The sequence below is a fragment of the Ectobacillus antri genome (assembly GCF_003852715.1).
Classification (GTDB): domain Bacteria; phylum Bacillota; class Bacilli; order Bacillales; family Bacillaceae_G; genus Ectobacillus; species Ectobacillus antri.
Window position 1 is genome coordinate 57,672 of sequence record NZ_RIAV01000005.1, and the last position, 57,671, is coordinate 115,342.

The 57,671-nt window shown below is 42.6% G+C and carries 58 protein-coding genes (2 of these 58 cut by a window edge); 14 read left to right on the plus strand and 44 right to left on the minus strand.

What is annotated here, in order from left to right; translation table 11 throughout:
• The 13 genes from atpB to EEJ45_RS07100 form a co-directional block, all read right to left on the minus strand.
• Positions 1 to 682, minus strand: partial view of a F0F1 ATP synthase subunit A gene (gene atpB / locus EEJ45_RS07045; RefSeq protein ID WP_124564100.1) — the 5' portion only. It extends 38 nt beyond the left edge of the window; only the first 682 of its 720 coding nucleotides appear in the window; it begins with the start codon at positions 680 to 682; its stop codon lies off the left edge, out of view.
• Positions 683 to 689: 7 nt separating this feature from the next.
• Complete coding sequence (locus EEJ45_RS07050; RefSeq protein ID WP_124564101.1) at positions 690 to 1,082, minus strand: ATP synthase subunit I; 393 nt, start codon at positions 1,080 to 1,082, stop codon at positions 690 to 692.
• Positions 1,079 to 1,306 (minus strand): AtpZ/AtpI family protein, encoded by a 228-nt coding sequence (locus EEJ45_RS07055; RefSeq protein WP_124564102.1) that lies wholly within the window; start codon positions 1,304 to 1,306, stop codon positions 1,079 to 1,081. Before EEJ45_RS07055 ends, EEJ45_RS07050 begins: the two co-directional genes overlap by 4 nt.
• Positions 1,307 to 1,571: 265 nt before the next feature.
• Complete coding sequence (locus tag EEJ45_RS07060) at positions 1,572 to 3,731, minus strand: S8 family serine peptidase (protein ID WP_164464219.1); 2,160 nt, start codon at positions 3,729 to 3,731, stop codon at positions 1,572 to 1,574.
• Positions 3,732 to 3,877: 146 nt separating this feature from the next.
• Positions 3,878 to 4,507 (minus strand): uracil phosphoribosyltransferase, encoded by a 630-nt coding sequence (gene upp, locus EEJ45_RS07065; RefSeq protein ID WP_124564103.1) that lies wholly within the window; start codon positions 4,505 to 4,507, stop codon positions 3,878 to 3,880.
• 108 nt (positions 4,508 to 4,615) lie between these two features.
• Positions 4,616 to 5,857, minus strand: coding sequence for a serine hydroxymethyltransferase (locus EEJ45_RS07070; protein WP_124564104.1), 1,242 nt, complete (start codon positions 5,855 to 5,857; stop codon positions 4,616 to 4,618).
• A gap of 422 nt (positions 5,858 to 6,279) precedes the next feature.
• Complete coding sequence (locus EEJ45_RS18365; protein WP_164464220.1) at positions 6,280 to 6,420, minus strand: hypothetical protein; 141 nt, start codon at positions 6,418 to 6,420, stop codon at positions 6,280 to 6,282.
• A gap of 105 nt (positions 6,421 to 6,525) precedes the next feature.
• Positions 6,526 to 7,098 carry a TIGR01440 family protein gene (locus tag EEJ45_RS07075; RefSeq protein ID WP_124564105.1) on the minus strand — a complete coding sequence of 191 codons (573 nt, stop codon included), beginning with the start codon at positions 7,096 to 7,098 and terminating at the stop codon, positions 6,526 to 6,528.
• A 146-nt stretch (positions 7,099 to 7,244) separates the two neighbouring features.
• Entirely contained in the window at positions 7,245 to 7,682 is a 438-nt protein-coding gene (gene rpiB, locus EEJ45_RS07080) for a ribose 5-phosphate isomerase B (RefSeq protein WP_124564106.1), read from the minus strand.
• Positions 7,683 to 7,728: 46 nt separating this feature from the next.
• Positions 7,729 to 8,166 (minus strand): low molecular weight protein arginine phosphatase, encoded by a 438-nt coding sequence (locus EEJ45_RS07085; protein ID WP_124564107.1) that lies wholly within the window; start codon positions 8,164 to 8,166, stop codon positions 7,729 to 7,731.
• Positions 8,167 to 8,282: 116 nt separating this feature from the next.
• The gene (locus EEJ45_RS07090; RefSeq protein WP_124564108.1) at positions 8,283 to 8,702 is read right to left on the minus strand and encodes an organic hydroperoxide resistance protein; all 420 of its coding nucleotides are present in this window, start codon (positions 8,700 to 8,702) and stop codon (positions 8,283 to 8,285) included.
• Between the two features lie 4 nt (positions 8,703 to 8,706).
• On the minus strand, positions 8,707 to 9,156 hold the full coding sequence (locus tag EEJ45_RS07095; RefSeq protein WP_124564109.1) for a MarR family winged helix-turn-helix transcriptional regulator: 450 nt from the start codon (positions 9,154 to 9,156) through the stop codon (positions 8,707 to 8,709).
• 172 nt (positions 9,157 to 9,328) lie between these two features.
• Positions 9,329 to 9,829, minus strand: coding sequence for a PTS sugar transporter subunit IIA (locus tag EEJ45_RS07100; protein ID WP_124564110.1), 501 nt, complete (start codon positions 9,827 to 9,829; stop codon positions 9,329 to 9,331).
• A 222-nt stretch (positions 9,830 to 10,051) separates the two neighbouring features.
• Between EEJ45_RS07100 and EEJ45_RS07105 the strand changes: the two genes are divergently transcribed.
• The 5 genes from EEJ45_RS07105 (at position 10,052) to EEJ45_RS07125 (ending at position 12,901) form a co-directional block, all read left to right on the plus strand.
• A complete protein-coding gene (locus EEJ45_RS07105) occupies positions 10,052 to 10,438 on the plus strand; it encodes a DoxX family protein (RefSeq protein WP_124564226.1) in 387 nt (128 codons plus the stop codon).
• A gap of 42 nt (positions 10,439 to 10,480) precedes the next feature.
• The gene (locus tag EEJ45_RS07110) at positions 10,481 to 11,425 is read left to right on the plus strand and encodes a ring-cleaving dioxygenase (protein ID WP_124564111.1); all 945 of its coding nucleotides are present in this window, start codon (positions 10,481 to 10,483) and stop codon (positions 11,423 to 11,425) included.
• Positions 11,422 to 12,030 carry an alpha/beta hydrolase gene (locus EEJ45_RS07115; RefSeq protein WP_187695348.1) on the plus strand — a complete coding sequence of 203 codons (609 nt, stop codon included), beginning with the start codon at positions 11,422 to 11,424 and terminating at the stop codon, positions 12,028 to 12,030. The genes EEJ45_RS07110 and EEJ45_RS07115 overlap by 4 nt, the downstream gene beginning before the upstream one ends.
• Positions 12,031 to 12,048: 18 nt before the next feature.
• A complete protein-coding gene (locus EEJ45_RS07120) occupies positions 12,049 to 12,648 on the plus strand; it encodes a flavin reductase family protein (RefSeq protein WP_124564112.1) in 600 nt (199 codons plus the stop codon).
• A gap of 73 nt (positions 12,649 to 12,721) precedes the next feature.
• Positions 12,722 to 12,901, plus strand: coding sequence for a hypothetical protein (locus tag EEJ45_RS07125; protein ID WP_124564113.1), 180 nt, complete (start codon positions 12,722 to 12,724; stop codon positions 12,899 to 12,901).
• 5 nt (positions 12,902 to 12,906) lie between these two features.
• Here EEJ45_RS07125 and EEJ45_RS07130 read toward each other — a convergent pair whose 3' ends face one another.
• The 15 genes from EEJ45_RS07130 to EEJ45_RS07200 form a co-directional block, all read right to left on the minus strand.
• Complete coding sequence (locus EEJ45_RS07130; protein WP_124564114.1) at positions 12,907 to 13,191, minus strand: ATP-binding cassette domain-containing protein; 285 nt, start codon at positions 13,189 to 13,191, stop codon at positions 12,907 to 12,909.
• Positions 13,192 to 13,621: 430 nt separating this feature from the next.
• Complete coding sequence (locus tag EEJ45_RS07135; protein ID WP_245999848.1) at positions 13,622 to 14,182, minus strand: manganese efflux pump MntP; 561 nt, start codon at positions 14,180 to 14,182, stop codon at positions 13,622 to 13,624.
• Positions 14,183 to 14,237: 55 nt separating this feature from the next.
• Positions 14,238 to 15,278 carry an L-threonylcarbamoyladenylate synthase gene (locus tag EEJ45_RS07140; RefSeq protein ID WP_124564115.1) on the minus strand — a complete coding sequence of 347 codons (1,041 nt, stop codon included), beginning with the start codon at positions 15,276 to 15,278 and terminating at the stop codon, positions 14,238 to 14,240.
• A 144-nt stretch (positions 15,279 to 15,422) separates the two neighbouring features.
• Complete coding sequence (locus tag EEJ45_RS07145; RefSeq protein WP_124564116.1) at positions 15,423 to 15,860, minus strand: mechanosensitive ion channel protein; 438 nt, start codon at positions 15,858 to 15,860, stop codon at positions 15,423 to 15,425.
• A gap of 51 nt (positions 15,861 to 15,911) precedes the next feature.
• The gene (spoIIR, locus tag EEJ45_RS07150; RefSeq protein ID WP_124564229.1) at positions 15,912 to 16,712 is read right to left on the minus strand and encodes a stage II sporulation protein R; all 801 of its coding nucleotides are present in this window, start codon (positions 16,710 to 16,712) and stop codon (positions 15,912 to 15,914) included.
• Between the two features lie 301 nt (positions 16,713 to 17,013).
• The gene (gene prmC / locus EEJ45_RS07155) at positions 17,014 to 17,865 is read right to left on the minus strand and encodes a peptide chain release factor N(5)-glutamine methyltransferase (RefSeq protein WP_124564117.1); all 852 of its coding nucleotides are present in this window, start codon (positions 17,863 to 17,865) and stop codon (positions 17,014 to 17,016) included.
• Complete coding sequence (gene prfA, locus EEJ45_RS07160) at positions 17,865 to 18,932, minus strand: peptide chain release factor 1 (protein WP_124564118.1); 1,068 nt, start codon at positions 18,930 to 18,932, stop codon at positions 17,865 to 17,867. Before prfA ends, prmC begins: the two co-directional genes overlap by 1 nt.
• Before the next feature lie 101 nt (positions 18,933 to 19,033).
• Positions 19,034 to 19,612, minus strand: coding sequence for a thymidine kinase (locus EEJ45_RS07165; protein ID WP_124564119.1), 579 nt, complete (start codon positions 19,610 to 19,612; stop codon positions 19,034 to 19,036).
• A 164-nt stretch (positions 19,613 to 19,776) separates the two neighbouring features.
• Complete coding sequence (locus EEJ45_RS07170; protein WP_124564120.1) at positions 19,777 to 20,022, minus strand: type B 50S ribosomal protein L31; 246 nt, start codon at positions 20,020 to 20,022, stop codon at positions 19,777 to 19,779.
• 180 nt (positions 20,023 to 20,202) lie between these two features.
• Positions 20,203 to 21,474, minus strand: coding sequence for a transcription termination factor Rho (gene rho, locus EEJ45_RS07175; protein ID WP_124564121.1), 1,272 nt, complete (start codon positions 21,472 to 21,474; stop codon positions 20,203 to 20,205).
• A 467-nt stretch (positions 21,475 to 21,941) separates the two neighbouring features.
• Positions 21,942 to 22,907, minus strand: coding sequence for a class II fructose-bisphosphatase (gene glpX / locus EEJ45_RS07180; protein WP_124564122.1), 966 nt, complete (start codon positions 22,905 to 22,907; stop codon positions 21,942 to 21,944).
• A gap of 26 nt (positions 22,908 to 22,933) precedes the next feature.
• Positions 22,934 to 24,220 (minus strand): UDP-N-acetylglucosamine 1-carboxyvinyltransferase, encoded by a 1,287-nt coding sequence (locus EEJ45_RS07185; protein ID WP_124564123.1) that lies wholly within the window; start codon positions 24,218 to 24,220, stop codon positions 22,934 to 22,936.
• 18 nt (positions 24,221 to 24,238) lie between these two features.
• The gene (gene fsa / locus EEJ45_RS07190) at positions 24,239 to 24,880 is read right to left on the minus strand and encodes a fructose-6-phosphate aldolase (protein ID WP_124564124.1); all 642 of its coding nucleotides are present in this window, start codon (positions 24,878 to 24,880) and stop codon (positions 24,239 to 24,241) included.
• 175 nt (positions 24,881 to 25,055) lie between these two features.
• Positions 25,056 to 25,913 carry a class II fructose-bisphosphate aldolase gene (locus tag EEJ45_RS07195; protein ID WP_124564125.1) on the minus strand — a complete coding sequence of 286 codons (858 nt, stop codon included), beginning with the start codon at positions 25,911 to 25,913 and terminating at the stop codon, positions 25,056 to 25,058.
• 208 nt (positions 25,914 to 26,121) lie between these two features.
• Positions 26,122 to 26,490: a response regulator gene (locus EEJ45_RS07200; RefSeq protein WP_124564126.1), complete on the minus strand. Its 369-nt coding sequence runs from the start codon at positions 26,488 to 26,490 to the stop codon at positions 26,122 to 26,124.
• A gap of 441 nt (positions 26,491 to 26,931) precedes the next feature.
• On the opposite strand from EEJ45_RS07200, the gene EEJ45_RS07205 reads away from it, so the two are divergent.
• Entirely contained in the window at positions 26,932 to 27,447 is a 516-nt protein-coding gene (locus EEJ45_RS07205) for a DUF2529 domain-containing protein (RefSeq protein ID WP_124564127.1), read from the plus strand.
• An 80-nt stretch (positions 27,448 to 27,527) separates the two neighbouring features.
• Here EEJ45_RS07205 and EEJ45_RS07210 read toward each other — a convergent pair whose 3' ends face one another.
• From EEJ45_RS07210 to EEJ45_RS07250, 9 genes are all read right to left on the minus strand, one after another.
• Positions 27,528 to 29,135, minus strand: a complete 1,608-nt coding sequence (locus EEJ45_RS07210) for a CTP synthase (RefSeq protein WP_124564128.1) — start codon at positions 29,133 to 29,135, stop codon at positions 27,528 to 27,530.
• A gap of 242 nt (positions 29,136 to 29,377) precedes the next feature.
• On the minus strand, positions 29,378 to 29,914 hold the full coding sequence (gene rpoE, locus EEJ45_RS07215; RefSeq protein ID WP_124564129.1) for a DNA-directed RNA polymerase subunit delta: 537 nt from the start codon (positions 29,912 to 29,914) through the stop codon (positions 29,378 to 29,380).
• Positions 29,915 to 30,088: 174 nt separating this feature from the next.
• A complete protein-coding gene (gene icmF / locus EEJ45_RS07220) occupies positions 30,089 to 33,328 on the minus strand; it encodes a fused isobutyryl-CoA mutase/GTPase IcmF (protein WP_124564230.1) in 3,240 nt (1,079 codons plus the stop codon).
• Between the two features lie 2 nt (positions 33,329 to 33,330).
• Positions 33,331 to 33,972 carry a TetR/AcrR family transcriptional regulator gene (locus tag EEJ45_RS07225; RefSeq protein WP_124564130.1) on the minus strand — a complete coding sequence of 214 codons (642 nt, stop codon included), beginning with the start codon at positions 33,970 to 33,972 and terminating at the stop codon, positions 33,331 to 33,333.
• Positions 33,973 to 34,230: 258 nt separating this feature from the next.
• Complete coding sequence (locus EEJ45_RS07230; protein WP_124564131.1) at positions 34,231 to 35,370, minus strand: acyl-CoA dehydrogenase; 1,140 nt, start codon at positions 35,368 to 35,370, stop codon at positions 34,231 to 34,233.
• Positions 35,371 to 35,468: 98 nt separating this feature from the next.
• On the minus strand, positions 35,469 to 36,599 hold the full coding sequence (locus EEJ45_RS07235; RefSeq protein ID WP_124564132.1) for an acyl-CoA dehydrogenase: 1,131 nt from the start codon (positions 36,597 to 36,599) through the stop codon (positions 35,469 to 35,471).
• Positions 36,600 to 36,610: 11 nt separating this feature from the next.
• Positions 36,611 to 37,462, minus strand: a complete 852-nt coding sequence (locus EEJ45_RS07240) for a 3-hydroxybutyryl-CoA dehydrogenase (protein WP_124564133.1) — start codon at positions 37,460 to 37,462, stop codon at positions 36,611 to 36,613.
• Between the two features lie 147 nt (positions 37,463 to 37,609).
• Positions 37,610 to 38,782 (minus strand): acetyl-CoA C-acetyltransferase, encoded by a 1,173-nt coding sequence (locus EEJ45_RS07245; RefSeq protein ID WP_124564134.1) that lies wholly within the window; start codon positions 38,780 to 38,782, stop codon positions 37,610 to 37,612.
• 150 nt (positions 38,783 to 38,932) lie between these two features.
• Entirely contained in the window at positions 38,933 to 41,014 is a 2,082-nt protein-coding gene (locus EEJ45_RS07250) for a (Fe-S)-binding protein (RefSeq protein ID WP_124564135.1), read from the minus strand.
• 322 nt (positions 41,015 to 41,336) lie between these two features.
• On the opposite strand from EEJ45_RS07250, the gene cls reads away from it, so the two are divergent.
• The 4 genes from cls (at position 41,337) to map (ending at position 46,379) form a co-directional block, all read left to right on the plus strand.
• Positions 41,337 to 42,530, plus strand: a complete 1,194-nt coding sequence (gene cls, locus EEJ45_RS07255) for a cardiolipin synthase (protein ID WP_124564136.1) — start codon at positions 41,337 to 41,339, stop codon at positions 42,528 to 42,530.
• An 11-nt stretch (positions 42,531 to 42,541) separates the two neighbouring features.
• Entirely contained in the window at positions 42,542 to 43,495 is a 954-nt protein-coding gene (gene uvsE, locus EEJ45_RS07260; protein ID WP_124564137.1) for a UV DNA damage repair endonuclease UvsE, read from the plus strand.
• 98 nt (positions 43,496 to 43,593) lie between these two features.
• Positions 43,594 to 45,543, plus strand: coding sequence for a sensor domain-containing protein (locus EEJ45_RS07265; protein ID WP_124564138.1), 1,950 nt, complete (start codon positions 43,594 to 43,596; stop codon positions 45,541 to 45,543).
• Between the two features lie 50 nt (positions 45,544 to 45,593).
• Positions 45,594 to 46,379, plus strand: coding sequence for a type I methionyl aminopeptidase (map, locus tag EEJ45_RS07270; RefSeq protein ID WP_380018334.1), 786 nt, complete (start codon positions 45,594 to 45,596; stop codon positions 46,377 to 46,379).
• A 409-nt stretch (positions 46,380 to 46,788) separates the two neighbouring features.
• On the opposite strand, the gene EEJ45_RS07275 is transcribed toward map, so the two are convergent.
• From EEJ45_RS07275 to speE, 5 genes are all read right to left on the minus strand, one after another.
• Positions 46,789 to 47,100, minus strand: a complete 312-nt coding sequence (locus EEJ45_RS07275; protein WP_124564140.1) for a hypothetical protein — start codon at positions 47,098 to 47,100, stop codon at positions 46,789 to 46,791.
• 65 nt (positions 47,101 to 47,165) lie between these two features.
• On the minus strand, positions 47,166 to 48,836 hold the full coding sequence (argS, locus tag EEJ45_RS07280; protein WP_124564141.1) for an arginine--tRNA ligase: 1,671 nt from the start codon (positions 48,834 to 48,836) through the stop codon (positions 47,166 to 47,168).
• Positions 48,833 to 49,273: a YwiB family protein gene (locus EEJ45_RS07285; RefSeq protein WP_124564142.1), complete on the minus strand. Its 441-nt coding sequence runs from the start codon at positions 49,271 to 49,273 to the stop codon at positions 48,833 to 48,835. The genes argS and EEJ45_RS07285 overlap by 4 nt, the downstream gene beginning before the upstream one ends.
• A 162-nt stretch (positions 49,274 to 49,435) precedes the next feature.
• A complete protein-coding gene (gene speB, locus EEJ45_RS07290; protein WP_124564143.1) occupies positions 49,436 to 50,317 on the minus strand; it encodes an agmatinase in 882 nt (293 codons plus the stop codon).
• A gap of 54 nt (positions 50,318 to 50,371) precedes the next feature.
• Positions 50,372 to 51,199 (minus strand): spermidine synthase, encoded by an 828-nt coding sequence (speE, locus tag EEJ45_RS07295; protein WP_124564231.1) that lies wholly within the window; start codon positions 51,197 to 51,199, stop codon positions 50,372 to 50,374.
• Between the two features lie 235 nt (positions 51,200 to 51,434).
• On the opposite strand from speE, the gene EEJ45_RS07300 reads away from it, so the two are divergent.
• The 3 genes from EEJ45_RS07300 (at position 51,435) to EEJ45_RS07310 (ending at position 55,532) form a co-directional block, all read left to right on the plus strand.
• Entirely contained in the window at positions 51,435 to 52,991 is a 1,557-nt protein-coding gene (locus tag EEJ45_RS07300) for a spore germination protein (protein WP_245999849.1), read from the plus strand.
• A 244-nt stretch (positions 52,992 to 53,235) separates the two neighbouring features.
• Positions 53,236 to 54,336: a GerAB/ArcD/ProY family transporter gene (locus tag EEJ45_RS07305; protein ID WP_124564144.1), complete on the plus strand. Its 1,101-nt coding sequence runs from the start codon at positions 53,236 to 53,238 to the stop codon at positions 54,334 to 54,336.
• Positions 54,333 to 55,532: a Ger(x)C family spore germination protein gene (locus EEJ45_RS07310; RefSeq protein WP_124564145.1), complete on the plus strand. Its 1,200-nt coding sequence runs from the start codon at positions 54,333 to 54,335 to the stop codon at positions 55,530 to 55,532. Before EEJ45_RS07305 ends, EEJ45_RS07310 begins: the two co-directional genes overlap by 4 nt.
• A gap of 194 nt (positions 55,533 to 55,726) precedes the next feature.
• On the opposite strand, the gene EEJ45_RS07315 is transcribed toward EEJ45_RS07310, so the two are convergent.
• Both EEJ45_RS07315 and EEJ45_RS07320 read right to left on the minus strand, forming a co-directional pair.
• Complete coding sequence (locus EEJ45_RS07315; RefSeq protein WP_124564146.1) at positions 55,727 to 56,638, minus strand: ABC transporter substrate-binding protein; 912 nt, start codon at positions 56,636 to 56,638, stop codon at positions 55,727 to 55,729.
• The gene (locus EEJ45_RS07320; RefSeq protein WP_124564147.1) at positions 56,611 to 57,129 is read right to left on the minus strand and encodes a carbohydrate ABC transporter permease; all 519 of its coding nucleotides are present in this window, start codon (positions 57,127 to 57,129) and stop codon (positions 56,611 to 56,613) included. Before EEJ45_RS07320 ends, EEJ45_RS07315 begins: the two co-directional genes overlap by 28 nt.
• A 408-nt stretch (positions 57,130 to 57,537) precedes the next feature.
• On the opposite strand from EEJ45_RS07320, the gene EEJ45_RS07325 reads away from it, so the two are divergent.
• Positions 57,538 to 57,671 carry the 5' portion of a glycerophosphodiester phosphodiesterase gene (locus EEJ45_RS07325; protein WP_124564148.1) on the plus strand. The gene runs 598 nt beyond the window's last position, so 134 of the gene's 732 nt are visible here — the first part of the coding sequence; it begins with the start codon at positions 57,538 to 57,540; its stop codon lies off the right edge, out of view.

Here is a 57,671-nt window from a genome sequence, read left to right on the forward strand (position 1 = left end):
TTGTTAACATAGTAAAGATAAATGCTTGAATTGCACCTACGAAAACGCTGAAGCCCATCCAAGCAACCATAGCAACACCGCCTGTGATTGCGCCGAGCGCGCTACTCGTTCCAAGACCTGCCAGCAATGCTAACAAAATCTCACCCGCATAAATGTTACCGAAAAGACGCAGACCCAATGTTAATGTATTCGCGAACTCCTCAATCACCTTTAACGGGAACAAGAAAGGCATCGGTTGGAAGTAACCCTTTACGTATTCGCCTGTACCCTTCATCTTAATGCCATAATAATGGGTGAGGGTAACTACCATCACGGCTAATGTTAATGTTACAGCCGGGTCCGATGTCGGAGATCTCCACCATGCAATATGTTCATTTCCTTCGTGAATGGAAAGCATAAACGGCAATCCAAGCATATTAGATACGAAAATATACATGATTAAAGTAACCCCAAGCGTCAAGAAGCGACCGCCTGTTTGCCAGTCCATTGTGCTGTTGATGATTCCCTTCACGAAATCCATAACCCATTCCATGAAATTTTGCATCCCTGTTGGGCGCAGTGCCAACGTACGCGTTGCCGCTACAGCTATTATAAATACGATTGCAGCTGCGATGGTCGTCATCATCACACTGGACACATCAAACGTTAAGCCTAAAAAATCAACTAACTTACCGTGTTCCACCAGTAATTCACCTCTCTTCCCTTCCATACTGTAAGTAAATAAAATCTATGATCATGACAAGATATACTGTCAACAATCCAAGTCCAAAGCTCCATGCTTCCATCATATGCTGATAGCGCACGGCGAAAATAATGCCAAGTCCAATAGCCGCCAAGCGCGGATATGTACTAACTGCATTTGCCTTAAAACGAACCTTTGCGTCCCCTCGCTCCACACGATCTAGCAGCTTGTCCGTTTTCCATGCGACAAGACGCAAACCCAATAAGCCTGCGGCTGTCCCGAATGCCATACCGAGAAACACCTTTTGATAAGGAGTAAAACCCCAGCCCAGTACAAAAAGTGCGATAAGGTATAGCGTATATTTCGTTTGTCTTCGGACAAGTTCATGCATTGTAATCATTGCTGGTCTCCTGAATTAAATTTTTGAATGAGCATGATCATTGCGTAAATGCCCGTCGCGAGACCAAGCAGCAAACCGATAATGAGAAATAGAGGAAACGTACCGACTTTTTCATCAATCCACTTTCCAAAAAAAATGCCGATAAGAATAGAACCTACCAACTGGGAAAGAATCCCTGTCATAAGAGCGTAGCCCTTCAGAGGATTGCGTCGATTTTGTTGCATACGTTAATCCCTCCAAAACAAGTGTGGGGAAGTCGTGCAGAAAGGTTGTGATGTGATAATAGTAACTCATTTTTAACAGTAACGTTTTAAAAAATGAAAACTGTCACTGTTTTGTCAAAAAATAGATGGAAACTTGTCACTGAAAGCCCTACCATCTATCGCCATTGTTAGCATACAATAGTGTGTTTAATAGTGTCAACGACAAATCGAAAAAAAGCGAAAAATTTCAGCTTAATTCCATTTTTCATAACTGCAAAATACCATTCTAAGAAAATGTTAGCAAAGTCTCAAATGTATCTTCCCTATTTCCCTTCTTCACAAAGATAAGCGCTTTATACGTGCCTTTCAAAAATTGTTTTTTCGATATAGTTTGTTCATACCTGCCGTTTGTCACATTTTGACGATAATCTAAAAAACCGACATATTGGAATGTCGCGGGATCGTAGAGAACAATACCGAGCTCATCCGCTCCTCCCGGTAAGTACATTTCATATTTATATATATCTGCTCCGTCTCCTTGCGCAAATTGAAAGCCCATAATACGCGGGTAGTTGGGCTCACCCGTAAAAAACAAGTACGGCAGCTGCACCATATCGCCATCCCCTACTACTGTAAGATATCCTTGATGTAAAGTATCACGCAAAAAAGCCGTGTTTACTTCCGCTTCTATAGGGACCGTACGTTTTCCACCCGCATCTACATATAATGTATGCGGTAAATGCCATTGTATACCCGTTACGGCGGGCGGGGTTTGGAATATATAGGTACGAGGCGCGTCTGTGCGATTTTCGACCGTGACATCAACCTTTACGCGCGCTTGCCCTGTTAATAATCCAAATGAGAGTGCCGCTGGATACAGCAGCGTCTTTGTACGTAACGCTTTCTCGATTTGTAGTCTCCCTGCTCCTTGTTCGTATACCGTATATGGTTTTCCATTTTGGTATAGTAGCTTGCACGTATTCATGAGCGCTGCCTTGATTTGCTCAGGATTCCATTCTGGATGCGCTTGCCGAAGCAGTGCTGCTGCACCGGCTACATGGGGCGCTGCCATACTTGTTCCCTGTAAAGCAAGGTAACCGCCGGGCACCGTACTATGAATGCTGACTCCGGGTGCAACAAGGTCGGGCTTAATCTCCCAGGTTTGCGTTACAGGGCCGCGCGAACTAAACGATGCCAACACATCCTGCTCTTCTCGAAAGACCGTCCCCATCAGCGTACCTTGCTGCGATAGTAGCCATTTTCCATCGCGACCTGACAAAACAGCGACTGGAATATTTACCCCTTCTACCGCCCCTTGGAAGGAGTCGCGCATATTATTGAAGATAATGACACCCTCAGCCCCCGCTTCTTGAGCGCGCTTTGCTTTTTCTGAAAAGGTAAGGGCGCCTCGCTCTAATACAACAATCTTTCCTGCCGCGTTTTTGATCTCTTTACCGAGACCGGCATGCATCCAAGGTAAAGAGCGAGAGATATTCCATTCCGGCGATCCCTCCATCACGTCTAACCGCAAACTTCGTCCCCCCACATCAATATAAGGAATACGAAGGCGGGGAGAAGAAGCGCCGACCGCAATGGCTTTAGAAGCGGTACCCGGAGACCCGACTGTCCAAATAGCAGGACCGGAATTACCTGAGGCGGTCACCGCCACAATCCCCTTTTCTACCGCTCGGTCCAAAGCGACGCTTGTCGGCCAATCTGGACCGTTCACCTCGTTGCCAAGCGATAAATTTAAAACATCTACTTTATCTTCAATAGCCTTTTCAATCGCAGCCAATACGGTTTCACTTGAGCCAGTTCCGCCCGGACCAAGGGCGCGATAGGCAATAATTGTCGCATCGGGTGCCACGCCGCGCAGTTTACCGTTCGCCGCAATAATGCCAGCTACATGGGAACCGTGCAGGGTGGGTCCCACTTTCTTAGATTCCATCGGGTCAGCGTCATCATCGAAGGTATCGTAACCACCTCGATAATTTCTTCTTAAATCGGGATGCTCGTAGTCGATTCCCGTATCAATTACACCAACGCGCACGCCTTTGCCGGTTAATCGGTTTCCCTTTTCATCATAGTAACCGTGCGCGGCCTGTCCTCCAATCAGTGTTACACTTTCATTAATATGGGCCTTGTAGGTTGTGACCGGTGTAACACGTTCCACGCCCGGTATTTGATATAGCTCCCGAAGTTCACGCCTGCTTCCCTTTACGCTTAACCCATGCAATGCGGTTTGATATACAGCACGCACTGTTATATTTGGATAACGATTATGTATATGCGCTTGTACGTCTCGTAAGCGATGTGGTGTTACTTCAATAATGACAACCTCTTGTTCATTCTCATATTGTACAGGTGCCTTCGGATGATCCGGGAACGTCATCGCATGGGCAGGTGATACGCATACACACAAGATAAGCAAAATAATTCGAATCATACTATAACCTCCTTTTGCTTAGCTTGTGCAATTATAAAAATTTACAAATAAAAAAATTCCGTGCTGACGATGTCTTCTCGGCACTAAGCACCTTCAGGAACTTCGATTAGATTGTGACCCATAAAAAAAGAAGGGGAATTCCCTTCTTATTTTGTGCCGAACAAGCGATCACCAGCATCGCCAAGACCAGGTACGATATAGCCGTGATCATTCAATTTTTCGTCAAGTGCCGCAAGATAGATATCTACATCTTCATGCGCTTTTTGGACCGTTTCTACGCCCTCAGGTGCCGCGCATAAGCACATAAGCTTAATGCTTTTTGCGCCGCGCTTTTTCAAGGAGTTGATTGCTTCTACCGCAGATCCGCCTGTCGCAAGCATCGGATCCACAACGATGAAATCACGCTCCTCCACATCAGTAGGAAGCTTTACATAATATTCAACCGGCTGCAATGTTTCTGGATCACGATATAAACCAACATGCCCAACCTTTGCAGCAGGGATCAGTTTTAAGATACCGTCTACCATTCCAAGACCCGCACGTAAAATGGGGATAATGCCAAGCTTTTTGCCCGCAATCACCTTTGTCTTTGCTGTGCTTACCGGTGTTTCAATTTCAATTTCCTCAAGAGGAAGATCTCGTGTAATTTCAAAAGCCATTAAGCTCGCCACTTCGTCTACAAGTTCACGAAATTCCTTTGTACCCGTATTTTTATCGCGGATATATGTGAGCTTATGCTGAATTAAAGGATGATCAAATACGTAAAGTTTTCCCATGTGATACTCTCTCCTTCGGACGTTTTTTTGCACTATGTACGATTGTATAGAAAACGCCATCAATATTCAAGGGCTGTGTTTGATAAACACAGCCCTTTGAAAAAATTCTTATAATTCAGGATACATTGGGAATTTCGCTGTTAACGCGTCTACACGTCGTTTCGCTTCTTCAAGCGCTTCTGGGTTGTCGTGGTTTTTCAGCGTAAATGCGATTAGAGATGCAATTTCATCCATTTCCTCTAGTCCAAAACCACGCGTTGTAACCGCTGCTGTACCGATACGGATACCGCTTGTTACAAACGGGCTTGCTGGGTCAAATGGAATGGTATTTTTATTTACTGTAACACCTACTTCATCCAATACATGCTCCGCTACTTTACCCGTTAGGTTCAGATTGCGAACATCAATTAAGATTAAGTGGTTGTCCGTGCCACCAGAAACAAGAGTCAATCCTTCTTTTTGCAAGCTTTCAGCCAAACGCTTTGCATTGTTTACAATGTTTTGTGCGTATGCTTTGAACTCATCTTGTAACGCTTCGCCAAATGCGACAGCTTTTGCAGCAATAACGTGCATAAGTGGGCCGCCCTGAATACCAGGGAAAATGGATTTATCGATTGCTTTGGCAAACTCTTCTTTACATAAAATCATACCGCCGCGAGGACCGCGCAATGTTTTATGTGTTGTTGTCGTTACAAAGTCTGCATAAGGAACTGGGTTCGGATGCAAACCTGCCGCTACAAGACCGGCAATGTGCGCCATATCAACCATTAGGTATGCGCCAACTTCATCAGCAATTTCACGGAATTTCTTAAAGTCAATTTCACGCGGATATGCACTTGCGCCGGCAACGATTAGCTTTGGTTTATGTTGCTTTGCTTTTTCTCTTACATCTTCATAGTTAATAACATGTGTTTCTGCGTCTACACCGTACTCTACGAAGTTATATTGCACACCACTAAAGTTAACTGGACTGCCGTGTGTTAAGTGACCACCATGGGATAAATTCATGCCAAGCACTGTGTCGCCTTGTTTCAAAATAGTAAAATAAACAGCCATGTTTGCTTGTGCACCGGAATGTGGTTGTACGTTCGCATGCTCGGCACCGAAGATCTCTTTTGCACGATCTCTTGCGATGTCTTCCGCTACGTCCACATACTCACAACCACCATAGTAACGCTTACCAGGATAACCCTCCGCATACTTGTTCGTTAAAATAGATCCTTGTGCTTCCATAACGGCTTCGCTAACAAAGTTCTCAGAAGCAATTAATTCAATTTTAGAACGCTGTCTTCCTAACTCGGCCATAATCGCTTGAAACACTTTTTCATCCTGCAACTTTAAATGCTTCATGAAAATCCCCCTTTTCGCTGAAAGAAACCAAGACTTTACGCATTTATATTCGTTGTAAATCTTAAAAACACGAATTATAAAGGCAAGATTCCTTTTAACATTCACATTTTTCAATTTTATTCTAACATGATTGTACTTAATAGTGAAAGAATAAATTCTACGAACAGAAAAGTCAAAAGTGAAGTTCATCGTTAAAAAGATTTCATCGCACCTCTATCGGCCAAATTTCCTCTTCTATCGGCCGAACTTACCTCTCTATCGGCCAAATTCACCTCTCTATCGGCCAAACTTGCCTCTCTATCGGCCGAACTTCCTCTTCTATCGGCCGATTTCCCTCTTCTATCGGCCAAATTTCCTCTTCTATCGGCCGATTTCTCCAAACACTACAATAAAAGCAGCCCGCGTTTGGGCTGCTTTGCTAGTTATTTATGTTTAGATTGCTTGATCAACTGGTCACGTTCTGCGTTTGCTTGCATTTCGCGTGCAAATTCTGCATCTGCCTTTTTTGCGCCCGCTTTCACATTGCCGCCAAAACGTTGTAGTGAACCTTTATTTTGATTCATGTTTTCACATCCTTTTTACAAGATGACTTAGTATGGGGCAAGAAGCGAAGTTTGCATGCTTAGCAATTTTCACCGCGCAAAAAAAGACTATCCGTATAGATAGCCTTATTGACACGTAAATGATTCTTGCTTGACTGCATATACGGCACGGGCGCCGCCGATTAACTTCGGACGCGTATTCGCCATTGTGACGTGCGCATGACCAATCTGTTTTACACTCGTGCGAATGGGCACAGCTACATGTTTTAAATGCATCCCAATAAACGTATCGCCGATATCCATACCAGCATCCGCTTTAATGAACTCCACAATCACAGGATCTTTGAGGTTATGATAGGCATACGTTGGGAGGGCACCGCCCGCTGAACGAACCGGCAACACTTCTACTTGCTCAAATCCGTGCTTGAGAGCCGTTTCTCTTTCTACAACTAAGGCGCGATTTAAATGCTCACAGCACTGAAATGCTAAAGCGATACCTGTACTGTTTTGAAATGAAAGAAGTTCCTTAAACACAATCTCCGCAACTTCCATCGTCCCGGATGTACCGATACGTGAGCCAATAATTTCACTTGTACTGCAGCCTACCACAAAAATACTTCCTTCTTTTAAAAAAGCCTGTTCCTGAAAATCCGAAAGCGCTGTTTGTAATTGTTCTTTTAAATGCGCTAACTCATTCATCGCCATTCTTCCTTTCACGGCATTTTGCAGAACCGACTGTTTGATAGGTTCGGCGTTACACTGCCGATTCTAGAATATTTCATCAAATTATATCACGCTTGTGAAATGTAAGGAACAACTATTCATGGTGTTTTTTCTACAATGCATCATGCTTCGTAATTTTTAATTTTACCAACTCGATGTTCATGACGTCCGCCTTCAAATTCAGTTGATAACCAAATGCGCGCAATATCAAGCGCCAAGCCAGGACCAATCACACGCTCACCCATCGCAAGCATGTTGCTGTCGTTATGTTGTCTTGTCGCTTTTGCACTAAATGTGTCATGAACAAGCGCACAACGAACACCCTTCACTTTGTTAGCCGCAATCGACATACCAATGCCTGTACCACAAATTAAAATACCTCTGTCCACTTCGCCTTTTGCAACCATCTCTGCTGCAGGAAATGCAAAATCAGGATAATCGACAGAGCCCTCACAGTTACAACCTAAATCTACATATTCAATGTTAAGCTCTTCCAATAATCTAATTATTTCTTTACGAATATTGATTCCCCCATGGTCTGACGCTATAACTACCTTCATCCTGACACCTCCACCATTTATACATAATGAAACATATCACTTCATACTAGCGATTACTATGCTTTTTAATAAAATTTAAAATTAAATTTTCAAGTTCATCTCTCGTTTGTTGATACGTACGTAAAGAGCCTCCGAACGGATCTGAAATATCACCTCTTGTACCAGAAGCCGCTTCAAATAGCGTACTAACTTTTTCTTTTATTTCAGGGAAATAGTGTAAAATTGTTTGCTTATGCCCCTCTGTCATGGTTAGCACAATATCAGCCCAAAGCAACTGTTCCTCTTGGAGCTGTGATGCCTGATGCTCGATTGAAATTCCCTTTTCACTAAGCGCTTCTTTTGCATGAGCGGAAGCATCGCTACCATGTGCAGCATATACGCCCGCCGACTTTACCTCAAACACATCTTGACCGTGGTGTCTAAGTAATGCTTCTGCCATTGGACTACGGCATGTGTTGCCCGTACAAACGAATAAGACACGCATGTATACTTCCTCCTTTAGGTTATACTGTTTCTTGTAATTCAAACTACATAAAGTTTTCCTCCCCTTAGTATAACGCATATAAGAAAAGCTGTCCGCATTAGCGGACAGCTCCTGTATTACTCGACTACTTTTAATTGTACATTCATATTGCCTCTTGTTGCTTTAGAGTAAGGGCAAACCTGATGTGCTGCCGCCACTAGCTGCTCTGCTTCTTCTCTAGATACACCCGGTACCTTTACTTCCAATACTGCCGCAAGTTCAAAGCCGCCATCTGTTCCTTTACCGATTGAAACATGAGCTGTTACCTCAGTGGTTCCAACACTTACACGCTTGGTACGAGCTACCAAGTTAAGCGCACTATCAAAGCAAGCTGCGTATCCTGCCGCAAATAATTGTTCCGGATTTGTCGCCTCTCCGCCAGGACCGCCAAGCGCTTTTGGCATTTTCACATCTAGGTTGATGACGTTATCTTCAGACACAACCTTGCCGTTTCTTCCACCTGTTGCTGTTACTTTTGCAGTGTATAAATGTTCCATATTGTTAGTCTCCTTTTTCATTGTATTGATGAATATTTTGTAAAAGCGAACGGCTTTGCTCCAATAACTTAGAAAAGTCAGCCGGAGAAACACCGCTTTGCTGCAGAAGAGATTCAGGAATACAATACGCTTTTTCCTTTAATGCCTCTCCTTTTTCTGTCAATGCAATAAATACCTTACGCTCATCTGCGGAGGAACGCTCTCTCGTTACCAGTCCGCTTGCCTCCATACGTTTTAGCATCGGTGTCAACGTACCAGAGTCTAAAAACAATTCATCTCCTAATTCCCTTACAAGAGAAGGTCCTTTATCCCATAACACAAGTAGCACTAAATATTGCGGATACGTAAGACCCAATTCTTCTAAGTAGGGACGATATAAGCGCGTAATTTCCCGGGAACACGCATAAATCGAAAAACAAAGTTGATTTTCAAGCTTTAATATTTCCTTATTCATTTGTAGAAACCTCTCATTTAGATTGTGCACAACTAAATTTGACACAATCATAACAAACCTAGTATGTATCGTCAACTATTATGCCCGCGCTTTTTATCTTAATTCACTATATGAAAAAACACGCGATTCTATATAGAACCGCGCATGTATCAAGCAACAATACGTATTATTTTTACTTCTCAAGCGCTATCTTCATCACTTGTGTTGTACCTTTTTCAGCACGAATATCAAGTGATTTATCAACTGCGCCAAATGCATCCCCATTTGTGATTACAATAGGTGTAATCGTACTTTTTGCTTTTTCAGAAATAAACGCCAGATCAAACGTAATCAATTTATCGCCTGCTTTTACTTGTTGACCTGTAGCGACATGCGCTTCAAAACCTTCACCATTTAAATTAACTGTTTCCAAGCCAACATGAATTAAAATTTCAAGTCCATTGCTTGATTTAATACCAATGGCATGTTTTGTATGAAATAGCTGAACAACCTCACCATCGACCGGAGATACAACCACCCCCTCCTCAGGAACAATTGCAATACCGTCACCCATCATACGTTGCGCGAACACTGGATCCGGCACTTCTTCAATATTTTTAACAGCACCTGTAAGCGGCGCTACAACCCATTCTTCTTTTTTTGTTTTTGATAAACCAAATAATTTTTTTAACATGTTACGTCCTCCTTTACACTTACTTTCATAAGTATAAAGTAATTTTGTTTCATTTTTCTACTTTGAGGATAATCGTCCAAAAATCTTAACAACTTTGTTCTATTTGTTTAAAATTTGCAATTTCAACAGATTTTAAAAATAGTTACTTGACAAAAGTAAGTAACAAAATTATTATTACTTACATAAAGTAAGTTAATTAACTTTTTGGAGGTTTTAAATATGTTGATGGATTTAGGGTTGTTGTTAATTCGTTTGTTTGTCGGAATTGTGTTTATGGGGCACGGTGCCCAAAAATTATTTGGCTGGTTTGGTGGCTATGGTCTAAAAGGAACAGGTGGCTGGATGGCATCAATTGGTTTAAAACCAGGCGTGTTTATGGCTTTTATGGCAGGTGCTACAGAGCTGCTAGGCGGATTTTTATTCGCAGCAGGAATTTTTACTTGGGCAGGTGCAATACTAATCGCAGGATCTATGCTAGTTGCTATTCTGACTGTACACGGTAAAAATGGATTTTGGATTACACAAAACGGATATGAGTACAATTTGATGCTAATTGTCGTCGTGATTGGGGTTGCCTTAATAGGACCAGGCGCTTACACTTTATTATAACAGATATCTCGAATTCAAGATTTTATAGAAGAGGTGAAGCATATGAAACACACAACAGGTATTCATCATGTAACAGCTATCGTTGGTAATCCCCAAGAAAACGTTGATTTTTACGCAGGCGTGTTAGGGCTTCGCCTCGTAAAGAAAACGGTGAACTTTGATGACCCTGGAACATATCATCTTTATTTTGGTAACGAGCAAGGAAGTCCTGGCACAATCATCACATTTTTCCCTTGGCCAAATGCCTACCAGGGTCGTATCGGTTCTGGGCAGGTTGGCGTTACCACATATATTGTTCCGAAGGGATCCCTCACGTTTTGGGAGGACCGCCTAAGCAAATTCGGGCTTGCAGTTACAAAATATGAACGCTTTGGGGAAACATATTTAGAGTTTGATGACCCACATGGCTTGCATTTGGAGATTACAGAACGCGAGGAAGGACCGAATAGTGCTTGGGCATTTGGAGGCGTCCCCGCCGCGCATGCAATTAAAGGGTTTGGCGGCGCTGTCCTATTAAGTGCCGATCCCCTTAGGACGATGCGCGTTCTGACAGAAGTGATGGGACTTACGCGAGTTGGTGAAGAAGGTGACTTCATTCGGTTCCGCGCATCGGGAGACCTTGGCAATATTATTGATGTCAAGCAAACCACAATGGCCCCAGGACGCATGGGCGTGGGCACAGTCCACCATATCGCTTGGCGCGCCGATGATTTTGCCGACCACGAGGCATGGCGTGAACATGTGAGTGCGCACGGTCATCAAGTCACACCGATTGTGGACCGTCAGTATTTTAATGCAATTTACTTCCGAGAGCCAGGCGCGATTTTATTTGAGATTGCGACAGATCCGCCAGGCTTCCTGCATAACGAACCGTTTGAACAGCTTGGCGAAACACTTCTGTTACCACCATGGCTTGAGCCAAAACGTGCTGAGCTAGAGCGCATCCTATTGCCAGCTGAGGTACGTGTACTGAAGGAGGACCTATGATGAAGCATATTTATAAACAAGGAGCGGATACCTCCGCTCCTACCCTGTTGTTGTTACACGGTACAGGCGGCACAGAGACAGATTTACTGCCTCTAGCCAATCTTATCGCGCCGTCTTATAGTATACTAAGTGTACGTGGGAATGTATTGGAAAACGGCATGCCACGCTTTTTTAGACGCTTAGCAGAAGGCGTATTTGACGAAGAAGATTTGGTGTTTCGCACAAAAGAGTTACATGACTTTTTAGAAGAGGCGGCACAGCGGTACGGCTTTAACAGAAACAATATGATTGCTGTCGGCTATTCCAACGGTGCTAACATTGCTGGAAGTCTGCTTTTTCATTATCAAAATGCCCTAAAAGGCGCAATCCTTCACCATCCGATGGTGCCGCGCCGCGGGATTCCTTTGCCAGACCTTGCGGGAACCCCTGTCTTCATCAGTGCTGGCACAAATGATCCAATCTGTCCGTCGCAGGAAACAACAGAATTAGAAGCCCTGCTGACAGATGCCGGCGCAAACGTACATGTACATTGGGAAAGCTTCGGGCACCAGCTGACACGAAGTGAAGTAGAAGCCGCCAAGACGTGGCTACAAAAAAACAAATAGTACAGAGGAGGAAGTGTTGTGCACAGTATTGATCCCCGCACGCAAAGTGAACGAGATAACTATAAGCTGCTGACAGGGAGTATCATCCCTCGTCCTGTAGCATTTGTAACCACACTCTCAAAAGATGGCGTCCATAACGGGGCTCCGTTCAGCTACTTTACTATCGTAACTGCGAATCCGCCCCTCATCTCCGTTTCTGTTCAGCGACAAAACGGGGTACAAAAGGACACTGCACGCAATGCGATAGAAACCGGCGCCTTCGTCGTTCATATTTCAGACGAAACATATGCGGAAGCAATTAATATGACAGCGGCGCAGCTTCCTCCTCATGAAAGTGAAATAGAGCTCGCTAAGCTGACACCAGTGCCAAGTGAGGTCATCGCCGTGCCGGGTGTAGAGGAAGCCAGCATCCGCATGGAATGCCTGCTCGAGCAAGCGATTCCCTTAGGAGACGGCCCGGCCTGTGATTTGCTAATTGGCAAGGTTGTCCGCTTCCACGTAGCAGAGCATCTCTACGAAAACGGACGAATCGATGCCACAGGGCTTCGCCCCATCAGCCGCCTCGCGGGGAACAGCTACGCGAAGCTTGGGGAGCTGTTTGAGATTGAGCGACCGTAACAATTCTCATATACACATAAAAAGGTCCTGTTGTTCTTTATGTTTATTGAATTTGCGCTAGGACATCCTGGTCTTGGCATTATTACTTGTGAACTACCCGCCACCTACGCTTCGCTTAGAGGTGGGGGCTTCTAAGTTAAAACCACCTGAGCTTAATGAAGAAACTGAATCGCTTACTAAAGCCTTTAATATCATCATCCCATCACCAAACGGTGGGATGATATTTATAATGTGGAAGAAATATATATCCTAGTAAAACTAAAAAATCTTGATTAACATACCGCCCTGTGTAAATAAGCAAAATACCTGTAAATATAAAAGTCTTTTTTTGGCAGCCAAGTCACGGCTATCCACACCGTTAATTGTAATGGAACCTTTTTGTTTTTCTAATAGATCACAAATTAATTTAATGAGCGTTGTTTTTCCACAGCCGTTTGGACCAATGAGAGCTAACATATCTCCCTTAGCTACTTCAAAGCTCACATGATCTAACACTGTAACTTTGTTGTCATAAGAAAAATGCAAATCTTGTACTTTTAACATCCATAACGTCCTTTCTACAGTACGTATACAAAAAAATATTCCTTTTTTAAGCGACTAAGGGCTTCACAAAATAATCTTCTCTAATCTCTATTTCTATAAAAACCTTCAAGGCTCAATAAGAAAATATTAACATATAAACAAATATGATATATTTTCCTAATTTATATTTAGTTTAAATATTCTGTAAATAAAAAGGACTACTTCATATAGAAGCAGCCCATCAATTAGGGTACCCTTCATCAGGGCGGAAAAGGAAAACAGGCGCTCTCATTCAGAGAGCAAAGAGAGGATTCCCTCTCTATATAACTAACGAAAGAAAATAACCCTTGGATCATTTTTATCATGTTAAAGATATTTTTTATCCAGCTACGCCACTCAGAGGATATTCCCATACATCAAAAAATCCACTCTAGTGTAAGTGGATTTTTCATTATATTGGAAATAGCAGTTTCAAACCAAATCCTATTAAAATACTACCTCCGAGTACTTCACCGTATGTGCCAAGTACTTTTTTGGCATGCCTCCCTAGCAGCAGGCCTGACCATGTTAGAAATGCGCTAACTAAGCCGAAAATGACAATGGTAGCCCATGTACGCGCTCCATAAATGCCAAGGCTTAAGCCAACCGAGAAGCTGTCCAAGCTGACGGAAAAAGCAAATAGATATAAGCCAAGACCGGATGGTGCGACTTTGCTTTCTTCCGAGCCAAATAAATTGGAATAAATAATATGAAAGCCCAGCCCGATTAACAGAATACCGCCGGCAATTGTCGCAAGTTCACCAAATCGTGCTGACAGTAGCCGCCCAATTAACATGCCAAGTAGTGGCATCACAACGTGAAATGCACCAATTGTCAGCCCTATGTAAAAGATTTGTTTCAGTCTAAGACGAACCATCCCCATGCCAAGACTGACAGAAAAGGCATCAAGCCCAAGGGCAAATGCCATGATTGTGAGAGTTAAAATCTCTCCAATAATATGTTGAATATCCATATCTTCCCTCCTTGGACTTGCTAATTAAAGATATGCACGTCCAAGGAGAGTTAGACTATTCTTTTATGACCTGGTGACCCGCGGCCTTAACAAGGCGATTCATCACCGCAATGCCAATGCCGATTTGCGGAAATGCTTCACTGTAAATTACATCTACATCTGTACTATCAAAGCTTCGAAGTGCTTCATACAAACCAGCGGCGACTGTGGATAAATCCTCACGCTTACCACATATGATGATTTGATCTGCTTTATAACTACCTTTTTGTTCCGCAGTTGTGAGAACACCGACTTTCAGGCCTTCCTGCCTCGCTTCGTCAATAAGGGCTTGCACAAATGACGTTGATCCATCGGCAATAACGAGCGGGGCTTTTGGCGCATAATGCGTATATTTCATACCCGGCGATTTTGGTTTTTCCACATGACTTTCAAGACCAGGGTCAACCAGCACAGGACCAATTACCTCTTCTAGCTGCTCTTTTGTAACACCGCCTGGTCGCAAGATAACCGGCACCGCTCCGGTACAATCAAGCACCGTTGATTCTACGCCAACTCCTGTTGCACCGCCATCTACAATACCGGCAATTTTACCTTCTAAATCCTCCTGCACGTGCGAAGCAAGCGTTGGACTCGGACGTCCGGAACGATTGGCACTAGGTGCTGCGACTGGTACATCGGCCGCTGCGATAAGAGCTAACGCAATGTCATGATCTGGCATGCGCACAGCCACAGTATCCAAACCTGCAGTTACCTTTGCGGAAACACCGTCCCGTTTTGGAAAAATTAATGTGAGTGGCCCCGGCCAAAAGTGCTCCATTAATATACGCGCAATGGGTGGAACATCCGAAACCAGCTTTTCTAGCTGCGACTGACTTGCAATGTGGACAATGAGTGGATTATCGCTCGGTCTACCCTTTGCTTCAAAAATTTTGGCAACTGCCGCATCACTTGTCGCGTCTGCACCAAGGCCATATACTGTCTCTGTTGGAAAAGCAATCGCTTCTCCGTCACGAAGCAACATCGCGGCTTCGTGTATTTGTGGATAATTTTTTTCGTTTTCAACATTTTTATCCACAGACCAATACTTCGTTTTCACCTTCATTCACACCCTTATTTCGTAAATTTCCTTTGTATTACACAGTTTACTATGAGCCGTATATAAAATACAAACAAGGTTTATCCACGGATTGTGGATAAACCTCTGGATTCAGTGGATAACTTTGTGAATAGCTGATAATTCTTACAATCTTGTTTTTCCACATAAAATAAAGGATCCGGGGCGTTCTATGCTCCTTTTAAAGTGCTGAAGTTCACTAACAGCATGTGGAACATCAGACTTTTCCACAGCTTCAAAACCAAATGCATGAAAAAGCGGTACAGATTGCTTTTTATCTGTGACTAAGTATAACTTTTCCACAGCTTGTTTTTCTAAATAGAAGAAAAAGCTCTGCATTAAATACAACAATTGCGCTTGATCAACCCCACTTTTTAAAACAAGTGAACGAAGCAAACCTAGATTTCCCGCCTTTTCATAACCAATTGTACCTGTGATTGTTCCGTTTTCATCCTCAACAACCATAAACTGCCCGTATATTTCACGTATACTTTTACCGTCAATATCAGCTTGTCCTAAAAATGCAATTAAGTTATCCACATCCCGCTCCGTTGCAAAACGCATCACGGACACCCCCTTTACTTTCACTATATGAAGGGAATGTCCGATTAGAACTTATTTAGAAAATAGAGATGTTACGACTTCTACGAAAAAGAACTTCACTTCAGGCTCTTCTTCTATCTCAACCTTATCTTCAGGCTCTTCGACTGATTCTGTTTCAACTGCGGCTACCACTTGCTCTATCAGCTTTTCTTCCTTTTCCAATCGCTGTGTATCCTTCTTTTTCGTTTGCACTTTCGCTACTGTCTTCTCATTCGTTTTTTGAACGACAGGCTTTTCCGTCTTAACTTCTTCTACTTCTTCTACTTCTTCTACAACTTTTTCTTCCTCTACAGGCTCTTCTTTTACTTGTTGTTTTTTAATAGCTGTACCGCTTGCAAAATCTAAGAAGCATAGGGGTGGAAAAAGTACGCACCACCAATTCGCACCTTCTCCAGCTCCTAACGTTACAAGTACCGCTTCATACTCACCAGCAGGATATAAAAAGTTGCCATATTGCTTTGTTGGAAATTTTACCTGCTTACCAAATTCAACTTTATAGCTTTGATTACTTTTTTCTTCTTTTAATACTTTCGCTACTGTCTTCTCAAGCTCTGGGATTCGGCTTTGAATGATAGTACGCGCATCTTCAATAGAAGTTAACTCAGCTACCCAACCGTCAATCTGCGCTTTTACTTCATCGCGCACTTTACGTTTTAATGCCTGATCTTTATTAGAATCACTATTAGCCAAAATTCGTAGGCGAATCGCCTCGTTTGGAATTACCTTGGCTTCTGCTTGCATATATCCAAAATGCGCCATGAACTGGGCACCGATCACCAATAAAATAAGAAATGCGATAACTTGTTTTTTCATCATCCACACCGTCCCTTCTACTAAGACAGTGTAGGCAGGTTTGGTTGTTTCTAAACTAGTAATCTAAAAAAAGATTTTTTTAGATGGGAGAGAGGAACGGGCTTTGAGTTGTTGCGGGTGAGGCCTTATGTGCGCCTCGTTACTGGTGAGACCATATTTGTTCTCTCTTTCTACTGTTTAGATGGATACCCTTGGGTTGTTGTAGGCAGGACTTATGTGCGCCTCTCTTGGTGAGATCATCATGTAGCGAGGTGGTCTTGTATAAGGACGAGATAAAGGCGACTTTTGGTGCAAGTCGCTTTTATCCTAGCTTTGCAAATATCATGCGGTCTTTGCCGTTGATATCATATACAATTTCTATGTGAGCCTCAGGGAAGGTGTCTTCAAGCATTTCCTTGATAGCTTTTCCTTGTCCTGCGCCGTATTCAAAGGCAACAAGTGCTTTTGGTTGCAGTACCTGCGGCAGTTCTATCATAAAGCGGCGATAAAAGTCGAGTCCATCTTCTCCGCCGACAAGCGCGCGCGCTGGTTCGTAATCTTTTACAACCGGGGAAAGTTCTTCCCATTCGTGCTGTGGTATGTAAGGTGGATTAGAAACTACCACATCAAGCTTTTGGGCGTTTTGAATGAAAGGCTGCAGTAAGTCGCCATGATAGAATGTCACTTCTGCCCCCAGCATTTCGGCATTCTTCTTTGCAACTTCAATGGAGGCTGCCGCAATATCAACAGTTGCAACTTGCAGGTTTCTGTTTTCAAGGGCTAATGTAATAGCAATTGCGCCGCTTCCTGTTCCAATATCTGCAACCGCCAAGCGTTCGTTTCCAAAGTGAGTTTTGATGCGCTGTAGCACACCCTCAATCAGCTCTTCTGTTTCCGGTCTTGGAATCAACACTTCCTCGTTAACTCGAAAGGGTCTGCCATAAAACATTTCATGTCCGATCATATATTGAACCGGAATGCCCTCGCCATGACGAATAACCATATCTTTAAAAGCATTCATTTGTGCATCGTCTATCGTATCGCGCATTTGCATCAATAGCTCTGTTCGATTTACCTCTAACACATGAAGTAAAAGTACTTCAGCAGCATGTTCTTCACGTTCTTTTTCCCGCAAAAAAGAAGAAGCCCATTTTAGGGCTTCGTACACGCGCATTATTCCGCTGCCTCCATGCGCTTCGCTTGATCGTCCATGATTAAAGCATTAATAAACTCATCAAGCTTACCTTGAAGAATTTGATCAAGCTTTTGGATTGTCAAACCGATGCGATGGTCAGTAACACGGTTTTGCGGGAAGTTGTAGGTACGGATACGTTCGGAACGGTCGCCCGTGCCCACCGCTTGTTTACGGTTTTGATCGTATTCCGCCTGCGCTTCCTGCTGAAACTTATCATACACGCGGGCACGCAATACCTTCATAGCTTTTTCCTTGTTTTTAATCTGAGACTTCTCATCCTGACACGATACAACAACGCCTGTCGGCAAGTGCGTTAAACGAACAGCTGACATTGTTGTATTAACGCTTTGTCCGCCCGGTCCGCTAGATGCGAATGTATCAACGCGAATATCTTTTTCATGGATTTCGACTTCTACTTCTTCCGCTTCCGGCAACACAGCCACAGTTGCGGTAGATGTATGAATACGGCCGCCTGATTCTGTTTCAGGTACACGCTGTACACGGTGTGCGCCGTTTTCAAACTTCATTTTAGAGTAAGCGCCGTTCCCATTAATCATAAAGATAATTTCTTTAAAGCCACCAAGTCCTGTTGGGCTCGCTTCAATGACTTCCGGTTTCCACCCCTGCATCTCTGCATAACGGCTGTACATACGGTACAGATCGCCCGCAAATAGAGCAGCTTCATCTCCACCTGCAGCGCCGCGAATCTCAATAATAACGTTTTTATCATCGTTTGGATCTTTCGGAATTAACAATACTTTCAGGCGATCAGAAAGCTCTCGTTCTTGTGTTTCGAGTTCTGATATTTCTTCTTTGACCATTTCACGCATATCCGCATCCAACTTGTCTTCAAGCATGGCTTTTGCGTCTTTCAATTGCTCACGAACACTTTTGTATTCGCGGTATACCGCTACGGTTTCTTGAATATCAGATTGCTCTTTCGAATATTCACGAAGCTTTTTTGGATCATTAACAACAGCTGGATCACTCAAAAGTTCGTTTAGCTTTTCGTAACGGTTTTCTACAGCTTGTAAACGATCTAACACGTCACTCACCTCAACATTTTCATTCTATAGTTAGTATATCTGTTTTTTCGTGGTTTTACAAAGTAGCATCCTTTGAAAAAAACCCGCTGATTAGCGAGTTTTTATTCTTCCGGTACCTCGTGGCAATGGCGGCAGCGCGGTTCGTAGGATTCTGATGCACCTACCAAGATCACAGGTTCATGAAAGCCTGCTGGTTTGCCATCAATTAAACGCTGCGTACGGCTTGCAGGTGCACCGCATGATGAGCATACAGCTTGTAGCTTGGTTACATGCTCTGCAATTGCCATAAGCGCCGGAACTTGCCCAAACGGAACACCGCGGAAGTCCTGATCAAGTCCTGCCACAATGACACGATAGCCGCGGTTTGCTAGTGTTTGAACAACTTCTACAATGTCATCATCAAAAAACTGTACTTCGTCAATTGCAATTACATCCATTTCCTCTGTTACATGATGCAAAATCTGCAGCGATGATGAAACAGGAGTTGCGGTTACCTTGGCGCCATTGTGCGAGACAACATCTTCTTCGCTATATCTTGTATCAATGCCGGGTTTGAACACAACTGCTGTTTGCTTTGCAAATTGCGTACGGCGCACACGGCGAATCAGCTCTTCTGATTTACCGGAAAACATGCTACCACAAATGACTTCAATCCAGCCGTTTCGATTCATTAAATACATAATAAGCCTCCTCGTTGCAAGAAGCGTAATCTCAAAAACGGAGCACGGGAATCCCCGTGCTTCCTTGGTAAGCAAAGCGCTTTCGCTCGCTTTTTATGACTAAAAAAAGCAGGCAAGCGGTGCTTGCCTGCTTTATTTCCATATCATTCGTAGGAACGCAGCTATTACTTAAGGCCGTATTTTTTGTTGAAGCGATCAACACGTCCGTCTGCAGTAGCGAATTTCTGACGTCCTGTGTAGAATGGGTGAGAGTCAGAACTGATCTCCACTTTAATTAGTGGGTAAGTGTTACCGTCTTCCCATTCGATTGTTTCAGCAGAATACTTTGTAGAGCCAGTTAAAAACTTGAATCCAGTGTTTGTATCCATGAAAACAACCTTCTTATAATCTGGATGAATTCCTTGTTTCATTCTTTTCATCTCCTTCCGCCCTGAATCATTTTAGAAACAGAGTTTTTCATCAAATGCTATAGCAGCATAGTCTATCGATGAAACACACATGATAAAATTATATCAAGGTAAAAATGATTTTGCAACTACCTGTTTTTAGTATTTTTATGAACCAAGCGCAGACACATTGTATGTTCTATGTTATTTCATTGTGACTGGGCTTTTTTGTTCTTTGGATACAATTTGGAAGAATTCTTCGTTTGATTTTGTTTTGCGCAATGTGCGTAATAGACGATCTGTAAAATCTGGTGCATCCGTCATTGCCTTGCGAATCGCCCATAACTTATCAAGATGCTCTTTTGGTATGAGTAAATCTTCTTTACGCGTACCGGATCTGCGAATATCGATTGCCGGGAAGATACGACGCTCTGCAAGTGCGCGATCTAAATGCAATTCCATATTACCCGTTCCTTTAAACTCCTCATAGATGACATCATCCATACGAGAGCCAGTATCGACAAGAGCCGTGGCAAGAATGGTTAAACTGCCACCTTCCTCAATATTACGCGCTGCACCAAAGAAGCGCTTCGGACGATGAAAGGCCGCAGGGTCAATACCGCCTGATAGTGTGCGCCCACTTGGCGGAATCACCAGGTTATATGCACGAGCTAAACGAGTAATACTATCCATTAAGATTACAACATCCTTTTTATGTTCAACAAGACGCATCGCACGCTCAAGCACAAGCTCAGCTACTTTAATATGGTTTTCTGGTACTTCATCAAATGTTGAGCTTACTACATCACCTGCTACAGAACGCTCAATATCTGTAACTTCTTCTGGACGCTCATCAATTAACAATACGATAAGTTCGGCTTCTGGATGGTTTGTTGTAATACTGTTCGCAATCTCCTTTAAAAGCATGGTTTTACCAGCTTTTGGGGGTGCTACAATCAAGCCGCGTTGACCAAATCCAACTGGTGCTACAAGATCCATAATACGCGTTGATAGCCCTTTGGCTTCTGTTTCTAGCTTCATCTGACGGTCTGGGTATAGCGGTGTAAGCGCTGGAAAATGAACGCGCTCCTTCGCTGATTCAGGATTATCACCATTTACTGCTTCTACCTGCAACAAACCAAAATAACGCTCATTTTCTTTTGGCGGACGAACCTTCCCTGATACTTTATCACCGTTACGTAAGTCGAATCTGCGGATTTGCGATGCGGAAATATAAATATCTTCAGAGCTTGGGGAGTAATTGATTGGACGCAAGAAGCCAAATCCCTCGGATTGAATAATTTCTAAAACGCCTTCCATAAAGAAAAAGCCTTCTTTTTCTGCTTGTGCTTTCAAAATAGCAAAAATTAACTCTTTTTTTGTTAGTTTACTGTAATAGGAAATTTTAAAACTCTTCGCATGTTCGTAAAGCTCTTTTAACTTCATACTTTCTAATGCTGAAATTGTTAAATTCATTGGGACACCACACTTTAATTTATTCTATTTATTTTCATAAATTCAACGGCATCGACCAGATACCTTTGGCTCATCAAATTTTAATTGTATATCGGCTATGGTAGTCTGTCAGAAGACAAATTGAACTTATCTAGAAAGGAAAAAACGGAAGGTATTATGAAAGATATAAATACATGCAGAGTAATATTTCCTATTGTAACCTCTTTTTCTAGGTTTAATCAATGCTTGTTTGAAAGATATACCGTAAGAATAGGAAAATCCTTTTCAGTATGGAAAGGGTGCCCCTTAGGACACCCTCCTTTTATTTAAGGCTGTTTTCGCAAACTTTGTTGCGATGCAATAAGTAGTGGGGCATGATTGATTTCCGCGGGGCGTGCGGTGCTCCCGCAGGAGTCTCGCACCTTCCGCTCCAACCAACCTGAAACAAAGAATCCTATCTAAAAACAACAATCTTTTAGAAAAGAGCCTTATTTAATTACCAGGTTTGGTTTTTTCTGCAGACTATGGCGTCCATCAATGAAGCGAACTGTCCCGGATTTTGCACGCATAACAACAGAGTGCGTTGTACCAACCGTTCCTTTAAATTGTACGCCACGAAGTAACTCCCCGTCCGTTACGCCTGTTGCTGCGAAGATTGCATCATCCCCTCGCACAAGATCTTCCATACGTAAGACCCGATTCACATCAGTGATGCCCATCTTTGTACAACGAATCAGTTCTTCTTCGCTTTGCGGAAGAAGCTTGCCTTGGAGCTCGCCTCCGAGGCACTTTAGCGCAACTGCCGCAAGGACACCCTCAGGAGCACCACCTGATCCGAATAAAATATCCACACCGGTATGATCAAAAGCTGTGTTAATGGCACCAGCTACGTCACCGTCATTAATTAGCTTAATGCGGGCACCAGCCCTTCTAATTTCTTCAATAATCTGTTCGTGCCGAGGACGATTTAAAATTGTCGCAACAACATCTTCAATATCTTTGCCCTTTGCCTTTGCAACTGCACGCAGATTATCAATAATCGGTGCATTGATATCAATAGCACCCACTGCTTCTGGTCCAACCGCAATCTTATCCATATACATATCCGGCGCATGAAGCAAATTACCGTGATCTGCAACTGCTAAAACAGCTAGTGCATTCCACCCGCCGGAGGATACAATATTCGTTCCTTCTAGCGGGTCAACTGCCACGTCTACACGTGGTCCGTAGCCTGTGCCGAGCTTTTCTCCAATATACAGCATCGGCGCTTCATCCATTTCGCCTTCGCCGATAACAACAGTCCCCTTCATTGGAATGGTATCAAACACATCGCGCATAGCGGATGTTGCTGCATCATCTGCCTCATCCTTCTTGCCGCGTCCCATCCATCGCGCTGCTGATAGTGCTGCCGCTTCTGTAACACGAACCAATTCCATTGATAAACTTCTTTCCATTTCTCCCCATCTCCCTTTTACGCCATTTACGAGTTTTGCACCTGCTCAATTTCTTGTTCTGTCAGTTTTTCTCGCCAAATACGCGCGCCGAGACCGCGCAATTTATTTTCTAAATCCTCATATCCTCGATCAATGTGCTCAAGCCCCGTTACTTCTGTTATACCATGTGCCATCAATCCAGCAATTACCAACGCTGCGCCGGCTCGCAAATCACTTGCCTTTACTTTGGCACCTTGTAAAGCAACAGGGCCATTTACGATGGCCGTTCGGCCTTCTACCTTAATATTGGCATTCATACGACGCAATTCATCAATATGCTTAAAACGCGCCCCGTAAATGGTATCAGTCACAACGCCTGTCCCGTTTGCCTTAGTCAGCAAAGATGTGAACGGTTGTTGAAGATCCGTTGCAAAGCCTGGATAAACAAGTGTTTTAATATCCACTGTCTTCAGGTCGTTGCCACCTGTCACAATCATTTGATCGTCAAGCGTCTCGATTTGTACGCCCATTTCCCGAAGCTTAGCCGTTACGGACTCAAGGTGTTGCGGGATAACATTATCAATTACAATTCGTTCACCGGCAGCTGCAGCTAAAATCATGAACGTCCCTGCTTCAATGCGGTCCGGGATAATAGAATGATAACAGCCTTTTAAAGAATCTACGCCATCGATGCGAATCACATCTGTACCGGCTCCTTTAATACGGGCGCCCATGCTTGTAAGTAAAGTTGCAACATCAATAATTTCCGGCTCTTTTGCTGCATTTTCGATAATGGTTCTGCCTTTGGCACGAACCGCCGCAAGCATGATGTTAATGGTTGCTCCTACGCTCACCACATCAAGATAAATACGCGCACCACGTAGCTCATCAGCGCGTAAATAAATAGCACCTTGCTCATTCGTCACTTGCGCTCCTAATGCTTCAAAGCCTTTAATATGCTGATCAATAGGACGTGGTCCAAGGTGACAACCGCCTGGCAAACCAATAACAGCCTTTTTGAAACGACCAAGCATAGCTCCCATTAAATAATAAGAAGCACGTAGTTTCTTCACCTTACCATTTGGAAGCGGCATATCAATCATCTTAGAAGGATCTACGGTCATATCTTGTCCATTAAACGTAACAACTCCGCCAATCTCTTCTAATAAATCTCCAAGTACACCTACATCGGAAATATTCGGAATGCCCCCAATGGTCACTGGTGTTTCCGCAAGAATCGTAGCCGGTATCAGTGCTACCGCACTGTTTTTTGCGCCGCTAATACGCACTGTCCCACGTAAGGGAATACCGCCTTCAATAAGTAATTTTTCCATCTTGCACCCCTTTTCAGCTTATCGGTTGTTCCAATCATTTAGAAATTGCTCAATCCCCTTATCCGTTAATGGATGTTTCATCAGTTGTCCAAACACTTTATAAGGGATGGTTGCAATATGTGCACCGCGCAGCGCAGCCTCTGTTACATGTACAGGATGACGCACGGATGCTGCAATAATTTCTGTTTTGATATTGTGCTGCAAGAAAATAGCTGAGATTGTGTCAATCAGCTCTAAACCATCTTGACCGATATCATCTAGTCGACCTAAGAAAGGAGATACATAGGTTGCGCCGGCACGAGCAGCTAGCAATGCCTGGTTTGCATTGAAAATGAGCGTAACATTTGTTTTAATTCCTAACTCACTGAACGCCTTTACCGCCTTTAAACCGTCGGCCGTCATTGGTACCTTTACCGTAATATTTGGCGCAATAGCAGCTAATTCTTTTCCCTCTTCAATCATTTCCTCTGCTGTTAGGGCAATTACCTCAGCGCTGACAGAGCCCTTTACTTCAGCAGTGATTTCACGCAAACGCTCGTGAAAGGATACCCCTTTTTCCTTCGCTACCAAACTTGGATTTGTCGTTACACCTGCTAAAATTCCCATACTGTTGATTTCTTTGATTTCTTCTAGATTCGCTGTATCAATAAAAAACTTCATATTGTGAATCCTCCTTATCCCCCATAATTTCCTATACTTCTACAGTATAGACAATTTTTTTGCGTTTTTTGTCTGTTCTTGTAAATTGTTGCCGCTTTCATTATACAACGAAAGGAAACCGCCTAAAAGACTAGACGGTTTCCAAGCTGTATAAAAATTTATGGAAAAGCAATACTTACGCTTTGCCGTTGGAGCCGAACTCACGGATTTTGCCTACAACTGTAGCCTTAATCGCTTCGCGGCCAGGAACGATGTATTTACGCGGATCGTAAACTTCACCGTCTGCTCCCAATACTTCGCGTACTGCTTTTGTAAATGCAATTTGGTTTTCTGTGTTTACGTTGATTTTAGATGTACCTAAAGAGATAGAACGGTCGATGTCGCTCTTTGGAATTCCAGTACCGCCGTGCAATACTAATGGTACGCCAGTCAAGTCGCGAACTTGTTCCATTTCTTTGAAGCCAAGGTTTGGCTCGCCTTTGTAAGGACCATGAACAGAACCTAATGCTGGAGCCAAGCAGTCAACGCCTGTACGTTTTACAAGCTCAGCGCACTCATTTGGATCTGCGTAAATTACGCCTTCAGCAACTACATCGTCTTCTTGACCGCCGACAGTACCTAGCTCAGCTTCTACAGATACGTTGCGCGCATGTGCGTATTCTACTACTTTCTTTGTAGTTTCTACGTTCTCATCGAATGGATGGTGAGAAGCATCAATCATAACAGATGTAAAACCTGCATCAATCGCTTCTTTACATTTATCAAAGCTAGAACCATGGTCCAAGTGAATTGCTACAGGAACCGTGATTTTCATATCTTCCATTAAACCTTTAACCATCATAACAGTTGTCTTGAAGCCACCCATGTGACGAGCTGCACCTTCAGACACACCAAGGATAACAGGAGATTGCTCTTGCTCAGCAGCAGCTAAGATCGCTTGCGTCCACTCCAAGTTGTTGATGTTGAATTGACCGACAGCGTACTTACCTTCCAATGCTTTATTAAGCATTTCTTTCATGGAAACTAAAGGCATGTTGAATCCTCCTAGAAAAACAAATTTTACATCCGATAAATTCCCGTATAGTTTTAGCAACGGCAAAAAAAATATGTATTGAATTATACCGGACTTTTTTCTACATTACATAGGATACCAACTTGCCCGAGAAAACTCAACTGAATTCACCCGGAAAGCCCGTTATGAAAGCGCTTTTTCGTAATTATTTTCTAAATCTGACACACCATTATGCATTTACAGTAAGTTCTTGTCTTACCGCAGCTCGCATCTCATCAATATCAAACGGTTTCGCAAAATGCATAATTGCACCGTGATCCTTTGCCTCTTGAATCATATCAAGTTCACCGTATGCTGTCATTAAGATCACTTTAATATCTTGATCGATTGCCTTTACTCGCTTTAAAATCTCAATTCCATCCATACCTGGAATTTTCATATCCAATATCACAAGGTCGGGCTTGTCCTTCATTACAATATCAATAGCCTGAAAACCATTGGCTGCCTGCGCAGTTTGGTAACCTTCTTTTTGAAACACTTCATTTAATAAAATACGAATACCGTATTGATCATCCACAATTAAAATTTTCCCTTTCATTTTCCCCACAGCCTTTCAGTTGATAAAATATAATGTGTCCTAATTCTTCAGTTTCAAACTATTTCTCTTTTTACATTGAATTTCCTTCTTAGTCTTAATTGTATACCTTATTATTTCAGATTTTAAGTTAAATTTCTTATAATAGATATACAAACGGAAAAATACATGTTTTTAGATAGGGAAGAAGAACAGACATTGTTTCGTTGCGTTCAGGGCTTATACCTCGCTCACGCTGAGGAAAACACTATGCATGTGATGAATTGTTGCACCTTTTTGTTTGGTTGTTTATCTAGGTGTTTACATCTGTTAGAAAAATGAGGGATGCAGCTTTGGTTAGTGCTTACGAGGTTTTAGAGCATATGCATATAATATGTATCACATACTTATGTAGTAAAATGAACAGCATGACCTCATAGATATTTGGTAAAAGGAGAAAGAAGGATGTTAAAGATATTTTCAACGCAAATTAGCGGCTATTTTAAGCGTATTGCGGAACAGGAAGAGATGAACATAGAGGATGGCGCTCGCATTTTAGCGCAGGCCTTAGTTGGGGACGGACGTATTCACATATACGGTTCACGCGAAATGCAAGCTGTGGTAGCGGAAGCTTTGTACGGTGCCGAACCACTGCAAGGTGCCCAAGAACTATGCATGGATGAAATAACGTATGCAGACCGTGTTATGATTGTAAGCCGCTTTTCTACAGACGAAGAGGCCATTTCTCTTGCCAAGCGATTACAAGAGGAGGGTCATGCGATTGTGGGCATTTCTGCCGTACAAGAAGGAACGGAGTCTCTTGAGCAATATGTGGATGCTCATATTGATACCAAGCTTTTGAAAGCGTTGATTCCCGACGATGAGGGTGTGCGTTATGGCTTTCCAAGTAGCATTATTGCTTTGTTTGCCTACTATGGTCTTGCGTTTACAGTAAAAGAAATTTTATCTGAGTATGAATAAAAGCATGGCGGCTGCCATGCTTTTATTGTGCTTGCATCTATTCTGCTAATGCACAACCAATTTGCTCAATGAGCCATTTTTTATTTACTTTCCTTATGGATAAGAGCAGCATGCACAAAGTCGCGGAACAATGGCTGCGGTCTTGTTGGACGGGATACGAATTCCGGATGGAACTGAGATGCCACAAACCAAGGATGGTCTTTTAGTTCGATAATTTCTACTAAGCGACCGTCAGGGCTTGTACCAGAGAATACGAAGCCTGCTTTTTCCATATCTTGACGGAATTGATTATTGAACTCATAACGGTGACGATGACGCTCGTATACAACTGGCTCACCGTATGCATTGAAAGCTTTTGTTTCTTCAGCCAGCTTACAAGGATATAAACCAAGACGAAGTGTACCGCCCAAGTCCTCTACATCCTTTTGTTCAGGAAGAAGGTCAATGATTGGGTACTTCGTATTTGGATTAATTTCAGAAGAGTTTGCACCTTCTAAACCAAGCACATTACGTGCAAACTCAATAGAAGCCAACTGCATACCTAAACAAATACCTAAGAATGGTACCTTGTTTTCACGCGCATATTGTGTTGCTGTAATTTTACCTTCCACGCCACGATCGCCAAAGCCACCAGGTACAAGAATACCATCTGCGTCGCCAACCAATTCTTTTACATTTTCTGCTGTTACATGCTCAGCGTTAATCCATTTGATTTCAATATCTGCATCAAATGTGTAACCTGCATGACGCAAAGCTTCTACCACAGAAATGTATGCATCTTGTAATTCCACATATTTTCCGACCAACGCAATCTTTGTTTTCTTAGACAGATTGCGAACCTTCTCAACAAGCGCCTGCCATTCTTGCATATCAGCAGGCTTATAATCCAATTTCAAATGATCGCAAACAATTTGATCCATATTTTGCTCTTGAAGTGCAAGCGGTACTGCATATAGTGTGTCTGCATCGCGCGCTTCAATTACTGCTTTTGGATCAATGTCACAGAACAGCGCAAGCTTGTCCTTCATATCTTGAGAAACTGGTTGCTCCGTACGCACTACGATGATGTTCGGCTGAATACCAAGGCTGCGTAATTCTTTTACACTGTGTTGCGTTGGCTTTGTTTTCATTTCACCAGCCGCTTTGATGTAAGGAATTAACGTACAGTGAATGTACATTACGTTATCACGGCCGATATCACTCTTAATTTGACGAATTGCTTCAAGGAAAGGAAGAGATTCGATATCTCCTACAGTTCCTCCAATCTCTGTGATAACAACATCCGCGTTTGTTTCACGACCTGCGCGGAATACGCGTTCTTTAATTTCATTTGTGATGTGCGGAATAACCTGCACAGTTCCCCCCAAGTAATCACCACGGCGCTCTTTTTGCAAAACAGAAGAATATACTTTACCTGTCGTTACGTTGCTGTAGCGATTCAGGTTGATATCAATGAAGCGCTCATAGTGACCAAGGTCTAAGTCAGTCTCTGCACCATCATCTGTTACGAACACTTCACCATGCTGATAGGGACTCATTGTTCCTGGGTCCACGTTAATATACGGGTCAAACTTTTGAATTGTCACGTTTAAACCACGATTTTTCAATAGTCTTCCTAAAGATGCAGCCGTAATCCCTTTACCTAGAGATGACACAACACCACCTGTTACAAAAATATACTTAGTCATTAGAAAATCTCCCTTCAGTCGTTTTGGTCCCGCTCATCATGAGCTTATATAAAACGTTGCAATTCGCAACGTATGTAAGGAGCATATGTTTTATTGTTAGATTTTTTTATGTTTCTAAACAAAAAAGAAAATAGCTCCCTATTTAATAGTAGGGAGCTATTTTCTTTTATATAAAACGCAGTTGTATCTATTTTAAAGAGCCCAAAAATGATTCTACATAGACTCTCCGGAAAAGTCAAGGATTATAGTTCGTCCTCTTCTTCCACTTCATCGTACTCTACTTCATCTACAAAATCTTCGTCTTCATCAAGATCTTCATCGATAAGTTCTTCTTCATCTATCTCTTCTAAGTCTTCATCTAAGTCCTCTAGGTCCTCATCCAACTCATCCAAGTCCTCTAAATCTTCTACTTCATCAAGATCTTCATAGTCTTCATCTTCCACAATGAAATCATCAAACTCATCTTCGTCGTACTTGCGTTTCTTCTTAGGCTTCGCTTGCGGCAAAATTTCTTCATCAATCTGCTCGTACGGATACCAGCTGCGCAACCCCCAACGGTTTTCTCCAATTGTAATGAAACGTCCATCGATATTTAAATCTGTATAAAATTGAGCAATTCTTGCCGCAACCTCTTCTTGGGATAAATTAAGCACGCTAGAGATTTCTTTCACAAGCTGTGAAAACTCAATCGCTTCTTTTCTACTTTCCATAATTGAATACGTTACTTCAATCATAGATAGTTCTTTTAACTCTTCTGGTGAATACTGTTGTAAATTCACGGTCGAGGCACTTCCTTTCTCTCAAAATAATGCATTAATAGGCCTGTACAAAAAAATACATACTATTCATTATAAACAATTCTATATGGATTATGCTATATATGGAACGTAAAAAAAGATGTTTTTTCATACCTGGTAGCATTTAAAAAAAGGGAAATCAAAGATGATTTCCCTCTACATGTTCCGGCGATACTGTCCTCCTACTTCATATAAAGCCTTTGTAATTTGTCCGAGACTAGCTACTTTTACAGTTTCCATCAATTCCGCAAAGATATTTCCACCGGCGATTGCTGTTTGCTGAAGGCGTGCTAGCGCTACCGCTGCTTGGTCCTTATGCGTTTCCTGGAATGCTTGTAGATTTACAATCTGCGTTTCTTTTTCTTGATACGAAGCACGGGCAATCTCCATATTGTTCATATCTTCTTCCACCGCAGCACTTGGATTCAAATATGTGTTTACACCAATAATCGGCAGTTCTCCTGTATGCTTTTGCATTTCGTAATGCATAGACTCATCTTGAATTTTACCGCGCTGATACTGCGTTTCCATCGCGCCAAGCACACCCCCGCGGTCATTGATGCGATCAAATTCCTGCAACACCATTTCTTCTACTAGGTCGGTTAACTCTTCAATAATAAACGAGCCCTGCAATGGATTTTCATTTTTTGTTAACCCATGCTCTTTTGTAATAATAAGCTGAATTGCCATCGCGCGGCGTACAGATTCTTCCGTTGGTGTCGTAATAGCTTCATCATATGCATTTGTATGAAGGGAATTACAGTTATCATGCAGCGCCATCAAAGCCTGCAATGTGGTACGAATATCATTGAATGCAATTTCCTGCGCATGAAGAGAGCGCCCCGATGTTTGTACATGGTACTTTAGCTTTTGACTACGCTCGTTGGCACCGTATTTTTCCTTCATTACAATCGACCAAATACGACGAGCAACACGACCAATAACAGAATACTCCGCATCCAGGCCATTGCTGAAGAAATATGATAGATTTGGTGCAAAATCATCAATTTTCATCCCGCGGCTTAAATAATACTCTACATACGTAAAGCCGTTCGCAAGAGTAAAGGCCAGCTGTGAAATTGGATTTGCCCCGGCTTCTGCGATATGGTAGCCAGAAATTGAAACAGAATAGTAGTTTCTCACTTGATTTTGAATGAAATACTCTTGAATATCTCCCATTAAGCGCAGCGCGAACTCAGTAGAGAAAATACACGTATTTTGTCCTTGGTCTTCCTTGAGAATATCCGCTTGTACGGTACCTCGCACTGTTTGTAAGGTTTTCGCTTTTACATGCAAGTACTCTTCTTCTGTCAAAGTACGTCCTAGCTCAGCTTCTTTTATTTCAACTTGTTGCGAGATTGCTGTATTCATGAACATTGCCAAAATGATTGGCGCAGGTCCGTTAATTGTCATTGAAACAGATGTAGAAGGTGCACATAAATCGAAGCCTTTATACAGCTTTTTCATATCATCAAGTGTGCACACATTCACACCGCTCTCACCGATTTTACCGAAAATGTCTGGGCGATAAGATGGATCTTCTCCGTACAATGTAACGGAATCAAATGCTGTACTTAAGCGCTTTGCGTTGTCGTCCTTACACAAATAGTGAAAACGGCGATTCGTACGCTCCGGCGTTCCTTCCCCAGCAAACTGCCGCTTCGGATCTTCATCGGCGCGCTTAAATGGAAATACACCTGCTGTATAAGGGAATTGTCCTGGTACATTTTCTTTGCGTACCCAACGTAGAATTTCGCCGTAGTTACTGTACTTCGGTAGTGTCACCTTTGGAATTTTAGTACCGGAAAGTGTGATTGTATGTAACTTTGTACGAATTTCTTTATCACGAATTTTTGTGACAAACTCATCACCGCTATATTTCTTTTTCACATCATCCCATGTATCTAAAATTAGTTTCGCTTGTGGAGAAAGCGCATTCTCATAACTGCGTTTCACCGCTTGCAACGTTTCGAGTGTCTGCTCATCCGTACTTTGCTCACGAATAGCTTCTAGTGCACCTTCTATTTGGAACAAGCGCTCAGCAACCTTCGCCTGTTGTTCGGTTTGCTTATGGTAACCGCGTACGGCATCAGAGATTTCACGTAAATAATAGCGGCGCTCGTTTGGAATAATAACATGTTGCTTTTCCACTTTTCCTGCTTGAATGGTTTGGGTTTCTAGATTGCGCTTTGTTTTCTCATTTATCAAATCTACCAGCTTTAAAAATACAGTATTTGTACCCGCATCATTGAATTGGCTGGCAATAGTACCATACACAGGCATCTCTTCAAGAGGTAATTCGAACAGCATGCGGCTGCGTTGATACTGCTTTTGTACTTGGCGCAAAGCATCCTCTGAGCCTTTGCGTTCGAATTTGTTGATGACGATCAGGTCTGCGTAATCAATCATATCAATTTTTTCAAGCTGCGTCGGCGCACCAAATTCACTGGTCATAACATACATACTAAGGTCACTGTACTCTGTAATGCCGGCATCTCCCTGGCCGATTCCGCTCGTTTCCACAATAATTAAATCAAAGCCTGCTGCTTTTACGACAGTAATTGCATCCTGAATTGCAAGCGATAGCTCCGAACGCGAATCACGCGTAGCCAGGCTTCTCATATATACGCGCGGTGAGTTAATCGCGTTCATACGAATGCGATCCCCAAGCAAAGCGCCACCCGTTTTTTGCTTGGTTGGATCAATAGAAATAACCGCGATTTTCATATCTTTAAATTCATGCAAAAAGCGGCGAATGAGTTCATCTGTTAATGAGCTTTTTCCGGCACCGCCCGTTCCGGTAATCCCAAGAACCGGTGCGGTATGTTGCACGCGTTCTGCCAATGTTCGAAATACATCACTACCAACTCCGACACTTTGCTCAGCTAGCGTGATCAGCTTCGCAATGCTACCTGCATCCAACTGTTCCGTCTGATCCAGTTCTTTCACCAGGTCGCCTACTGTCGGAAAATCACACTCCTTCAGCATTTCATTAATCATTCCCTGCAATCCTAGGCGACGCCCATCTTCCGGTGAAAAGATTTTCGCAATGCCGTACTCGTGCAATTCATCAATTTCCCGCGGAATGATTACACCGCCACCACCACCATAAATACGTATACTAGAAGCACCTTTTTCTTTTAAAAGATCGTACATGTATTTAAAGTATTCAACATGACCGCCTTGATAAGAAGAAATCGCAATTCCCTGTACATCCTCTTGAATAGCAGCATTTACAATTTCTTCTACAGAACGATTATGTCCAAGATGAATGACCTCTGCTCCGCTTGCCTGTAGGATACGTCTCATAATGTTAATAGAAGCATCATGACCATCAAATAAACTAGAAGCCGTAACAAATCGAACTTTATGCTTTGGACGATAGATCTCAACCACAGTCATTTCCCCATCTCCTCTTTTCTCATATACATGCCGTACAGTAAATAATTGCTTTGCAGTTCTGTATATTCTTCTAATGTATATAATTTCTGCATGACCCAACGACGAAAACCCCACATTTGCCCTTGGACAAAAATGTTATGAGCAATTGCGCCAATCTCCTTTTCTGTTAACGAAATTCCTTCATCTTCAGCGCATTGTCGCAATAAATCCTCAAACATCTGAACCATCTCAAGCTCTTTTTTCAACACATAAGGTATAGACTCCTTAGAAAGAGAACGCGCTTCCTGATACATAATGAGCACTTCCTCCTGCAGTTCGTCCATCACCTTAAAGTAGTTAGCGATTGCCTGCCGCAAGCTCAATACACTCACTTTATCCAGACTGAGCGCTTGCTCAAGGCGTTCCTTTACGTTGTCATAAATACTGTCACATACTAGGTACAGTACATCATCCTTTGTACGTATATATTCATAAAGCGTCCCGATACTAAAGCCTGCTGCTTTTGCAATTTCACGTGTTGTCGTACGATGAAAACCCTTCTGCTTAAATAACTGCACAGCACCCTTTACCATCTGCTCGCGTCGCTTCATCACCAGCTTTTCATCCTTTACCGAAGCATGCACATTATGTTTGGTCATTCCCTCACCTCGCTCTCTAATCCACCTCTCTACCTACAGCTATTCCTGCACATGAACTTTCTTCAATCCTAAACGCAACCTCGTATCTGATTCCTCTCTTTAATCTATGCGCTGTTCAAGTTCATTGTTGGTTTCTGTTGCAGGGGTTTACTTGCTGCGGGATCTCCCTTTGACTTGTTTTTCCCGCAGAAGTCTCACCCTTCAACAAATGCCAATTAGCAGCATTAGGCTTTACATTTTAAAAAGAGTTGCATGTTATTACCTCGTAATCATACGAGAAATTACTAACCTTTGAATCTCTTGTGTACCCTCATAAATTTGTGTGATTTTCGCATCGCGCATGAAACGTTCTACTGGGTAATCCTTTGTATAGCCATAACCGCCAAAGACTTGCACAGCTTCTGTTGTTACTTTCATCGCAGTATCGCCTGCAAATAGCTTGGACATCGCTGACTCTTTTCCGTACGGAAGACCTTCTGATTCAAGCCATGCCGCTTGATATGTTAATAAGCGAGCAGCCTCTATGCTCGTTGCCATATCCGCTAATTTAAAACCAATGCCTTGCTGTGCAGCGATTGGCTTACCGAATTGCTCGCGCTCTTTCGCGTATTCCACGGAAGCATCTAACGCTCCCTGCGCGATCCCCACTGCTTGCGCAGCGATGCCGTTGCGGCCTCCATCGAGTGTTTGCATTGCAATTTTAAAGCCCTGCCCTTCTTCACCAAGACGATTTTCAACCGGAATGCGGCATTCTTCAAACATGATTTCCGTTGTAGGTGAAGAACGAATGCCAAGCTTACTTTCCTTCTTACCCACAGAAAATCCTGGTGTATTGCTTTCCACAATAAAAGCAGTTGTGCCGCGCTGCTTAGAGGATGGATCTGTTAAAGCAAACACAACGTAAATATCAGCAATGCCACCGTTTGTGATGAAGATCTTTGAGCCATTCAATATATAATGATCACCATCACGCTTCGCTGTTGTTCTCATACCACCTGCATCCGAGCCTGAGCCGGGCTCCGTTAAGCCGTACGCGCCGATTTTTGTTCCTTCTGCCATCGGACGTAAGTATTTTTGCTTTTGTTCTTCTGAACCAAATTTATAAATAGGCCAGCCCGCAAGAGATGTGTGAGCGGATAGTGTAACACCCGTAGATGCGCATACGCGTGACAGCTCTTCTACCGCAATAACATACGCTAGGTAATCACTACCGATACCGCCATACTCTTCCGGCCAAGGAATTCCGGTTAAGCCAAGCTCAGCCATTTTATCGAAAATTTCTCTATCAAAGCGTTCTTCCTCATCACGTTCTGCTGCAGTTGGCGCCACTTCATTTCTAGCAAAATCTCGAACCATTTTCCGAATCATTTCATGTTCTTCTGTTAATTTGAATTGCATCGTAAAATCCCCCTTATATTGTTTTAATTTTTTCTACATATGAGTTTTGGGCTCCGCACTGCCCGCCGGTTCTTCTCTATTCCTAAAAGAGAGCTGTTTTACAAACTCTTGCTAATAACCATTCTTTGAATTTCGCTTGTGCCTTCATAGATTTCGCATACCTTTGCATCGCGGAAATAGCGCTCTACTGGATAATCTGTCGTGTAGCCGTAACCACCGTACACCTGCACCGCTTCAATCGCCACGTCAACTGCAGTTCGGGAAGCAAACAGTTTAGCCATAGATGCTTCTTTGCCACAGTTCATACCTTGTGCCTGCAGGGATGCTGCGCGGTATACAAGCAGTTTTGCCGCCTCGACACTCGTTGCCATATCAGCCAGCTTGAAACCAATACCTTGCTGGGTAGAAATAGGTTTACCGAACTGCTCCCTTTCCGTTGCATAGGCAGTTGCACACTGTAGCGCTGCCTCAGCGATTCCCAATGCCTGTGCTCCAATCCCAATACGGCCGACATCCAGGTTTGCCATCGCAACCTTAAAGCCATCTCCTTCTTTGCCAAGCAAATTTTCTACCGGGACTCTCATATCTTCAAACGTAAGCTGTACCGTGCGGGACCCGTGCAGACCCATTTTATGTTCATCTTTTCCTACCATAAGCCCTGGGGTTCCCTTCTCGACGATGAATGCTGAGATACCGCGCTTGCCAGCAGCCGGATTTGTAGACGCAAATACAATATATGTATCCGCTTCACCGCCGTTTGTAATGAATACTTTTGAGCCGTTCAAGCGGTATACATCGCCTGCCTTCACAGCTCTCGTTTTCAGACTGCCGGCATCTGAGCCAGCGCTCGGTTCCGTCAAAGCAAAGGCCCCCAAATACTCACCGCTAGCAAGTTTCGGTACATACTTGTTTTTCTGTTCCTCTGTACCGAAATACAAGATAGGATTCGTTCCTACAGAAGTGTGAACAGCTAAAATAACACCGATTGTAGCACTGACGCGTGACAGCTCGTTAATTGCTAAAATATAAGAAATAAAGTCCATGCCCGCGCCGCCGTACTTCTCAGGGATAGGGATTCCCATCAAACCGAGCTCTCCCATTTTACGAATAACCTCGCGCGGAAACTCGCCCTGCTCCATCATAGGAATAAACGGAACGATTTCCTTCTCCGCAAAATCTCTGACCATTTTCCTCATCATTTCTTGTTCTTCTGTAAATAGTAGCTTCATATAGTCACCGCCTATTCATAGATATAGAAGCCGCGTCCTGTTTTCTTACCAAGCCAGCCGGCGCTTACATATTTACGAAGCAACGGGCACGGACGGTATTTGCTGTCACCAAGCCCTTCGTGTAGGACTTCCATAATATAAAGACAAGTATCCAACCCGATAAAATCTGCAAGTGTAAGTGGCCCCATTGGATGGTTCATGCCTAGTTTCATCACATCATCAATTGCTTCCTTTGTCGCAACACCTTCATATAAGGCATAAATTGCTTCATTAATCATTGGCAATAAAATACGGTTGGAAACAAACCCTGGAAAATCATTTACTTCCACTGGTACTTTGCCAATTTGCTTTGTAATGCTCTCAATCGTTTCATAGACTGCATCTGTTGTTGCTAAGCCGCGAATGATTTCTACTAGCTTCATAACTGGTACCGGATTCATAAAATGCATACCTATGACTTGCTCTGGTCGTTTTGTTACCGCCGCAATCTCTGTAATCGGCAAGGAAGATGTATTCGTCGCCAAAATGGCATGCTGCGGTGCGATTTCATCCAGCTGCTTGAAAATTTGCTTCTTAATATCCATGCGCTCTACCGCTGCTTCAATGATTAAATCCGCTTCCTTTGCACAGGACACATCTACTGTTGGCGTAATGCGGCTTAAAGTCGCTTGTTTTTCTTCTTCCGTTAAACGCCCCTTCTCTACCTGGCGAGACAGATTTTTCGTAATGATTGCCATTCCTTTATCAAGCTGCTCCTGTTTTAGGTCCTGCATGTTTACCATATATCCAGCCGCGGCACAAACCTGTGCGATCCCCGATCCCATTTGACCTGCTCCTATGACGACAATTCGCCTTACGTTCATTGCTCCATCCCCTTTGTTTTTTATGTAAGCTTACTGAGGTACAGAAGGGAGATGTAGAATGCATCTCAGCCCCTGAATCCCTTAAGTTATCGGCCAATTTACAATTAACTCAAAAAATGCCCCAGGCATGCCCGGGGCACCCGTTTCTTAATGCACCTCAATCATAATGGCGTCGCCTTGACCGCCGCCGCTGCAGATTGCCGCAACACCGATACCACCGCCGCGGCGCTTTAGCTCATGAATCAAAGAAACAATAATGCGCGCACCACTTGCTCCGATTGGGTGACCTAGCGCTACTGCTCCTCCGTTTACGTTTACTTTATTCATATCAAGCCCTGCAATACGGCTACTTGCAATGGCTACAGCCGCAAACGCCTCATTAATTTCAAATAAATCTACATCCGCCGCTGTTTTGCCCGTCTTCTTTAACAGCGCATTGATGACGTAGCCCGGTGTGCGCGGGAAGTCCTTCGCTTCCACAGCAATCGCAGCCTGACCAATAATTGTCGCAATCGGGGTTTTTCCTTCCGCTTGAGCACGCTCCTCGCTCATCAGAACAAGTGCAGCTGCCCCGTCATTAAGTCCCGGCGCATTCCCTGCTGTAATCGTACCACCACCAAAAACAGGCTTTAACTTCGCCAACTTTTCCACTGTTGTATCCTCACGAGGGGCTTCGTCCTGCGCAACAATAATGGGTTCGCCTTTACGCTGTGGTATTGTAACCGGAACGATCTCTTCTGCAAATCGTGCGCGCGCCGCTACCGCTTTTTGATGACTTTCATACGCCCATTGATCCTGTTCTTCACGAGAGATTTCATCTTCTTCAGCCACTGCATTGCCGTACGTACCCATATGAACACCTGTAAAGGAACAAGATAAACCGTCAGAAATATTTAAATCCAGCAGCTCGCTGTGACCCATACGTGTACCCCAACGTGCACTTTTTAGAATGTATGGTGTATTGCTCATAGACTCCATGCCACCTGCGACAATTACAGATTGATCGCCAGCACGAATGATTTGATCCGCTAATGTAACCGCTCTCAATCCAGAGGCACAAACTTTGTTAATCGTCTCTGTTTGCGTCTCCCACGGGATACCCGCATGACGCGCTGCTTGACGAGATGGGATTTGACCTTGCCCGCCCTGTACAACCGTACCGAAAATAACTTCTTCCACCAGATCCGGTGTTACGTCTGCGCGCTCAAGTGCAGCCTGAATCGCAGCTCCCCCAAGCTCCGCAGCCTTCACGTCCTTGAGTGTGCCTCCAAATTTGCCAATTGGTGTTCTGGCAGCTCCTACAATGACTGTTTTTCCCATGAAAAAATCCCCCTTTTTTCATTTCTTCTTGCATTACCCCTAGAATAGACAATACACAAGGCTCATCATGAGATGAACGCTCGCTCAGCTTCGTTGCGACGAAAAAAGGTGCAGTCTGCACCTCTTTTCTTCTTAAGTTGTGTGAATTCTTTACCCAACTACTGATTTTTCCAGAATTTCTGTCACATCAAGCGTTTGAACGGATTCTTCCACTTCCTTCGCCTTTGTTCCGTCGCTAATCATGGTCAAACAGTATGGACATCCAGTACTAATAACAGATGGATTCACCGTTAAGGCTTGTTCAGTTCTCGCGACATTGATACGTGTACCTGAATGTTCTTCCATCCACATCAGACCACCGCCCGCTCCGCAACACATTCCTTTTTCACGATTGCGCTCCATCTCTACAATACGCACGCCCGGAATCGCTTTTAATACAGTACGAGGCGCTTCGTATACCTCGTTGTAGCGACCAAGGTAGCAAGAATCATGGTATGTGACCACTTCATTCACTTCATGTGTTGGCTTCAACTTTCCTTCTTGTACCCACTGTGCCAACAGTTCTGTATGATGATAAACTTCGGCTTGTAAACCAAAGTCTGGGTACTCATTTTTAAAGATGTTATAAGCATGCGGGTCGATTGTAACAATTTTTGTAACGCCCGCTTTTTCAAACTCTTCAATGTTTTTCACAGCGAGGTCCTGGAACAAAAATTCATTTCCAAGTCGACGCGGCGTATCACCGGAGTTCTTTTCCTTATTGCCGAGAATTGCAAACTTGATCCCCGCTTCATTCATCAGCTTCGCGAAAGAAAGCGCAATTTTTTGGCTTCGATTATCATAAGAACCCATAGAGCCAACCCAGAATAGATATTCAAATTCCTCACCTGCTTTGGACATTTCCTTCACCGTTGGAATATGAACGTCCTCACGCGCCTCGCGCCATGTTTCGCGTTGCTTTCTGTTTAGACCCCAAGGGTTGCCTTGACGCTCGATATTTGTCATCGCACGCTGTGCATCCGCATCCATCTTGCCTTCTGTTAGTACAAGATAACGGCGCAGGTCAATAATTTTGTCAACATGTTCGTTCATAACTGGACATTGATCTTCACAATTGCGGCACGTTGTACAAGCCCAGATTTCTTCTTCAGTGATAACCTCGCCAATCAAGCTTGGGCTGTACGCCAACGCAGCTGCTGATTCCTGCTGTCCCGCTGCCATCGCTAGCTGATTACCTTGTGTGCTGGCGAACGCAAACGCTGGTACCCACGGTGTACGTGATGTGACCGCGGCACCTGTGTCTGTCAAATGATCGCGTAGTTTTAAAATTAAATCCATTGGCGACAGCATTTTTCCTGTACCTGTTGCTGGACACATATTTGTACAACGACCGCACTCTACGCAAGCGTACAAATCAATGAGCTGATTTTGCTTAAAATCTTGAATTTTACCAACCCCGAAGGATTCTTGTGATTCATCTTCAAAATCGATTTTCTCAAGCTTGCCTGGATTGCTAAGGCGTCCAAAGAAAACGTTTACAGGACCAGCTATTAAATGAGCGTGCTTCGATTGAGGCACGTATACTAAAAACGTTAATAAAATAACAAGGTGAATCCACCAAGCAATGTAAAAAATCACAATAGCGCCCGTTTCACCAATGCCAGAAAGCAAGAACGCAATAGCGGATGCAATCGGCTCGCTCCAAGATAACTCATGTCCGTGCCAGATGATGCTTGCACCGTTTCCGATCAATACCGAAAGCATAAGACCACCGATGAAAATAAGAACAAGACCTGCTTTAAAATTGCGCTTTAAGCGCACCAATTTTTCAATATAACGGCGATGAAATGCCCACAATACTGCAGCTAAAATGAGTAAAGTGACAATTTCTTGAAAGAATGTAAAGCCCGAATATAAAGGACCAAGCGGCAAATGAGAGCCCGGCACCAGACCTTTCCAGATAAAATCAATTGCCCCAAACTGTACTAAAATAAAGCCGTAAAAAAACATCACGTGCATAATACCGCTCTTTTTGTCTTTTAGAAGCTTTTTCTGTCCAAATACATTAACCTTCACAAGCTCTAAACGTTCTTTAATCTTGTTGTCAAATTCAATCTTTTTCCCCAACTTGATGTAGGCGGTTCTCGTTAAAAGTAAGTATACAAACAGGTATACCCCATAACCCGTAATTGCGAGAAAAGCCAGCCAATTCACAAGAAGCCAGATGTTCATGCTTTATCCCCTCTCTGCACACATAGAAATAATTTGAGGAATTACTATAATTGTAACTCCTTTTTAAACATTTTGAAACTAATAAATGTTCTGAATTTTTACCTACCTTTATTATATTATGAATGAACATTCAGTCAACAGTTTTTGTTATATAACAAAATAATTTTTTATATAGAAACTCCTTAGCAAAGAAAACAGCATCATTTCACAAAAGCTTATATAAACAACTGCCATCTTCCTGTTCTTACGGATATAAAAATAACAATTGCACAAAATAATAGCTGTTATTCTATCTCTTTCCCTATCAAAGGAGGAGCTCATTATGCGTTATATCCTTCTCTTCCTCGTTCTTGTTGTTGTGTGGATTACTCTAGATTTAAAGCTAGGGCGGCGCGCGCAGGTGCGGCGCGCCAAGAGTCGGTCGTTTCCTTATCGTTATAGCGACTTTGAACTGTATACATATGGCCAAACCTTATACGATCAGTTATTTCTAGATATAAGACAAGCGCAACAGCATATACATATTTTATTTTTCATTGTAAATAATGATGAGGTTAGTCAGAAGTTTTTACGTATTCTCAAAGAAAAGGCAGAAGAAGGCGTAGAGGTGCGCTTGCTGTTAGACCGAATTGGAAGCCATCACCTTTCTAAGGCGAGTATTCAGGCGCTGCGCGCAAGTGGTGTTCATTTTTCTTTTTGTCATAATCCGTGCTTTCCTTACTTGCTATATTCTATTAATCAGCGTAATCATCGTAAAATTACCATTATTGACGGCAGCATCGGGTATATCGGTGGCTTTAATATCGGCGAAGAATATTTGGGACATGACCCTAAGCTCGGCAAATGGCGTGACTATCATTTGCGGGTAGTTGGGGAAGGTGTGCAGGATTTGCAAATGCAGTTTTTGCATGATTGGCGGGATGAAACGCGAGAAGACTTAACAAAGGAAGACACATACTTTCCACCTCTGCAAAAAGGAAAGACAAAGCATCGGTTTATACCAACAGACGGTACATACCTCCAGCACACATTTTTGGAACTTATCCAAGAGGCTCAGCACGACCTATATATTGGAACCCCTTACTTCATCCCAGGTCGCAAGCTACTTCGGGAGTTGATCGCCGCTGCCAAGCGCGGTGTTCGCGTAACGATTTTAGTACCGGAACGCGCAGATCATCCACTGGTGAAAGAAGCTAAGCTTCCTTATTTCAGAGAGTTGCTTCGTGCAGGATGCGTCATTTATGAATTTACAGACGGCTTTTTTCACGCCAAAATCGTAACCGTTGACGGTCGTATTTGTGATATCGGAACTGCAAACTTTGACTTACGAAGCTTATATATAAATCATGAAATTAATTGTATTATGTATGATTCACCTTTTCTAGAAACAGTTAAAAAGGAAGTAGATCAAGACCTAGAGAACTCTCGCCTACTTTCCTTAACCGACATTTCAAATCCGACATTTTGGCAACGATGCAAGGAATGGTTTGCCAGCATCATCGCATTTTTTCTGTGAAGGAGCCCGCTATGAGAATTAGATTCGGCTATGTATCCCATGCCCTATCACTATGGGATTGCTCTCCCGCCAAGACCATGACCTTTACACGCTGGAAGCAGCTTGAAAAACAAGAACGCGAGGAGAGACTGTATAATATCATCCGGCAAAATATTATGCATACGATGCGAACCATACATTATAACATTGCCCATGATATCCCGCTATACCGCATGTCCTCCTCTATCGTACCGCTCGCTACGCACCCGGAAGTAGACTTTCCCTACCTCGATTTATTCCGGGATATGTGGGAGGAACTCGGGGCTCTGATTAATAAACATTGCCTGCGCGTTAGCTTTCATCCCAATCAATTTACACTGTTCACAAGCGATAAGCCCCATATCACAGACAATGCAGTACTAGATATGGTTTATCATTATGAACTTCTTGAAGTAATGGGTGTAGAGGAGAACGGTTTTTTAAATATTCACGTAGGCGGTGCTTATGGTGATAAAACAAAGGCAATCAAGCGCTTTCACCATAATATAAAAAAATTACCGGTACATGTGAAGCATCATATGACACTTGAAAATGATGACAAAACATATACAACCAAAGAAACGTTAGGCGTATGCCAAGCACAACGAATCCCTCTTGTGTTCGACTATCACCATCATCTTGCCAACCCCGGAGAAGAAACAGCGGAAGAATTATGGCCAGACGTGTTTGCTACGTGGAATCATGTTGACCTGCCTCCTAAGGTTCATCTTTCTTCTCCTAAATCTGAAAAAGAATTTCGTGCACATGCTGATTACGTAGATTTGGAATTCATTAAGCCATTTCTTCAAGTCGCTAAAGCATACGGTAAAGATTTTGATGTAATGATTGAAAGCAAAGCAAAGGACAAAGCGTTATTGAAACTGATGGATGAAATGGCGAAAATAAGAGGATTCAAACGAGTAGGAGGCGCTACCTTTGAGGTATAGCGTCTCTTTCAATAAAATCATAATATTTAATTAACGTTATATTTACATTTTTGTAATAAAATTTGAATACAACTGTGATTTTTCAAGGAGACGATTATATGGAACAATTTCAATCACAAATGGCAGATGATATCCCTTCGCATAAATATATTACCAATCGCCACTACCTTCGCTTTTTTCTTCCGTATATAGTCATTATTATTTTGTTACACGATATTGTTACAAATGCAGCTTCGCATCAATATCCACAATTTGTGCTACTCGCTCTGTGTATTGTACTTTGCTTTCGCCAATTTTATATGTGGCGAGAAAATCGGACACTCGTCCTTACATATCAATCCTTACAGGAGAGGCTTGAAGATAAGATAAATGAAGGTATACAAGCGCTGGCCAAAAATGAACTTCACTATAAAACATTATTTGAAAATCATCCAGATGCTGTGTTTTCTCTTGATACAAGCGGAAACTTTCAAGCAATGAATGTTTCTTGCACCAAAATATTCCACTACTCTCATAAAGAGTTGGCAGGGCGACCACTCTTAAATTACGTGACAGATCCATACAGACACGTGGTAAGAGATGCCATTCGCCATGCCAAAAGCGGCAAGCCACAAACCTTTGATATTTTATTTAATGAAACACATCTGCAAGTTACCTTCATACCTACCATGCTTGGTACAAAGTGCATTGGTATGTATGGTATTGCGAAAGACATGACGGAGTTAAAAGAAAAACAGCAGCAGGTTGAGCATATGGCATTTCATGATGCACTGACAGGGCTCGCAAACAGGCGGCAATTTGAAATGCGCTTAGAAGAGGCGATGAAGCTGGCAACAAAAAGAGAAACGATGGTCGCTGTCTTATTTATCGACTTAGATCGCTTTAAAAAAATTAATGATCGTCTCGGACACGATGTAGGCGATTTGCTGCTAATTGAGATTGGTCAACGATTGGCCAGTGCACTGCGCTCTAAGGACGTCGTTGCACGGCAGGGAGGTGATGAGTTCACCGTATTGCTTACAGATGTGTTCTCTAAAAAAAGTGCTGCACTTGTCGCTGAGCGGCTTATGGAGTTGTTGAACGAACCCGTATACATAGGCGGTCACGAGCTAAAAATTACACCAAGTATTGGTATTGCCATGTATCCTTCTCACGGTACAAACGTAACAAAATTGATGAAGCATGCAGATATCGCCATGTACCGCGCAAAAGCAAGTGGTAAAAATAAATATATGTTTTATGCGGCCAAAATGAGTGATGTAGAGGATGAAAAGCATTTCCTAGAGGGTGAGCTAAGCAAAGCGCTTCAAAATGAAGAGCTTGTGCTGCATTATCAACCCCAGGTCGATCTCGCGACAAAACGCATTGTTGGATTTGAAGCACTGCTTCGTTGGCACCATCCAAAGCTTGGGCTCGTTTCTCCGGCTTCTTTTATTCCACTTGCTGAAGAAACAGGATTGATTATACCAATGGGTGAGTGGATTATTCGAACTGCCTGTAAACAAGCAGCTACCTGGAGGGATGGAGGATACGAGTTAAAGGTTGGCGTAAACCTTTCTCCCTTACAATTTAATCAATCAAATTTAGTAGGCTTAATTGCCCATATTTTAAAGGAAACAAAGTTGCCGCCGCACCTGTTGGATCTTGAGATTACAGAAGGCATTGCGATGAAGAAAGAAGAGCAGGTTATTAAAAAATTACATCAATTAAAAGAGCTCGGCGTACAAATTTCCATTGATGACTTTGGTACTGGCTACTCTTCTTTATCTTACTTAACAAAGTATCCGATTCATACGCTGAAAATTGCCCGTGAATTTATTCGAGAAATTGGAACCAGTAGACAAGAGGAAGCTATTATTTCTTCAATTGTAATGATGGCTAAAAATCTAGGGTTAACTGTAATCGCAGAAGGCGTTGAAACAAATGTACAGTGGCAGTTTTTAGAGAAACAAGATTGCGATCATATTCAAGGATTCTATATCAGCAAACCTATTCCTGAAACGGAAATTATAGCTCTTTTACAAAAGTCGGAAGCTCACTATGGATAAACGAGCTTCCTTTTTTGTTGCCATGAAAACTTTGAACGAATTCGGGAAAAATGATACTATCATGTCAGGACAGAGAAGAAGGAAGTGTCATAATGATTATTCGCAATGAGCAAGATTTAGAAGGTCTTCGCAAAATCGGCCGCATTGTTGCGCTGGCACGCGAAGAAATGAAAGCATCCGCAAAACCGGGCATGACAACGAAAGAGCTCGATTTAATCGGCAAGCGTGTACTAGATGAGCATGGTGCTGAATCCGCGCCCCAAAAAGAGTATAATTTTCCTGGCGTAACATGCATCAGCGTGAATGAAGAGGTGGCGCACGGTATCCCTGGTGACCGCGTGCTCCAAGAGGGCGACCTCGTAAACATTGATATTTCAGCTACACTTGGCGGTTACTATGCCGATACAGGTATTTCGTTTGTGCTTGGCAATGACCCAGAAAAAGAGCGTCTATGTCAAGCTGCTGTAGATGCGTTTTGGGCGGCGATGAAGAAAACCAAAGCTGGCGCACGTAAAAATCAAATCGGCCGCGCTGTTATGAATGAAGCTAGAAAAAATAACTTTAATGTTATTGAAAATTTAACTGGGCATGGCATTGGTTTAAGCCTGCATGAGGCACCTGAGCATATCTTAAACTACTTCGACCCGATGGATAATATGCTACTAAAAGACGGCATGGTTCTCGCGATAGAGCCATTCGTTTCCGCAGGTGCCAACCATATTATTGAATCTGGCGACGGCTGGACATTTGTAACGCCAGACAAAAGTCTAGTGGCACAATGTGAACATACTGTCGTAGTGACAAAAGGCGAACCTATTATTTTAACGCAATTATAAAAGGAAGAGCAGCTGCTCTTCCTTTACTTTTTTCATAAATTTCTGCTCACTTCACAGGCTTTAGGGCTATTTCATTCATTTCACACCTTCTATCGGCCGTTTTACACCTTCTATCGGCCGTTTTACACCTTCTATCGGCCATTTTCCTCTCCTATCGGCCGTTTTCCTCTCCTATCGGCCGTTTTCCTCTCCTATCGGCCGTTTTCCTCTCCTATCGGCCGTTTTCCTCTCCTATCGGCCGTTTTACACCTTCTATCGGCCAATTCACCTCTCCTATCGGCCAAACTTACCTCTCTATCGGCCAATTCACCTCTCCTATCGGCCGTTTTACACCTTCTATCGGCCAATTCCCTCTCCTATCGGCCGTTTTACACCTTCTATCGGCCAATTTCCTCTCCTATCGGCCGTTTTATGTTTCTCTTTCTTTTACGACTTGTTCAAGCCCCTCTAAGTAACGCAGAAAATAATGATGTAAATAACCTGAGTCGCGTTCTAGTAGGAAAAGCGGTGGTGAGCACTTTCTGCGGTAGCACATCCGTAAAATATCCACATATATGTCTTCTTTAACTTGCCAAGACCATCCTTCCTCAAATGACTTGCGACGTAAAAAACGAAGCTTTACCGCATAGTCGTGCAATGCGGTTTGTGACGGAATGGCATTTCCCATTTGATATCCGTCTTCGTACGATTGTTTGTGAAGTCTCTGAACATCCAAATACATGCACAGCGCCTCCTTGTAAGAAAAACGCTTCGTTTGCAGAAACGAAGCGTTTTTTACTAGTATATTTACATTTTCTCCGGCGCAGAAACACCAATTAGTTTTAATGCGTTTTGCAGTGTAATTTGTACAGCCTTCATTAGCTCGTAGCGCGCTTGACTCTTCTCCATGTTTTCGCGGTCTAGCACCTTCTCAGCATTGTAAAAGCTGTGAAGTGCAGACGCTAATTCAAACACATAGTTTGTCATACGATGCGGAATGCGCTTTTGCGCTGCATCTGCCACGATAGCCGGGAAATCACCCATTTTCTTAAGCAAGTCAAATTCTTTTTCAGAATTAATCAATTTATAATTAATTTCTCCTTCTCCCGGTAAACCAAGTTCCTCGCCCTGGCGCAGAATGCTGCATACGCGTGCGTGCGCATATTGTGCATAGTAGACTGGGTTTTCATTGGATTTAGACACAGCCAAATCCATATCAAAATCAAGGTGAGAATCCGCGCTGCGCATTGCGAAGAAGTAACGCATCGCATCTACGCCAACCTCTTCCATTAATTCACGAAGCGTAACTGCTTTACCTGTACGTTTACTCATCTTCATCTTTTCACCGTTTTGATACAGCTGCACCATTTGAATGATTTCAACTTCAAGTGTATCACGGTCATGACCAAGCGCTTGAATTGCCGCTTTCATACGCGGGATGTAACCATGGTGATCCGCACCCCAAATGTTAATCAGCTTTGTAAAGCCGCGCTCAATTTTATCGCGGTGATACGCGATATCTGGTGTTAAGTACGTGTAAGATCCGTCTTGCTTAATTAATACGCGGTCTTTGTCATCACCGTATGTTGTGGAACGGAACCATGTCGCACCATCAAGCTCATAAATTTCACCGCTCTTTTTCAAATCTGCAAGGGCTTCATCAATTTTACCATTTTTGTATAGAGACGTTTCTGAATACCATACGTCAAAACCGACGCGGAAGCTTTCCAAGTCTTTTTTCAGCTTTTCTAATTCGTATTTTAAACCGTATTCACGGAAGAAGTTATAACGCTCTTCTTCATCTGCGTTCACGTAGCGGTCCCCAAACTCAGCTGCCAATGTTTTACCGATATTAATAACATCTTCTCCGTAGTAGCCGTCCTCTGGCATTTCTTTCTCTATACCCAAAGCCTGCATATAGCGTGCTTCCACAGAAAGGGCCAAGTTATGAATTTGGTTACCAGCATCATTAATGTAATACTCGCGTGATACATCATAGCCAGCTTTTGCAAGTATATTGCAAAGTGTATCTCCTACTGCCGCGCCGCGTGCATGACCGAGGTGAAGATCGCCTGTCGGATTGGCGGATACAAACTCGACCTGTACCTTTTGACCTTGACCGGTATTTGTTTCGCCATATGCTTCTCCCGCTTGTAAAATGGCAGGAATCAAATCTGTTAAATAACTGTTGTCCATGTAGAAATTGATAAAGCCCGGTCCGGCAATATCAATTTTTTCTACAGATGCTTTTGTTTGGTCAATGTTTTGTACTAGCTCTTCCGCAATCATGCGAGGAGCTTTTTTCGCTACGCGTGCAAGTTGCATCGCCATATTTGTAGAGAAATCACCGTTCGCTTTATCCTTCGGCACTTCAAGCACCACGTTTGGCATTTGTTCTTCTGTTGCCAAGCCTGCTTTGATAACCGCTGCTTTTATTTCTTCTTTTAATAATTCTTTAATTTGTTCCAAAGAGTTCATTTTGTCTCCTCCTTAAATTGAATCGTAATCGTATAGCGACCCGCATCGCTTCCGTTTAGAAGCAGGGCATATGTTAAAAACAACTGTCCTTTTCTCGTTTTCTCCGACCATTCGAGCTGAACGTTGTCTGTTTTCGTCTCCAATCGAAAGGTACCGAGGGCACTTTCGTATACGCCTTCTGTTTTTTCTCCCTTTACGTGCATTTGTCGCATGGAAAGAGCGCCAGAGCGCATAATGCGTACTACCTCATCTTGTATTTTCACAATGGTTCTTACCTGTCCCTGCTCATTTGGCTCTTCAAATGTCAGGTACGTGCTTTGACCTTTTTCATAGTATAGACCATTTGTGTCAAATGCAATAGTTTCCTTGCGCGCGCCGTCACGAATTTGCGTTACAAATTTTACATGCACCGGCACACCATTCGTTTGCTTGTCCACGTGCTTGCACATCCTTTTTGCATATACGTTCATCTTCAGCATAAGTACTTTATTTTAAAACACACTTTTTTCATCATACCAAAAAAAAGTCCAGTCGTCTTGTAAAAAACGAAGTAACCCCTCTCTTTTTATGAAAAAAGAGAGGGGTTAGCTAGACATGCATTATTTATTTTTTTGAACCAAACCAAGAATAATCTCGCGAATGATTTTGCTTGCGACTATGGGTGTTTGTTCGCTGTGATCATATACAGGCGCAACCTCTACTAAGTCAGCTCCAACAACCTTCACGTCAGAGTTTGCAATCTCAACCAAAGAAGCAAGAAGCTCTTTCGATGTAATACCGCCTGCTTCTAGCGTACCTGTACCAGGTGCGTGCGCAGGGTCCAGTACATCAATATCAATTGTTACATATACCGGACGACCTGCAAGCTTTGGCAATACTTCCTTAAGTGGCTGATGTACATCGAACTTGAATAAGTTCATACCCACTTCTTTTGCCCATTGAAATTCTTCCTTCATACCAGAGCGGATACCAAAGGAGTATACGTTTTTAGGACCAATCAAATCACACGCTTTTTTAATTGGCGTGGAATGAGATAATGGCTCGCCTTCGTAGTTATCACGAAGATCTGTGTGGGCATCCATATGAATAATCGCAAGGTCCGGATACTTTTTGTACATTGCTTTAATAACCGGCCAGGATACTAAATGCTCACCGCCAAGACCGATTGGGAATTTGCCATCAGCCAATAAACCGTCGATGTACTCTTCAATCATATCAAGGCTACGCTGTGCGTTTCCGAACGGCAAGGGAATATCACCTGCGTCAAAGTACTTTACTTCTTCTAGCTCACGATCCATGTAGGGGCTGTATTCTTCCAGACCAATGGATACCTCGCGAATGCGACCAGGACCAAAACGGGAGCCCGGACGGAAACTTACTGTCCAGTCCATCGGCATACCGTAGATTACTGCTTCGGACTCTTCATAGTTTGGATGACTTTTAATAAATACATTACCAGAATATGCTTCGTCAAAACGCATAGTACATTCCTCCTTATGTATGAAGAACGCCTCTTACAAGGCGTTCTTTCGTCATTATTTAATCAAATCGCCTACAAATTTAGGCAACACGAATGCTGCTTTGTGAAGCTCTTTCGTGTAGTATTTTGTTTCGATTTCATGGAAGCGTTCTTCGCTCACCGCAAGTGGGTCATGCTTTTTAGAACCCATTGTAAACGTCCAAAGACCGCTTGGGTACGTTGGGATGTTTGCAGTGTAAAGACGAGTAATTGGGAAGATTTCGCTTACGTCTTTAAATACCTTTGTAATCAATTCAGGTGTGAACCAAGGGTTGTCCGTTTGGGCTACAAAAATACCGTCTTCTTTAAGCGCTTTGGAGATACCGGAATAAAAGCCTTTTGTGAACAAATTCACCGCAGGACCTACCGGCTCAGTGGAGTCAACCATGATTACATCATATACGTTCTCGCTTTGTGCAATGTGCATGAAGCCGTCGTCAACCTTGACATCAACACGTGGGTTCTCAAGCTCACCCGCGATTTCAGGCAAGTACTTTTTAGAGTACTCAATTACTTTGCCGTCGATTTCAACAAGCGTTGCTTTTTTCACGCTTGGGTGCTTTAATACTTCACGAATTACACCGCCGTCGCCGCCGCCTACTACAAGCACGTTTTCAGGGTTTGGATGCGTAAACAAAGGTACGTGCGCTACCATCTCATGATATACGAATTCGTCCTTTTGAGAAGTCATGACCATGCCGTCCAATAAAAGCATGTTACCGAACTCCTCTGTCTCCACCATATCAAGCTTTTGAAAATCAGTTTGCTCTGTATGTAAAGTGCGGTTGATTTTAATTGTGATACCAAAGTTCTCAGTTTGCTTTTCAGTAAACCATAATCCCATTTGTTTAATCACGCCTTTCTCTTCGTAATGTGTACGAAACTTAATGTTCCCTATACAAAATAAAACAAATCATAAAAAATGTATAGTTAAATTGTGAAAAAAAGATAAAGTTTTTACAAAGTTCGACATTCTTCCTTATATACTTCTCACATTATATACAAATCCCCCTCACATAATCTCTAATGAAAAGGGGGAAATTAAGGGAAATATATTTGTACAAAATGTGGAGATAACCATGCCTGAAAAGAAAAAACAGCGCTTTTCCCAAATGAAAAAACAACAAAGCAAAGCGTTTGAGGTACCGATTCCTCTCAAAGAAGAGCTGTCCGAAACGCAATTGCTGACCGGCGATATAAGCCATGACGCCAGTCTGCTTCAAAAAGCAACTGGCAATAGTGCTGATATTATCTATAAAACCTTCCATATAAATCCCCAATCTTTCTTGTTCATTTATACGGAAGGTCTTGCTAATCAACAAACTATTAGAAATCTCCTGGAATACTTGATGAGCGTTTCAGTAGCGGATTACTTGGAGCAATTATTAGTAGAAAGCCGCATTCCCATCGGCTCCACAAAAGAATTGCTGACCGCACAAGAAGCACTATCATCCCTTTTGGTTGGTCATTCCGTTCTTATTATAGCAGGTATCCCTAAAGGGATTGCGATTGATACGAATGGAATAGAGCACAGAACGGTGAGTGAGCCCCAGAATCAAACTGTTATTAAAGGTCCGCAGGAAGCATTCAATGAAACATTAGTGACAAACATTGCTCTTGTTCGAAAAAGAATTAGACATCCAAACTTATGGACGGAGCGAATGGAAATTGGTGATGTCACCAAGACGGCTATTTGTATAATGTATGTCAAAAATTTAGCCAATGAGGACATTATCAACGAGGTTAGAAGACGATTGAAGCAAATCAAGACCGATTCGATTCTAGAGAGCGGTTATATTGAAGAGTTTATTGCGGATCAACAGAGAGGGATTTTTCCTACCATGTTCAATACAGAGCGCCCAGATGTGATTGCGGCTGATCTTCTTGAAGGAAAGGTCGCAATCTTTGTAGACGGTACGCCATACGTATTGTCGGCACCTGCTGTATTTATTCAATTCTTCCAAGCTGCCGAAGATTATTATAACCGGGGCGATTATGGCATGCTGCGTATGCTTAGGTTTGCTTGCTTTTTCATTACACTTTTGGCACCAGCACTTTATATTGCGCTAACCACATATCACCAAGAAATGCTTCCTACCACCCTGCTCATCAGCATTGCAGCGCAGCGAGATGCCATTCCATTTCCTGCTTTCATAGAAGCTTTATTAATGCAATTTACGTTTGAGATTTTACGTGAAGCTGGCATCCGTATGCCTCGCGCGATTGGTAACGCCGTTTCTATCGTAGGTGCGCTTGTTCTCGGAGAAGCTGCCGTACAGGCAGGTTTTGTGTCACCTGCTATGGTCATTGTGATTTCCATTACAGCCCTAACAACCTTTATTTCTCCGGACTTTGCTATGTCGTTTCCGCAACGAATTCTGCGTATCATCCTGATGCTGCTCGGTGCATCATTTGGTTTGTTCGGCATAGTAGTAGGTTTATTTGCCGTCTTGCTGCATCTTTGTCATTTACAATCCTTCGGTGTCCCTTATATGTCACCGCTTGCCCCGTTTAATAGAAATGATCAGCAAGATACGTTTTTACGATTACCAAGATGGGCGATGCACAAGCGGCCTAAAATGTTTCATTCACAAAATGAAATTAGAACGGCTACAAAACAAGGAGATGAAACATGACCAAATTTATCATCGTAATTGTTTTTTTCATCATTGCATTCCTACTAGAAGGCTCTTCTTTACGAAAACAGAAAAGGTTTTCTGATTTATATATATTTAGCTTCCTTATGTTTCTCGCTTTCGGATTAAGTATCTTATATATATTAAAAATCCCTATACCTAACCCATTGGTGCTCATTAATTATATGTTCATGCCTGTTGCAAATTGGATTTATGGGTTACTTAACTAAGGAGGTGATTTGCATTGCATGCACAAATAAACCGCTATCAATTTTTCATCTTAGTATTCTTTTTCACTATAGGTAGCTCTATTTTACTTACCCCTTCTACATTGGTTTCTACCGCTCAGCAACAGGGCTGGATTGCCGGTATCATTACTTTAGGAGTAGGTGTTTTATTATCGTTGCTATATACCACGTTAGGTGCAAGGCAAGGTACAACCTCTTTAGTGACATATGCACGCAATTTATATGGAAATTGGCTTGGAGCTCTATTCGGTGTGTATTACCTTGTCTTCTTCATGATTTTGACCGCTCTTGTTTTGCGTGATATGGGCGACTTTATGACTACACAAATTTTGACAGAAACACCGATTATGCAAATTCACATTGTTCTCATGTCACTCATCGTGTACGCCACTAAACTTGGCTTAACTTCCTTAAGTAGATTTGGCGAACTCTTATTTCCCGTTTTTCTCATTTTATTTATATTACTATTTTTTCTGGTTACACCGGAGATAGAATACCGAAATATGCTCCCTCTATTTCCACTCGCATACAAAGATATTACAAAGGGCGTCATTTCGTTTACTGGTTTCCCTTTTCTTGAACTCTCTGTCTTTTTGGTTTTGCAGCCGTTCGTGCAAACACAAGCGAGTCTCAAAAAACCTTTTATATTAGGTTCCTTATTTGGCGGTCTCATCTTAGTTTCAGTCACACTGCAAAGCATTCTGGTAATGAGCACAGAATTAACCAGCACCTTTCTCTATCCAAGCTACGAGCTGGCAAAGCATATTAAACTGGCTTATTTTTTGGAGCGAATTGAAGCTATTATGGCTGTTTTATGGTTTATCTCTTTATTTTTGAAAATTGCTATCACATTTTGGGCTAGTGTTACACTGCTCGGTGACATACTTAAGCTACAGTTATACAGCTACCTTATCATTCCACTGGCAGTTATTATACTGATTTATTCCATTACGATGAGCCCAAATGTGATGTTCATCTGGTTTAGTGCCAAAGTTTGGCCATTCTATGCATTTGTAACAGGATTTATACTTCCCGTTCTACTGTTACTGCGCAAGCCCTCGTCATCTAGTGATAAAACTGTGAGGGATACAGAATGAACCGTGTCGTACTATGTATAACTTGCCTCTTGTTTCTTTCATGCAGCTTAACGGGATGTAGCAGTAAAAAAGAACTAAATGACATGGGAATTGCACTTGCTTTGGCAATCGATAAGAAAGATGATATTTATAATATCTCTATCCAAATTGTCAACCCAAGCGCCATTTCTGCACAAGGGGGCAGTAGTAATCGCTCCCCTGTCACAACTTACTCCACATCTGGAAAGACTATTTTTGAAGCGATTAGAAGATTAACAAAAGAAACGCCACGAAAAATTTATTTTGCCCACCTTCGTTTAATGGTCATTTCAGAAGCTTTAGCGCGCGAGCAGGGCATCAGCAATATTTTAGAATTTCTCATGCGTGATCCAGAATTGCGGAAGGATTTTTACGTGTTAATTTCCAGAGAACAATCAGCACGAACGATACTAAGCATTATGAGTCCTATTGAAAAGATTCCTGCCAATAAAATTTTTCGTTCTTTGGAGATGTCAGAAAGATACTGGGCACCTACGACAGCGATAAAGATGGATGAGTTAGTTCGCGATATTACAAGAGCTGGAAAAGAACCTGTTCTCACAGGTATACAAGTAGAAGGCTCTACTAAACATGGAGCAAGCAATGAAAATGCAAATCGAGTGTTACCAAATGCCATATTACATTTGGATAGCGTAGCCATCTTTCGAAAAGATCGCTTAGTCGGCTGGTTAAATGAAAGTGAAAGCAAGGGCTATAATTATATTACGAATAAAGTCCATTCCACTGTGGGCGCTGTAGCGTGCAATAAAAAGGAATGGGTTAACATCGAGGTCATTCATGCCAAATCACATATTAAGGTTCGTATGGAGAAAGGGAAGCCATCTATTCACATTTACTTTGATATAGAAGGAAACGTAGCGGAGGTTGGATGTAAAATAGACATAAGCAAGAGGGCAACCATTGCACGATTAGAGGATAAGTTTAATCATCGTGTAAAATATGTCTCACATGCAGCTATTACAAAAGCTCACCGTTATGGAACAGATATTTTTGGGTTTGGTGATTTAATTTATCGCACACACCCTACTGAGTGGGAAAAACTCAAAAACAACTGGAATGCAAAAGGATTTCGAGAAATAAAGGTATATTTGCACCCTAAAACGCATATTCAACATACAGGCATTACCATCCAAAGCCCCTTAAAAGATGCAAAATAAGCATCCGGGCTTTGTTCGTATGTCTCTGTTAAATTTTATTGTTGTTTCGTTTCCCTTTATATGTGTTCGCTCTAATCAACAAGTATCAATTAGCAGCATCAGAGGAACCGCACCTTACAATATAGCTAGTATAGTGGTTCACAATTAACCGAGGTATCCCGTTTAGTTTAGGGATACCTCGGTTGACATGAATTCTATTTCACATTGATTTTATTGTAATTTGCAATTGCATCATTAATCGTTTTTGAAGCATCCTTCATAGCGCCTTCAGGTGTGGACTGACCTTGAATCATTTTTTCTAGATTCAGCTCAATCGTTTGACGTGCTTCAGGGAACACACCAAGCAATGCACCTGTAGCTGTTTTGGGTGAATCATGAAGTTGATTGATAGCTGTTTGGAATTGGGGAAACTTTTGTAGGTGTTCTTTTAATTCAGGTAAATCGTACGCTTTTTTTGTTACAGCGAAGTAGCCTGTATTTTTGCTCCAAAATGCTTGTTGCTCAGGAGATACCATAAACTTAATAAACTCAAAAGCAGCCTTTTGCTTCTCTTTATCCTTTTTATCCATGACCCACAGTGATGCACCGCCAATAGAAACACCACCGTTTTTAGAACCGTCAACTGCCGGCAGGTAAGCTGTTCCAATTTCAAAACGGCCGCCCACACCGTTCATAATATCTTTTAGTGCAGCCGTAGAATCCATTGTCATCGCAATTTTGCCGGCAATAAAAGCACTCTTTGTCTCATCTGTTTTACGTCCTAAATTTACAACTGCTCCTGTATCATATAGCTTTTTCCAAGATTCAAAGACCTTCAAACCCGCTCCGTTTGTATCAAAATCAACCTTTGTTGCTTTATCTGCGCGGCCATTTTGGCTGTTTGCATAATTGGCCTGTTGTTTTACAAGGAGCTGTTCAAAAAACCATCCATATGTTGCCAATGCAAAGCCGTGACGCTCTGTTTTATCACCGTTTTTCTTTGTAAGCTTTTGAGAGTATTCCATGAGCTCATCAAAGTTTTTCGGGCCTTTTTCTGGATCTAAACCAGCTTCTTTAAAGGCTGTTTTGTTGTAATAAACTAACGGAGTAGAAGAGTTAAATGGCATGGAATTTCCTTGCCTAATATGTAATTGACAACTCCAATACTCGGGTGATACATCATCGTCCAAATCACCGCAGCGCAGGAGGTAGAAACTGCCATCGGCATGGCATACATCATGCGGATAGCTCCGATACCTTTCAGCTTTTGCTGCGCCAACAGTGCAAGGCCTAAACCACCCAGGATCGCAGGCACACACATCAATACAACAAATGTTACTGTTACAAGCAAGCTGTTATGGAATTCCGGTGAAAGAAACAGCTCTTTATAGTTTTTCAACCCTACAAATTCCACCGCTTTTCCCGCAATATTTGTCAGCTGAAAACTAGTTACAATCGTCTTAAAAAAAGGATAGTAAACAAATAAGAAGAAAATTAAAAATGCAGGCAGCAAATAGATATAAGGTTCTAAGTGCTTAAACAGCCGCTTTATATTTACTGTTTGTTTATGTGATTTTGCTTTGACGGCTCGTTTATCCGTCACCGTACTTCCTTGCATCCGTAAACCCCCTTGCTTATTTTCTCAACAAACACGAGTATAGCAATTCATTATTAAGAATTTGTATGATTCTCCTAAAGATTGATGAATTTTCCTTCTTCTATGTAAAATTGTGTAAATTTTTGTAAACTTCATTGTGTTTCTATATAAAGTTCTTCATAATGATGAAACTGACATTCTTTTTCGATAGGAGAGGTATACGGACGATGTGTGTGGCTTAACGCAACCTTAGGTTTTAAAGATTGGCTTTTCTAAAACCTAATGTTGATTGGAGTGAAGGAGATGAGACTCCTGCGGGAAAAGCGAGTCAAAAGGAGACCCCGGAAAGCGTAACCCCCGTAACGGAAAGCAACAATGAACTTTAAAAGATCCCCAAAATTAACATACAGGTAGAAAGGAGCTTTTTATATGAACCGACCCCTTATTTTTGCGCATCGCGGTGTAAAAGGAACACATCCGGAAAATACCATGATTGCCTTTCGTGAAGCAGAACGCGTGGGTGCTCACGGTATTGAACTAGATGTTCACTTATCCAAAGACGG

Coding starts and splice junctions, on each gene's coding strand:
- uvsE (WP_124564137.1), top strand. CDS start 42,542: ATGAGAATTAGATTCGGCTATGTATCCCATGCCCTATCACTATGGGAT.
- rpiB (WP_124564106.1), bottom strand. CDS start 7,682: ATGAAGGTAGTTATAGCGTCAGACCATGGGGGAATCAATATTCGTAAA.
- EEJ45_RS07195 (WP_124564125.1), bottom strand. CDS start 25,913: ATGCCTTTAGTTTCCATGAAAGAAATGCTTAATAAAGCATTGGAAGGT.
- EEJ45_RS07310 (WP_124564145.1), top strand. CDS start 54,333: ATGAACCGTGTCGTACTATGTATAACTTGCCTCTTGTTTCTTTCATGC.
- EEJ45_RS07115 (WP_187695348.1), top strand. CDS start 11,422: ATGATGAAGCATATTTATAAACAAGGAGCGGATACCTCCGCTCCTACC.
- glpX (WP_124564122.1), bottom strand. CDS start 22,907: ATGGAAAGAAGTTTATCAATGGAATTGGTTCGTGTTACAGAAGCGGCA.
- EEJ45_RS07185 (WP_124564123.1), bottom strand. CDS start 24,220: ATGGAAAAATTACTTATTGAAGGCGGTATTCCCTTACGTGGGACAGTG.
- EEJ45_RS07275 (WP_124564140.1), bottom strand. CDS start 47,100: ATGTATTTGGATGTTCAGAGACTTCACAAACAATCGTACGAAGACGGA.
- EEJ45_RS07265 (WP_124564138.1), top strand. CDS start 43,594: ATGGAACAATTTCAATCACAAATGGCAGATGATATCCCTTCGCATAAA.
- speE (WP_124564231.1), bottom strand. CDS start 51,199: ATGGGATTATGGTTTACTGAAAAGCAAACTGAGAACTTTGGTATCACA.
- fsa (WP_124564124.1), bottom strand. CDS start 24,880: ATGAAGTTTTTTATTGATACAGCGAATCTAGAAGAAATCAAAGAAATC.
- EEJ45_RS07210 (WP_124564128.1), bottom strand. CDS start 29,135: ATGACTAAGTATATTTTTGTAACAGGTGGTGTTGTGTCATCTCTAGGT.
- EEJ45_RS07060 (WP_164464219.1), bottom strand. CDS start 3,731: ATGATTCGAATTATTTTGCTTATCTTGTGTGTATGCGTATCACCTGCC.
- EEJ45_RS07130 (WP_124564114.1), bottom strand. CDS start 13,191: ATGTTAAAAGTACAAGATTTGCATTTTTCTTATGACAACAAAGTTACA.
- EEJ45_RS07205 (WP_124564127.1), top strand. CDS start 26,932: ATGTTAAAGATATTTTCAACGCAAATTAGCGGCTATTTTAAGCGTATT.
- speB (WP_124564143.1), bottom strand. CDS start 50,317: ATGCGTTTTGACGAAGCATATTCTGGTAATGTATTTATTAAAAGTCAT.
- EEJ45_RS07070 (WP_124564104.1), bottom strand. CDS start 5,857: ATGAAGCATTTAAAGTTGCAGGATGAAAAAGTGTTTCAAGCGATTATG.
- spoIIR (WP_124564229.1), bottom strand. CDS start 16,712: ATGAAAAAACAAGTTATCGCATTTCTTATTTTATTGGTGATCGGTGCC.
- EEJ45_RS07055 (WP_124564102.1), bottom strand. CDS start 1,306: ATGCAACAAAATCGACGCAATCCTCTGAAGGGCTACGCTCTTATGACA.
- EEJ45_RS07245 (WP_124564134.1), bottom strand. CDS start 38,782: ATGGGAAAAACAGTCATTGTAGGAGCTGCCAGAACACCAATTGGCAAA.
- EEJ45_RS07315 (WP_124564146.1), bottom strand. CDS start 56,638: ATGCCATTTAACTCTTCTACTCCGTTAGTTTATTACAACAAAACAGCC.
- EEJ45_RS07050 (WP_124564101.1), bottom strand. CDS start 1,082: ATGATTACAATGCATGAACTTGTCCGAAGACAAACGAAATATACGCTA.
- EEJ45_RS07200 (WP_124564126.1), bottom strand. CDS start 26,490: ATGAAAGGGAAAATTTTAATTGTGGATGATCAATACGGTATTCGTATT.
- EEJ45_RS18365 (WP_164464220.1), bottom strand. CDS start 6,420: ATGAATCAAAATAAAGGTTCACTACAACGTTTTGGCGGCAATGTGAAA.
- prmC (WP_124564117.1), bottom strand. CDS start 17,865: ATGCGCGTGTACGAAGCCCTAAAATGGGCTTCTTCTTTTTTGCGGGAA.
- EEJ45_RS07085 (WP_124564107.1), bottom strand. CDS start 8,166: ATGCGTGTCTTATTCGTTTGTACGGGCAACACATGCCGTAGTCCAATG.
- EEJ45_RS07075 (WP_124564105.1), bottom strand. CDS start 7,098: ATGAATGAGTTAGCGCATTTAAAAGAACAATTACAAACAGCGCTTTCG.
- EEJ45_RS07250 (WP_124564135.1), bottom strand. CDS start 41,014: ATGAACATCTGGCTTCTTGTGAATTGGCTGGCTTTTCTCGCAATTACG.
- map (WP_380018334.1), top strand. CDS start 45,594: ATGATACTATCATGTCAGGACAGAGAAGAAGGAAGTGTCATAATGATT.
- EEJ45_RS07230 (WP_124564131.1), bottom strand. CDS start 35,370: ATGCAATTCAAATTAACAGAAGAACATGAAATGATTCGGAAAATGGTT.
- EEJ45_RS07145 (WP_124564116.1), bottom strand. CDS start 15,860: ATGCGTTTTGCAACGGAGCGGGATGTGGATAACTTAATTGCATTTTTA.
- upp (WP_124564103.1), bottom strand. CDS start 4,507: ATGGGAAAACTTTACGTATTTGATCATCCTTTAATTCAGCATAAGCTC.
- EEJ45_RS07095 (WP_124564109.1), bottom strand. CDS start 9,156: ATGAATAAGGAAATATTAAAGCTTGAAAATCAACTTTGTTTTTCGATT.
- argS (WP_124564141.1), bottom strand. CDS start 48,836: ATGAACTCTTTGGAACAAATTAAAGAATTATTAAAAGAAGAAATAAAA.
- EEJ45_RS07170 (WP_124564120.1), bottom strand. CDS start 20,022: ATGAAACAAGGAATTCATCCAGATTATAAGAAGGTTGTTTTCATGGAT.
- EEJ45_RS07090 (WP_124564108.1), bottom strand. CDS start 8,702: ATGGAACATTTATACACTGCAAAAGTAACAGCAACAGGTGGAAGAAAC.
- EEJ45_RS07235 (WP_124564132.1), bottom strand. CDS start 36,599: ATGAAGCTACTATTTACAGAAGAACAAGAAATGATGAGGAAAATGGTC.
- rho (WP_124564121.1), bottom strand. CDS start 21,474: ATGAATTTAACAATTTCAGCATTAGAAAGTATGAAGTTAAAAGAGCTT.
- EEJ45_RS07320 (WP_124564147.1), bottom strand. CDS start 57,129: ATGCAAGGAAGTACGGTGACGGATAAACGAGCCGTCAAAGCAAAATCA.
- EEJ45_RS07100 (WP_124564110.1), bottom strand. CDS start 9,829: ATGTTAAAAAAATTATTTGGTTTATCAAAAACAAAAAAAGAAGAATGG.
- EEJ45_RS07225 (WP_124564130.1), bottom strand. CDS start 33,972: ATGACCAAACATAATGTGCATGCTTCGGTAAAGGATGAAAAGCTGGTG.
- cls (WP_124564136.1), top strand. CDS start 41,337: ATGCGTTATATCCTTCTCTTCCTCGTTCTTGTTGTTGTGTGGATTACT.
- EEJ45_RS07135 (WP_245999848.1), bottom strand. CDS start 14,182: ATGGATATTCAACATATTATTGGAGAGATTTTAACTCTCACAATCATG.
- EEJ45_RS07300 (WP_245999849.1), top strand. CDS start 51,435: ATGCCTGAAAAGAAAAAACAGCGCTTTTCCCAAATGAAAAAACAACAA.
- EEJ45_RS07165 (WP_124564119.1), bottom strand. CDS start 19,612: ATGTATTTAATGAATCGAAACGGCTGGATTGAAGTCATTTGTGGTAGC.
- EEJ45_RS07110 (WP_124564111.1), top strand. CDS start 10,481: ATGAAACACACAACAGGTATTCATCATGTAACAGCTATCGTTGGTAAT.
- EEJ45_RS07240 (WP_124564133.1), bottom strand. CDS start 37,462: ATGAACGTAAGGCGAATTGTCGTCATAGGAGCAGGTCAAATGGGATCG.